This window comes from uncultured Sunxiuqinia sp., assembly GCF_947495665.1.
GTDB classification, from domain to species: domain Bacteria; phylum Bacteroidota; class Bacteroidia; order Bacteroidales; family Prolixibacteraceae; genus Sunxiuqinia; species Sunxiuqinia rutila.
In genome coordinates this window covers 1-57,671 of sequence record NZ_CANLZV010000007.1, presented here as the reverse complement: position 1 = coordinate 57,671, position 57,671 = coordinate 1, and the positions used below count along the sequence as shown (strand labels likewise).

The window sequence follows — 57,671 nt, the reverse complement described above, 5'->3', positions numbered from 1 at the left end:
CCTTCCGGGCCCATTACGGTAACATGAAGTGCTTCATAACCATTGGCCTTTGGAATGGTGATCCAGTCGCGAATACGATCGGGCTTGGGTTTGTAAATGTCGGTAATCAGCGAAAGAATGTCGAAGCATTGCCTTTTTTCTGAAACATTGGGCTTAGGCTTGAATACAATCCGGATGGCCATCAAGTCATACACTTCGTCAAACGAAACGCCTTTGGTTTGCATTTTATTCCAGATGGAATAGATGGATTTTAAGCGTCCGGAAACCGTAAAGTCGATGCCCTCTTTTTCGAGCTGCTCCTGAACTGGCTTGATAAATTCATCCACCAGGTATTCTCTGCGTTCGCGCTGGCTGTGGAGCCTGAATACAATCTGATTGTAAGTTTCGGGCTGTTTGTACTTCAAGCTGAGGTCTTCCAGTTCTGTTTTGATGGAATAGAGACCTAGCCGGTGCGCCAAGGGAGCAAATATATACAGGGTTTCAGCGGCAATTTTCAGTTGCTTGGGAAGCGGCATGCTGTCGAGCGTACGCATGTTATGGAGTCTGTCAGCCAGCTTGATCAGAATCACCCGAACATCATCGGAAAGGGTCATCAGCATTTTCCGGAAATTGGTGGCTTGTTTCGAATCATGCTGAGCGGTAATTTCATCGGATAGTTTGGTCAGCCCGTCTACAACCTTACTTACTTTCTCGCCAAACAGGTTTTGAATGTCCTCAAGGGTGTAATCGGTATCTTCAACAACGTCGTGCAGAATGGCTGAGATAATTGAGGTGGCCCCCAAGCCCATTTCACCAGATACGATTTGGGCAACGGCCAGCGGATGAATGATGTAAGGCTCGCCGGATTTGCGTTTGACGCCAGCATGTGCACTGTTGGCAAATTCAAAAGCTCTTCGAATGCGCTCACGTCCCTCATCGGTAATTCGCTGGGCAAATGTATTGGTCAAATTATCGTAATAGTCAGCAATTAATCGCTGCTCTGCTTTCGTCTGTAATTTATTAATCTCCGTCATGCAACAAGTATTAATGCCTTTTCCGATTTGCAAAAGGTAAATATAGTCTATTTCGTATAAAAATTAACCTGGTCTGGTGTCCGAAATAAACAGATTTCACCCATCGTTAATGAAAGCATTAAGTGGCTGTATTTGTTCAGACCGACCAGTCTTACTCGTGAGAAAAACAGGATTTTTTAAGGCTTGTTCAGTGAGTTGTAAACCGATTGAAATGCCTGAACCATGTTAGCCCAGGAAAATTTCTTTTTCTCTTCGATGATGTTTTCTTCGAATACCGCCTGACGTTTGTTGTCGTAAAAATCGACAATGGCATCAGCAATGGCTTTTTCATTGGGGGGCACTACATAGCCAACCTTTTTGTGCGGTATAATTTCAGAAAGCCCGCCCACATCGGTTACCAACATGGCCTTTTCGAAATGATAGCCAATTTGTGTTACGCCACTTTGCGTGGCACTTTTATAGGGTTGTACCACCAAGTCGGCTGCACTGAAATACTGATTGACTTTATCATTCGGGATAAAGTCCGTGTGTAGTAGAACCCGGTTATTGAGATCCCAATCGGCTAACATTTGCAGGTAGGGTTCGGGCTTGGTGTAAAATTCACCGGCAACAATCAACTTCACCGGAAGCTTTTGTATTCGTTCATCAGCAAAGGCTTTTAGCAAAATATCGAGTCCTTTGTACTCGCGTATGAACCCAAAGAAAAGCAAGTAGCTGGTTTCCTGGTCCAGTTGAAGCAGGCTTTTGGCTTTAGTTTGCTCCAGGCGTTCGCCAAAGTTGTCGAACAAGGGGTGCGGACAAAGTGCCCGGTGAAGCCCGGGAGTGAAAAGGTTGATGTCGTTGAGTACCGATTGTGACATGGCGACCATACCATCAATGCTTTTCATGAAATAATGGGTGAGCAAACGATCACCGGGGCGTTTTTCGTGGGGCACTATGTTGTCGGCAAGGCAAATGACCTTGGTATGTGCGTTTTTGCGTACAATGCGGCAGATGGTACCTAAAACGGGACCCATAAATGGCAGCCAGTACCGCACCATCAGCAGGTCGGGTTTTTCTTTCTGAATACGTTTTCCAACCCGAAACCAGTTGAGAGGGTTGATGGAATTTACGGTTCGCTTGATTTTTAACTGCTCTGGTGCTTGTCCGTCAACATACTGCGACTTGCCGGGAAACAGAAGTTTCGGATATTGAATGGTAAAGGTTTCTATTTCTACTTGGTAGCCCTGGTTCTGAAACTCAATAGCCAAACGTTCGTTGTATGCAGCCAGTCCGCCGCGAAACGGATAGGCCGGACCTATTATTTTGATGGTTTTAGTCATTTCAAGCTATACTTTGGGAGGTAGAACCTCTGTCCGTAATTTCTAGGAATTTTGTTGTTTCAGCAAATGTGCAACATGTTTATCAATCGGGAAAGAGAAATCGTCAGGATTTAACGCTTTCAGCTTTATCCATCGAAATGATTGTTGTCCGTTCTCCTCAATTTCAAAATCAAAGGGCTTTTGAGAAATTTTAAATCTGAGGGGCTTTTTTAATCGGGCCTTGTAGTAAATGCTGATGAGTTGATGATTCTCGTAAAAAAGGGCTTTTTGATAAAAATCAGTGGTGTAGAAATGGGTGATTGATTCAATCTCCTGTTGACATTCTTCCTGCATTTCCCGTTTTAAGCAGTCAATGGTTCCTTCGCCAAACTGCAGGCCGCCTCCTGGGAATTTGGTCATTTTTGTATTGAGCTGAAATTCGTCGGTAATCAACACCTCCTGTTGGTCGTTGATGAAAAGACCATAAATCCGAATGGTAAATTGATTAGGTTGCATTGGTTTCATGTCTTCAGAGTTTCATGAATAAAGCAGATGATCTCCTCCTGTTGATGGGGCTCAAACCAATGAATGTCCGGATCTTTGCGCAGCCAGGTGAGCTGCTTGCGGGCATAGCGCCGTGAGTTTCGCTTGATGAGTTCAACAGCCTTCTCCAAACTGGTTTCGCCATCGAAATAAGCAAAAAGCTCCTTATAACCTACGGTATTGAGTGAGTTTAAGTGTTTGAACGGATAAATGCTTCGGGCTTCCTCTTCCAGGCCGGCTGCCATCATAAGGTCTACCCGTTTATTAATCTGGTTGTAGAGTTTTTCACGTTCCATGTTTAATCCAATTTTCAGGATTTTGAATGGACGCTCTTTGATTGTTTCTTTGCGGAATGAAGAATAGGGCTTGCCAGTCATCAGGCAGACTTCCAATGCCCGAATCAGCCGTTTGGGGTTTTTAAGGTCAACTTGCTGGTAGTAGCTGGCATCAAGTTGCTTTAATTTCATGCGTAAGTGTTCAATGCCTTTTTCTTCAAAATCGCGGGTTAGTTTTTCCCGAATTTCATGATCAACGTCCGGTTGTTCGTCAATTCCTTTGCATACTGCATCAACATAGAGCATGGAGCCACCTGTCATAACCAGCATATCTTGTTTGGTAAAACAGCTTGCAATTAAGTCCAGTGCGTCGGATTCAAAGCGACTGGCATTGTAATCATCATGAATGGAATGGGAATGGATGAGGTGGTGGGGAGCCTGGTTGAGCTCATCCGGTGTTGGAACAGCTGTTCCGATGGACAGTTCCCTGAAAATTTGACGGGAATCAGCCGAAATGATTTCGGTTTTGAAATGTTTGGCCAGTTGGATACTTAAAGAACTTTTTCCAATGCCCGTGGGCCCTTGAACGACTATTAATGTTTTCTCCATTCGTTGTTAAATCATTGAACGGACAAAGGTAGTGCTTTTGGGAAAATAAGGAAGGGGACCCTTTAGTCCCCTTCGATTAGATCCTCCATTTCGCCAAAAATTTCGGTATAATCATCTAAATCACCATAATCCTGATATTTATTCTCCTGATTGAGAATTTCGAGACCCTGGTCCTGTAATTCTTCTTCCAGAACTTGTGCAGGGGCATCACCCTGTTGATAGGTGACTTGGTTTTCGCGAAGATTCTTTTCCATGTAAATTTCAGTTAATTCAATATAAAAAGATCTGTCATTAAAGAAGTCAAATACATAGAGCAAACGTTGTCCTATGCTTGAGAGGATATTATGTAGTTGGGTTTTCCCCATGATTAAAATGGAGGACCCAGGTCTACCAAAATCTAAGAATGTGATTTCTGTTTGTTTCCCGTGGTGCTTGCTGGCCACAAAAAAGGAGGCCAGTTGATCGGAACTGTAATTGCAGCACTTTTGAATGCACCAGTGTAAATCTGCAAAACTGCTTTTTCCATCTATTTCGATTATCCTTAAAAAATCAGCATTCTCAATAGAAGTTATTTTTAACTGGAATACCATTCAGTATTTTTATGTTGTTGATTAATAATTTTAGTTGTTTTATTGGCACACAGGTTTTTTAAACGGTGATCGTTTCAGAAAGGTTAGGCAATAAATGTTAAAAAAGATTAATTGCCGGATTGATGCTTGTTATGTGTTGTTTTATAGCTTGTTGTGGGCTGTGTGTTTTTTGTGAAAAAGTGATTCCAAACTGAAGAATTGAACTTTTTATTTAGTGATTCGATGAATATTTGATTGAATAATTCTGTTTTTTCATGGACTGATTCGTTGTTTTCCTCCGAATAAATTTTGAACTTGGCTACCATTAAGTTTACACATTAATTCGGAACACAGTAACACAAGTCAAGCAAGATTGAGATTATGCAATACCGAGGACTACTCTACGAAAATTTGAAGATTTCACTTCAATCGATTCGCTCAAATTTGTTGCGGACAATTCTGACGGTATTAATTATTGCTGTTGGAATCACCGCTTTGGTTGGGATTCTGACAGCGATTGACTCCATTAAGTCCTCCATTACCAAAGAATTTACCTTTATGGGGGCGAATACCTTTTCCATTACCTCGCGCGGCATGACTGTGCAGGTGGGCAATGAGCGAATTCGTACCAAGAACCACGCTTACATCAGTTACTACCAGGCTCAGGAATTTCAAGAACAATTTGATTTTCCGGCTACTGTCGCGGTTTCAGTTACAGCCACTGGTACGGCTACGGTAAAGTATGGCTCAGAAAAATCGAACCCGAATGTGACGGTTCGAGGGGTTGATGAGAATTACATTGTGGCTTCCGGTTTCGAAATTGAAAGGGGCCGCAACCTTATGGGGGCTGACTTGGTTGCAGGGGCTAATGTGGTGGTGCTTGGAGATGGATTGGTTCGGCGCTTGTTTGGAAAAGATGTGAATCCGTTACAAAAGGAAATAAGTATTGGAGGCGGACGTTACAGGGTGGTAGGGACACTAAAATCGAAAGGCGGCGGATTTGGCGATAACGGCGATGAGATTTGTCTGCTCCCATACTCCAATGTTCGAACTTATTTTTCGCGTCCGCAAATGAACTTTACTATTCAGGTTAAAGCTGCAAATACCCAGCTGGTGGATGCGGCAGTTGGTGAGGCTGAGGGGACATTTCGTGTCATTCGGGGACTGAGTCCAATGGATGAAACGGACTTCAATATTGAGAAAAGTGATAACCTGGTGAATATGCTTTTGAATAACATTAAAAACATCACCTTGGTGGCTACTATAATTGGCATGATTACTTTGTTTGGCGCTGCTGTGGGATTGATGAATATTATGCTTGTATCAGTAACGGAAAGAACACGGGAGATTGGCGTTCGCAAAGCAATAGGTGCAAACGGAACTCTGATCCGCCAGCAGTTTTTAATGGAAGCTGTGGTGATCGGGCAAATTGGAGGTGCTTTGGGAATTGTGCTTGGCATTTTGGTGGGGAATATCGTTTCGGTTCTGATCGGCAGTTCTTTTATTATTCCATGGCTGTGGATTTTTACAGGGGTGATTGTGTGTTTTGGTGTTGGAATTATTTCAGGTTATTATCCTGCGCAAAAAGCAGCTCGTATGGACCCGATTGAAAGTTTGCGTCACGAATAGTTCGTAATCGGTACTAGTTGTTCCTGCTTCATTCGAGAGATTTCTGTTTGTGGCGTTTGCTGAAGAGGAGAATGAATTTGCTCCCACAATTTTAATACAAAATAAAAAAGGCTTTCCGTCATCTTGACGGAAAGCCTTTCTTTTAAACTATTGTAGTCTGTAATTATTTTACAGAATCCATGTATTGGATCAATTCGCAAACTTTTGCAGAGTAACCCATTTCGTTGTCGTACCAAGAAACAACTTTTACGAAGTTTGGAGACAATGAGATACCAGCACCAGCGTCGAAGATAGAAGTACGAGTGTCACCAACGAAATCGTTAGAAACAACCATGTCCTCAGTGTAACCAAGAACACCAGCCAATTCGCCTTCAGAAGCAGCTTTCATAGCGGCGCAAATTTCTTCGTAAGAAGCACCTTTTTCCAAAGTAACAGTCAAGTCAACAACTGATACGTCAGGAGTAGGAACACGGAAAGCCATACCTGTCAATTTTCCGTTCAATTCAGGAATAACTTTACCTACAGCTTTAGCAGCACCAGTAGATGAAGGGATAATGTTTTGGCCAGCGCCACGTCCACCTCTCCAGTCTTTCATAGAAGGACCGTCAACTGTTTTTTGAGTTGCAGTAGTTGCGTGAACAGTTGTCATCAAACCTTCTTTGATACCGAATTTGTCATTCAATACTTTAGCTACAGGAGCCAAGCAGTTGGTAGTACAAGAAGCGTTAGAAACAAAGTTCATATCGTTTGTGTAAGAAGCGTTGTTTACACCCATAACGAACATTGGAGTATCGTCTTTAGAAGGAGCAGACATCACAACTTTTTTAGCACCAGCGTCGATGTGACCTTGAGCTGATTCTTTTGTCAAGAAAAGACCAGTTGACTCAACAACGTACTCAGCACCAACAGCGCCCCAGTTAATGTCAGCAGGGTTTCTTTCAGCAGTTACACGGATTTCGTCACCGTTAACGATTAATTTACCGTCTTTTACTTCAACAGTTCCGTCGAATTGTCCGTGAGTTGAATCGTATTTAAGCATGTAAGCCATGTAGTCTACATCGATCAAGTCGTTGATAGCAACTACTTGAATTGTACCTTTTGCAACAGCTTGGCGGAAAACAAAACGACCGATACGGCCAAATCCGTTGATACCGATTTTAATTTTTGACATAGTTGATAATTTAAAAATTAATGAAAGATTATTCTTTTGATCTATTAGCTTTTAAGTATTTTTTCAAAGCCCCACAAAATAACTAACTAAATTTAAGACGATCAAATTTTTCGATTTTGAATTGATTTTTTTCCTCAGGGCTTAAAATACAGTTAATGTTGGGCGCGAGTTGTAATTGAGCCTACGGAGAATTGAACGATTGGTTATTGAAAGGCAGCAAAGGATTTGTTAAGAAATTGCCCGGAGTTTGTGTGTGGTTATGTTAATTTCATCGCAGAGAAAGATGATGATCTCTTGGTTTAAAACGCTTGGGAGGAGCATACTGCATCGTTCCACGAAAGCGTCAAATTGACTGCTTGTGAGTTCTGCATGGTTGGCGTCTTCAAGTCCTGAATATCCTGTTCTGGTGCCCTTTGGCTGTATGCTGGGCATTTGCAGGTTTTGCAGGAACTAAGCATGAATAGCGCTAGAGACGCTGCTAGGAGTAGGGTTTTCCAAATAACTTTTGTTTGCATCTTGAAATGATTAAAGGAGTCAAAGTTATTGTATTAACGGAATGATGCAAGTAAAAAGTGTTCGGATTGCCTTGAGGCTTGATCATTTTCAGATGATTAATCTCTTCTTTTTAGGCTGTCTGAATCTGGGTGTTTAATTAAATTTATTTATTAATCTCAAGAGGTGATAAGTAGTTCATTTTTAGGGGGACGTATCGCTTGTTGGTGGATTTTTTAGATAAACTAAGTTTATTATTGTTCAAAAAAAACCTTGTGCTTTGGCGATAAATTTCATAGGTTTGTAAGTAATGTGTTACTTGAGGTAAATATGGCCGTAATGGTAGTAAATAAAGCCAAGATGGAAAACTTAAACTTAAACGTAAGAATATGAAAAAAAGACTGACACAACTTTTTTGTATTTCAAACTTAATTCTTTGTTCGGGCTGAATTGCAACGTTGCAATTGGAATGCCCGGAAAACTCTGTGGGGCCTGTTTAATAACGAATTGGGCGCCTGTTTGTAAGATTCAAAAGTTATGTTTGAATATCCCAATTTCCTGAGCCAAATTCAATGAAACATTCAATTGTTTATTTACGCTGGACTTTTCTCCATTTATGGAGCAAGACGACCTATGGCTGTTAATGTACGGCCTTACCTATTAAGTGGTGAAATGAACGAATATGATGATTATCAAAAAATAATAAATAAAACCAGATTCTATGAGCAAAAACTTTACTCGGTTTCTTAGTTTAACATTGCTTGTCGGCTTGTGCTGTATTTCTTCCTGGAGCTACGCTCAGTGCGCTTGGGAGCTATCTGCAAGTGATGTGGTAATGGTCACAGACCTGTCAACGGTCTGCGATGGGGATGAGCTTACCTACGAGGTGCAGGGATACGCCACCGATTTATACGAATTTGCGTTTAATGCGGGTAGCTTTTCTTCAGTTAACCAGTTTGGGGTAACTGAAGGAGAAAGCTTTACTGTTCAGGTCAAGGAACTTGCCAGCAATTGTCTTTCCAATGAGGTCACAATTGCTTCGGAAGATGTGCTGCCACTTTCTTTTGTAGTGACCAAGAAAGATATAACCTGCTATGGAGCGAAAGATGGAATGATTCACTTGGATATTTCAGGAGGAACGTTCGATGGTGACCATCCTTATCAGATGGTTATTTCAAACCAAGGGTGGCGCGAAATTGAGGGGGCTAGCAAAGATGTGGTCGTTTATACGCCGGGCGTTTACGAAGTTAAAGTAAGAGATGGAAATGGCTGCGAAACAGCTCCTCAGCAAGTAACAATTAACGAGCCAGCGCCGGTTACTATCAGTTTGACTCCCAACTTTGCAGGGGATGCCTGTTACATGGATGAAGCGGGTTCGATTGACGTCAAAGTCAGTGGTGGAAACGATGTGGATTATACAATCCAATTAAAGGATTCGGAAGGTACAGTGCTCGAAACAGCAACAGCAATTGCCGGCCTGTACAGTTTTACAGCTGGCTATGCGGCCGGAACTTATTCGGTTGTCGCTTATGATAGCAAATCTTGTGAAGGAACAGGCGAGACCACAATCGAAGGAAAGAGCCCGATTACCTTTGCTGCTGAAGTTACAGAAGACTTGCTGTGTAAAGGGGCCGCCACCGGAGTGATTGATGTGAGCGGAATTGAAGGCGGAACTGAAGGGGCTGGTTATGTGGCTGAGCTATATGATTCAGGCAATACCTTGGTCGCCTCCCAAACCGCGATAGGCGGATCAGCTGAACTTTCCGGGTTAATGGCTGGCGCTTATAGCGTGTTTGTCAGAGATGGTAATGGTTGCTTGTCTGAAGGTATCGAGCTTTCGGTGTGGGAACCAGCTGAAGCATTGTTGCTGGAGGCTGAGGTGGTAAGTCACATTCGCTGTACTGAACCGGGCGAATTTACTATTAGAGCTACTGGCGGAGTGCCAGGATATATGTATTACTATGCAACGGTAGACCCGGCAACAGGAGCTGTTCCGACAGCAACTCTGCCAGGTGAAAATACGGTATGGATGCCTGCAGCGGCTGATGGTACGTTGACAGTTTCTGTTGAAACTCCTGCAACGTATGTGGTTTGGGTGAAAGATGCAGATGGTCAGGGGTGCCTGGTTGGAGGAGAACTCGCCCCTGAGTGGCGGGTGCAAGTAGATCATGCTAACCCTCCGGTAACTTTCAATACAGATATTACGAAACTCATTGCTTGCAATGGCGAGTCGACCGGCGAAATTACCATCTCCAATATTGATGGTGGTGAAAGTGCCAATTACGAAATCACCGTTAATGGCGACGTGTTGGATGGAATGGTCATTTCTGACTTGGTAGCTGGAACATATGAGATTACGGTAACCGAAACGGTTGGCGGATGTGAGGCCACTGAGCAGGTGGTCATTTCTCAACCTGATGAGTTGGTAATTACTGAATTTATTCGGGTTGAAGGTGTTTTCTCATGTCCCGATGCAACCGAAGGATGGTTAGAAGCCAAAGCCGAAGGCGGAAGCGGATCCTATTCTTATCAGCTCTACCAAGATGGGACTCCATATGGTTCAGAAGTAAGCATCCCTTCATTTGTTGTGCCAATTGGTGCTGAATATGCCGTGAAGGTAATGGATGATAACTGTGAAGCGATGTCGGAGAGCATTGTGTTGGATCAGGTGCCGGATGTTCAGTTTACGGTTGAAGACCAAACATGCTTTGGCGCGGCTTCCGTTACTGTTCTTGTATCGGCCTCAGGAGCTCCGAGTCATCAGTTTGAGGTGTCTTATGCTCCCGTAGTTGATGGCGTAGAAGGGACCCGTTCGGCTTGGGAAACATTTGATTCAATCATCGAAATAGAAGGATTGTCTTACGAAGAAGCCAATGCCGGTAATTATAATTTTTATGTCCGCTATTTCCCTTACGAATGTGGTGAAACGACCCAGTTGGTGTCGTTGGCTGCAGTTGAAAGTGGACTGACAGCAACCGTGGAACAAGATGATTTGAATGCTACCGTAACACCAAGTGGAGGAGAGGCTCCCTATTCTTATTTGTTGAATGGTGTTTCGACTGCTGGTCCTGATTTTGTCCTTCCTGAAGGAACGAATACCATTACCGTTGTCGATGCGCGCGGATGTACTTACGATGTTGTTGTAACTGTTGACCCGATAAGCCTGACAGCTAATCCAAGCTCGGGAGACGCCATGCCTCAGGAATCTGATGTTGTGCTGACCTTCAATCGCGAAGTGACCCTGAACGAGGGAGATGTTGTAGGAGGAACTGTTACGCCTGGAACCGGAACTGAGTTTACCGTAAGTATGTCGGGCAACGATGGTGAAGTGCTGACATTGACGGTAGGAACCGGAATTAAAGATGCAGCGAATAATAGTTTTGCAGGTGACGTGTTTACTTATACGCTTGGCAATACGCCTCCGGTGTTGGAGTCATTTTCGCCAACTGGTCAGCAGGATGACAATCATCCCGAGTTTGTGATGACTTTTAGCGAGGCCGTTCAGTTGTCGGGTGTTGCCGGTGATTTAATAATTACCAAAGCCGGAGAGTCAGAAGCGTGGATGGTTATTCCTTTGTCTTCTGCAGTGATTGATGGTAACACGGTTACGATAAGCTATGATTACGATGCTGATAAAGGAGGTCTGGACCGTCAAACCACCTATTTCGTGAATGTTGATGCTGGGGCGATTGAAGATTTGGCTGGAAACGATTTTGCCGGGTTGACCGACCAAACAAGCTGGACTTTTACCACGGGTGATTGGCTTACTTCAATTGAGGATCCAAGCGAAGTTGCTGAGATGTTTAGCGTCTATCCAAATCCGTTTGATACATACATAACCATTAAAAATGCCAGCAAGTTGTCACGGATCATGATTTCGAATATTGCCGGTCAGCGGGTTAAAGACCTTGTTAATCCGACAGAAATTATCAATACCGGTGATCTGCGAAGTGGAATCTACTTCCTCACCTTGGTCGATAAAGATGATGCTGTTGTAAAAACAGAACGAATCATAAAGCAATAAGAGAATTGCAATAGAATTTGAGGGGAAGCCGGTTGGTTTCCCCTTTTTTTATTTTTGAGCGCCACTCGAAGTTCGTCTTGAATCCGGAGTTGGAACCGGAGTTCTGACCGATTGAAAGAAATCCTTAACTTTGGTGGCGTCAAAACAAAAAATCAAGGCATACCTATGGAACTTTTATTTCAACACCGTTCAATTCGTCAATACAAATCCACACCTGTTGCAGATGATCTGCTTAACCAGATTATTGAGGCAGGAACACGGGCATCCAATACGGGCAACATGCAGCTTTACAGTGTCGTGGTAACCCGTGATGAAGAGAAGAAAGCGCAGCTGGCTCCACTTCATTTCAATCAACCTATGGTAAAACAGGCACCGGTTTTACTGACAATTTGTGCTGACATCAACTTGTTTAATCACTGGTGTAAACAGCGCAAAGCCGATGCGGGCTACAACAACCTGCTATGGCTGATGAATTCAACGATTGATGCGTCGTTGTTTGCGCAAAATTTGTGTGTCGAGGCCGAGTCGCACGGGCTGGGTATTTGCTACCTGGGAACGGCTTTGTACAATGCTCAGGAGTTTATTGATGCGCTGGAGCTTCCCAAGGGGGTGATTCCTGTTACGGCAATTGTTTTGGGCTATCCGGACCAGGAGCCGCCATTGACCGATCGTTTGCCGCTAAATGCCGTTGTGCACCATGAAAAATATGTTGACTTTAAGGATGAGCAAGTGAATGAACTTTTCTCTGAAAAAGAAAACCTGCCAAGTTCCCGGCAGTTTGTGAGTGAAAATAAGAAAGAAAATCTGGCACAGGTGTTTACCGATATTCGCTATAAAAAGCAAGATGCAGAGGCTTTCTCGGCAAAACTGATGGATACCTTGCGTAAGCAGGGGTTTGAGCTGTAGCTGTCCGTTACCTGAAACCGAGAAAAGATAAAAGCCCATTGCCCGAGAAATAGTTTCTTCTGTGGGCAATGGGCTTTTATGCATTAGGTGTAATTTTTTGAGGGCAGAGTCCGCCTATTTGATGACGTGTTTATTGATGAGTTCCTGAAAGCTCTGCCGGAAATTGTTCCCTACCGGAAGTTTGTTGCCGTTGATCTCGACCAGGTTACCTTCAATGCTTTGAATTTGATCCAGGCGAATGAGGTAGGATTTATGGGTTCTGAAAAACTGATCAGCGGGTAGTAGCTCTTCCATCTTTTTCATGGATAGGTTGGTAACCAGATGTTTGTCTTTCAGATGAATTTTGATGTAATCGCCCAAGCCTTCAATAAAACAAATCGACTTAAATTCAACCCGAATGTTTTTTTTGTTGGCTTTTATGAAGATGTAGTCCGCCGCCTGCTTTTCTTCCTGGTGCAGCTGGCGCAGTTTCAGTTGTTCCTCGGCCTTTTGCACCGCCTTAAAAAATCGCTCAAACGAAAAAGGTTTTTTGAGGTAATCCAGAATGTTTAGTTCGTAGCCTTCCATGGCATAGTCCGAATAAGCGGTTGTTAGGATGACCTCCGGAGGATTATTCAGGTTTTTGAGCAGTTCCAGCCCGCTTAGACGGGGCATGTTTACATCCAGAAACATCAGGTCAATCGGGCTATCTTTTAGTTTGCTGCTCGCCTCCAGGGCATTGTTACAGGTGCAGACAATCTGAAGCCCGGGAATGTCTTTTGCAAATTGCAGAATCACATTTTGTGCCAACGGTTCATCATCAACAATAATTGCTTTAATCATTTGGTCGTTTTTAGTAACAGTTGCAATTCAACCTTAAAGATATTTTCTTTTTTGCTGATATTTAAATGGTATTCCTCTTTTTTGTAGAGGTACTCCAGCCGTTTTTGGACGTTTTTAAGGCCAATGCCGTGTGCTTCGTTCTTGGTAGGTTGAAGAGCCTCCTCGTAGTTGTTGCTTACCTTAAAATGAAGCCAGTTGTCTTTTACTTGAATTTGAATGTGGATGAAAGCCTTCTCACTGATGGATTTACTTCCGTGTTTAAACGCGTTGTCAACAAATGGCTCAAAAATGAGTGGAATAATAAGTTTGTCCCGAATAGCACCATCCAGCTCAAAACGAATGTCTGTTTGATCGGATAGGCGAATGCGTTGCAGTTCAATGAAGTTTTGAATAAACTCTACTTCTTTATGCAAGCTGATGAGGTTTTCCCGCGATTCATAGAGAACATGTCGCATCAAGTCCGACAGTTTCAGAATCATCTCAGGTGTTTTCTTCGAGTTGGTCAGCGAAAGGGAATAAATGTTGTTTAACGAATTAAACAAAAAGTGCGGGTTGATTTGGGCTTTCAGGGTGTTCAGTTCAGCCTTCAGCTTTTCCCGTTCCACTTTGTTGTACCGTAGCTCGATGTCCTGCATTTTTATCCAGTCGTTCACAAACTTGGCCAGCGAGCTGATGCCAATGTAAAAGCCTGTGGTGAAAAAATAGGTGGAAAACAGCTTGGGTTGGTAAAAATGCTGCAGGCTGTAAAACAGTCCGAGTATAACAAGCGAGGACAGCGCCATGGAAATCAACAACCAGAAGGTGTAGAAAATGTAGTATTTCTTTTTCAGAAACCTTGGAATCAACACCCAAAGGTTGATGTAAACGGCAAGCGCAAATCCGGTATTTAAAATCAGTGCCCGCAAAATATCTTTTGCCGCATTGAATTGGTAATCAGAAGCCACATAAAAAGAAGCCAACGCAAAAGCGGTACTGCTTAGCCAGAATAAAATCTGCAAAAGTACTTTATAGCGTTGGTAGTTTCTGATTAGTGGCATTAGATGCGGTCTTTGCGTTTGGTAAATTTATTGAAGTAATATTTTACCGGGTTCGTGTATTTTAAATGCTTCCACGGACGGCTGCTGTGCGGTTTGTGAATGACTGGCAGCATGGTGGCCAGGTAATTTTTATAGCCCAATGTTTTTGACTTGCGCGAGATGAATACATCATACCAATCCTTTTCGCGTGAGAGCTCCTGAAAGGAAAAATTCCGGAGCAACTCGGGAGTGAGCAGGGTGCAGCAAAAACTTAAGCTGTGTGAGGTATCAATAAGGGGCTGCTTTTCATTTTTGAAATTCAGGTAAGGAAAGTTGATGGCTCCCTCCTCATTGGTGGTTACAGCTCCCAGCATACCGCAGTTTGGAGCAATTTGACTCAAATCCCGCATTTTGTCCAAAGTGTCTGGCTGAATGATAACATCCGATTCAATAACGATCAAAGGGATGTTGAGCTCCAGCGCCTTTTGTTGTGCCATTTGAAGCACCAAATTATAGTTGGGCGATGGTGTTTCTGTTAGATCCTTCAGGTTGACAAGTTTGTAGCCATAGGCCGCTTGCTTCTCCTCCAAAATGGCTGTTGTTTCAGGTGTACTGAAATCATTGTAAACCACATGCTGATGATCTCCATTGGCCCGGTGAATGGCCTCAATGGTTTGCAAGGTTGTTTCGAGGGAGTCTTTTACAGGGGTAATGACCAGTGTCTTAGGCATATTGAGTGGCGTTAAAAGTTAATTCAAATTTTGAAGCCAGGTTCTCCAGGTCTTCAATAACTGCTTGTTGGACAGGGATTCCGTTGGCCAGGCGTTCCTGCGTCAAGAGGCGTTCCGGATCGCCCGGAATCAGCGTCTCATCTCCTGAGTTGACAGGCTCCGCTGTTCGGAAAGTACGAATCCAGGTGTCCATATGCTCTTTAAAGTCTTTGGCCGGGCGAAAAGCATCAATGCGGAAGGCGCCAAAAAAGTGTCCAATACCATCACCCACGGGGTTGGCCGGAGGATCGAGGAAAGCGACAAACGGAGGAACCCATGGGCCATAATTGGCTCCCGAGAGAACGGCTGAGAAAATGTCAACCATGGCACCCAGACAATAGCCTTTGTGGCTGCCATGTTCGCGGTCTCCACCTAGCGGAAGCATGGCTCCGCCCTTTTTCAGCGCAAAGGCATCGGTTGTTGGGCATCCGTCTTTATCCTGTGCCCACCCAAGAGGGGCATCTTCGCCCTTCCGTTGCAAAACTTCCAGTTTTCCATTGGCAACGGTAGTTGTGGCCATGTCCATCACAAAAGGAGGTTCATCCTGGGCGGGAATAGCCACCGCAATGGGGTTGGTTCCTAAAAAGCGACTTTTGGAAAAGGTCGGTGAAACCAAGGGACTGGCGTTGGTCATCGAAATACCAATCATGTCTTCATCCAAAGCCAGCATGGCATGGTAACCGGCAATTCCGTAATGGTTCGAATTTTTCACAGCTACCCATCCGCTACCTACCTGGCGTGCTTTATCCATGGCAATGCGCATGGCTTTAGGTCCGGCAACAAGGCCCAGGGCCAGGTCGGCATCGAGCACCGCTGTTGATGGGGTTTCATGTACAATTTTCATTTGAGGGCTGGCGTTCAGTCGGTTTTTCTCCCACAAACGCACATAACCACTCAGGCGGGCTACACCGTGTGAATCTACTCCGCGTAAATCTGCCTGGTTCAGGCAGTCAGCAGCCAATGCTGCTTCCTCGGGCGGGCAGCCTATTTTTTCAAAGACTTGTTGGGTGAAGTCTTTTAAATAACTTGAGCTTAACTTCATTTCTCAGCTTTATTTTTTGACAAAATCTCGTGCTGAGGCCTGGGCTGTCGGCATGATCAGTAAATCATCGATATTGACATGCGCCGGTCTCGAGAGCACAAAGTAAATACTTTCTGCAATGTCGCGGGCACTTAAAGGGGTAAAACCTTCATAAACTTTGGCGGCCTTCGCTTCGTCGCCTTTGAAACGAACCAGGGAAAATTCGGTTTCAATGGCACCGGGGCTGATGGTCCCCACTTTGATGTTGTAAGGAGCCAGCTCGATGCGCATGGCTTTGCTGATTGCATTAACCGCATGCTTGGTTCCGCAGTACACCGAACCATTGGGGTAGGCCTGAATGCCGGCAATTGAAGACACGTTGAGGATGTGTCCCTGCTGGCGGGCAATCATCCAGTTCGAAACTTCGCGGGTCATGTACAGCAGGCCTTTAATGTTGGTGTCAATCATTGCTTCCCAGTCTTCCCAGTCTGCTTGATTGATCGGATCAATTCCGGCAGCCAGTCCGGCATTGTTGAGCAGAATGTCAACTTGTTTCCAGCTTTCGGGGAGTGACGCCAAGGCCTGGTCAACTTCTGTTTTCGAGCGAACATCAAAACAGAGGGGATACACCTGGCAGGTTTCGTGCTCTAATTCTTCTTTTAATTTTTCAAGCCGATCGTGTCTTCTTCCGGTTATGATAAGGTTGAAATGATTCTCGGAGAGTATTTTGGCGGTTTCCAACCCAATGCCGGAGGTGGCTCCGGTAATTAAAGCAATTTTTTGTTTCATGGCATTTTGTTGTTTATTCTGAGGGAATTAAAATTCTTCTTTTTTTATGGAAAAATCAACTACTTGACTATTTTTGTTTTCATTATCGACCTAAAGATTTATACAATTATGGCTGAAATTGCTGAAAACCAAGCGGTGTTCTCTATTGATCAGATTGAAGAGCCCAAAGATATCAATGATATCGTTTTTAACCTAATGGTCAATCCCAATCTGGCCCCGGTTAATTACTTTAATGATTTTAGTGAAGAAGGATTTGATCTGGAAAGTGTGGCCAACGGAGAGACCGACGATGCCGGGATTTTCACGGCAGACAATGGGCAAATGATGGCCATGACGACACATGCCTTTCATCATCATCTGGATACAGACCCTAAAACGGCAATTGAAATCCTGATTAGCAGAGCAGCTCGCCGAATGGCTTGTTACGGGGCTAAACCTGAAGCAGTGAGTGCTTTCCTGTATCATATCAATATTGCTCATCCCAACGGACAGTTTATAGCCTCGGGAGCAAAGAAAGGGCTGGAAAATGCTTGCAAAAAGTTTGGAGTGAAAGTGTCGGACCGCAAAATTCGATTCGATTATTTTAGCGGACACGGCACAGTGACACCAACCATTATTGTGAGCTTGATGGGGAGTGTGGAAGATAAAAACAAAGTGATTACGCACAAGCTGAAAAACAAAGGCAACAATATCTTTGTTATCGGAAAATCGTTCGATGATATTAGTTCTTCGGAGTACCTGGAATTTTATCATGAAGTGTATGATTCGCCTCTTCCGCAATTTGACATTGACATGGAAGTGCGCTTGCAGGAAGCTATGAAGACACTTGTCGACCGGCAGTTGATTTCTTCGGCCAGCCCGGTAGGACGTGGAGGTCTTTTCTTTTCATTGCTGCGTGCCGGAATGCCGGCAGGTTTAGGTTTTGACATTACGACTGATGCTGAAATCCGCCGCGATGCCTTCCTGTTTGGCGAGTCTATGGGCCGATTAATTGTAGGGGTTTCGCAAGAAAACGAAGATGACTTTGTGGATTATCTGCAAAGCACAAAATTGCCATTTTTTACCTTGGGACATGTCACTAAAGGAGAAATCCGGGTTGATGATGAATCCCTTGGGTTTATTGATAAAATGATACCAAACGCTGAATGACAGTAGCTCCATATCAAGATTCTGATAAGAATAAAAAACAGCAGGTCGAGCAAATGTTCGACAATATTGCTCCTAAATATGATTTTTTGAACCACTTTTTAAGCTTGGGCATCGACAAGCTCTGGCGGAAAAAAGCGATTCGTATTTTGAAAAAAGACCAGCCCAAACGCATCCTGGATGTAGCCACCGGAACCGGTGATTTTGCCATTGCCGCTTCCAGGCTGGAAGTGGACGAGATTGTTGGTTTCGACTTGTCGGAGCAGATGATCCGCGTGGGGGAAGAAAAAGTGAAGAAGCGCGGGCTTAGTTCGGTGATTCATTTTCAAAAAGGCGATTCGGAGAACATGCCTTTTGAAAATGAATCATTTGATGCGCTTACTGTGGCTTTCGGGGTGCGTAATTTCGAAAATCTTCAAAAGGGATTAGATGAGTTTCACCGGGTTTTGCGTGAAGGCGGTTTGGCATTGATTCTGGAGTTTTCGAAACCTAAATATTTCCCGTTTAAACAGCTGTATCGGTTCTATTTCTTTCATATTTTACCGCGGCTTGGGGGAATGATTTCAAAAGATGCCTCGGCTTATTCATACCTGCCGGAGTCGGTTATGGCTTTTCCTGATGATCAGGTAATGCTTGATATTTTGCGACAAACCGGTTTTACTGAGGTTAGCCAGAAAAGACTAACCTTAGGGATCGCAACGATTTATATTGCACGCAAATAATGACGTTCACGCGTGCTGCAAGACAATATTTCCTGAATATTGCGGTTTTTCAAGCATGAGATTGTTTGGAATTTGTTTTTGATCCTTATTTTTGATGTCAAAGTTCTCAAACAAGGTAAATTAGAACAACTCGCTTTTGAAGGAATTGTTTCAGTTGTAAAATTTGATCAGAACCAGTGAAAAAGCTCATTAGCATTATTATCCTTTTGTATTTGTCAGCAAGTGCTTTTGCTCAGCATCAGCGTGTCAAAAATTTGACCACGTTTGATGACAAAAAACTACACTTTGGATTTACCATTGCAATCAATACGCTGGACTTTAGCATGGAACATTATCGTCCGATTGGTAATAATCCGGATTTTGTTTTTGAAGACTGGCAAAATGTCGATGGGCATGAGATTACCGCTCAGGATACGGTTTTTGCTGATATTGCTCAGCCCATTCCAGGGCTTACGGTTGGGATTGTAAGTAACCTGAGGCTGGGTGAATATTTTGACCTGCGCTTCTTGCCAGGCTTGTCTTTTGGTGAGCGACGCCTGGTTTACAATGTGCCGGTTTACGATATTTCCAATGTCAGTTCAGAGGCGCTGGAGTTTTATTCCATCAAATCAACCTATATTGACTTGCCTTTGCTGGTGAAGTATAAATCCAGCCGACTGAATAATCAACGGCCGTATTTAATTGCCGGACCTGCCATGCGCATTGATATCTCCAAAACAGGAAAAGAAGATCTGGTTCGTGTAAAACGCGGGGGCTTTTATTTTGAAGCTGGTGTCGGATGGGACAGTTACCTGCCTTTCTTTCGCCTGTCAACCGAGCTGAAAGTGAGTCTTGGTTTAGGAAATATGCTTAATGATGGTCCCGATGAAACCCAACGTCAGTATTATACTTCAGCAATCAAAAAGCTGACTTCCAATGTTTTTACTTTAAGTTTTCATTTCGAATAAGTTGAAAAAAGAATTGAATATATCCCTGACTCCTAAACAGGCGTCAGAAGAGCAGTGGTATCGTCCCATAATTGCGAAAAAATTAGGAGTGGCCGATGCTGATATTACGGCCATTGTTGTGCGTCGAAAGTCGATTGATGCGCGCCAGCGACAAATCAGGATTAACCTGGGGGTAGCTGTTTATCTGGGGGAACAACCCGATACCGAACGAGTTACTTACGAGTATCAGCATGTAGGTTCGAAACCGCCGGTAGGCATTGTAGGAGCAGGTCCGGCCGGACTGTTTGCTGCTTTGCGGCTGATTGAACTCGGCTTTAAGCCAATTGTGTTCGAGCGGGGGAAAAATGTGAGCGACCGTAAGCGCGACATTGCCTTGATCCACCGGGAGCACCTGGTTGATCCGGATTCGAACTATGGCTTTGGCGAAGGTGGTGCCGGCACTTTCTCGGATGGAAAACTCTATACCCGCTCAAAAAAACGGGGGAATGTTCGGAAAATTCTGGAGGTATTTGTGCAGTTTGGAGCCGATCCTCAAATTCTGATTGATGCTCATCCTCACATCGGGACCGACAAACTGCCACAGGTTATTCGGGGCATGCGTGAGCAAATCCTGGCGTGTGGTGGCGAAATTCACTTCAGCAGTCGGGTAACGGATTTAATCATTCAGAATGATCAATGTAAAGGCTTGAAACTAGCCAATGGCAATTCGTATGAGTTTGGTGCCTTGATTTTGGCTACGGGCCACTCGGCACGCGATATTTACGAAATGCTTTATCGGAATGGAGTTAACCTGGAAGCCAAGACCTTTGCCATGGGTGTTCGGGTGGAACATCCGCAAGCGCTGATCGATTCCATTCAATACCATCAACCACAGCGTGGCCCGTACTTGCCGGCTGCAACCTATTCCTTTGTTGAGCAGGTGAAAGATCGTGGGGTGTACTCCTTCTGTATGTGTCCGGGTGGGTTTATTGTGCCGGCTGCAACAGCTCCTGGCGAATTGGTGGTGAATGGCATGTCGGCCTCCAAACGAAATTCACCTTTTGCCAATTCGGGTTTGGTGGTGGAAGTCCGGCCCGAGGACTTGCGTGAATTTCAGCATCACGGTGTTTTTGCCGGCTTGGAATTCCAAAAGCAGGTAGAAAAACTTTGCTTTATGCTGAGTGGACAAACCCAGCTGGCACCCGCCCAGCGTTTGGCCGATTTTGTGGCAGGCAAAAAATCGGCTGATCTGCCGGATTCTTCTTATCGTCCGGGATTGGTCGCATCGGCCTTGCACGATAAATTGCCCAAGCGCATTGCCAGCCGCTTGCGTGAAGGAATTCAGCAAATTGATAAAAAATCGAAGGGGTTTTTATCCAACGAAGCCCTGGCAGTGGGGGTGGAGTCGCGCACCTCTTCTCCGGTTCGCATCCCTCGAAATGACCTTGACATGCAGCACATTCACATTAAAGGATTGTATCCGTGTGGAGAGGGAGCCGGTTATGCCGGAGGAATTGCTTCCTCGGCCATGGATGGTGAGCGTTGCGCCGAAGCGCTGGCACAGAACTTCAAGCAATAAATTGATTATTTCTGACAACGAGTTGGGCTGGCGCATTATTTGCTGTTTGGGCAGTTCTACTCTTTTGTATAGAATGTGCCCGGAATTTATTTTTTAGGTGAACCTTTTTGTTTTCGCGTGTACTGTTCTAAAAAGCAGTCTATGTTATTCGACAAAAGGAAGTATTGGTGGTTAATTGCCGCAGTCGTTTTATTAACTTTAGCGTACGTTTTAATGAGCGGTCCGGCTAATTCAGAAGCCAGTCAGTTTGATGAAAGCATCTTTAGCTTTCGACGAATTACATTGGCTCCACTGCTCATTGTCGGGACCTATGCAGGTTTAATCTATCTAATTTTAAAGCGCACCAAAAACGCATGTTCGGAGCGAAAAGGAAAATAAAGAGCGATGAGCAGTTGATGCAAGCGATTTGTAATGGTAATCAGCAAGCTTTTAACCAGCTTTACGACCGCTACAAAGAGCGTTTGTATTATTACTTCTATCGGATGCTTGGAAATTCGGAAGCCTTGGCGAACGACTTTTTGCAAGATGTCTTTCTGAAAATCATCGAAAAACCAAGCCGCTTTAATCCGGACTTCCCATTTAAAACCTGGATATTTTCAGTTGCATATAATTTATGTAAGAATGAATACCGGCGTCGGGAGGTTCGTCAGGAAAAATTGGACAAGGAGCAGTTGGTTAAGCCGGTGATTCCTCATCTGGTTTCGCAGGATGAGTTGATCAGCCGCATTTTTGAAAGCCTGGATGCTTTGAGTCAGGAGCATCGCTCGGTTTTTCTGATGCATTACCGGGAAGGCTTTCCGATTAAGGAGATTGCTGACATGCTTGGGATTGCGCCGGGCACGGTGAAATCACGACTGTTTAATACGCGCAGGTATTTGGCTGAAAAATTTCAGCATTTGAAAGGTGAATTTGAATTTTAAGGCAGAAGGCTATGAGGGAAAAACAATTAGAAAAAATCATTCGACAAGATGTTATTGGTAGCCCGGATCCTCAGGTGATCAATCGGCTAAACTATGCTTTTATGATCAAATCAGTTCAAAGCAAGCCCCGGCAAAATTCATTCAGCGGATTTCTGGGATGGATCTTTTCATTAAAAGGTTTTGGCCTAAAAACCGGGGTGGCAACTGTACTCCTGGCTTTTGTGATGATTGGCCCAAAGCTGAATACTTCTTCAGAAGCTCAGCTATTAATTGATTCAACGCGCGTACAACAAAGTTTTGTTTTGGATTCAACACTGTTTAAGCAGGATTCCCAATCCCGAATTGACAGTGTCTTTTAGCTTGTTCCGGAGTCAGCTGGTTGCAATACGAAATTTATTATTTAAAAATTAAAGGGGCGAAAAGAGTATTTCTTTTCGCCCCTTTAATTCTTTTTCGATTTTGCTATTCAAGCCGGGCCATGTAGGTGCTTAGGCTTTCCATGAGCGTTGGTGTTAGTGCCAGCTGATTGGATTGCGCGATGGAAACCAACGTCTGAAAATAATATAGTTTTCGTTGTAGGTTTTGCATCATGTTTGCGTCCAGCTGTTCTGTCAGCAGGAGCTGATAATTGATCCATTCGCTCAGGTTGGCGGCCATTTTTTGAAGTTGTTTTTCTCCGGCCTCTTTTTCTTCAAGTTGAAAATACAGCTCACACATCAAAATTGAATAGTAGTCCAATTCCCGGTTTCGGAATGGAAGAATTTCTTCTGCCTCCTGAAGTACCTGAAGGGCTTCTGACTGGCGGTTCTCGTTGGCGAGCGCTTTGGCCAGCTGATAAAAAGATGGCCGTATTTGCGCTGAAGCAAACAGGTAACGATGGTACCAGTCAAAATAGATGCTTTCATCTTTCAAATTCTCCCAGTTGCAGCGCTTCATCAGGTTAGTATAAAGCCGGTCGGTTTCCACCTGCCCGTTTTCCAGTTGCGACCCACCGGCGTAGTACTCCGGAACCAGACGGTAAACCAATCCATCGTTCCGAATATAGTTTTGAAGACCATATTTATGAACATCGGCAAGAGATGTAAAGCAAATCGGGCGGTTGGCATTGTTGGAATTAAGAATATCCCAGAAAGCTAATTCATTGCGCATGAGGTATTCTTTTTGGGGTTGAACCGGAATCTTCTGGTTGGCCATTGTCAGGTACATGTTTTCAACCGGAATAAAGTTTACCTTCTCACCTGAGTACAGCGCAACTTTGGTTTGTGAACTGTCATTTGTTATGAAATTCAGTACTTTTTGCAAGTCTTGTTCCCCCTCGATTTTAGGGATGATGGGCAAATAATCAACCTCACCCTGGGTGTATTTTTCTACCGGAACGGATAGCTTGATGCCTTCGTTGTCATAGATTTTACGAGTTATTTGCTTGATGTAGGATCCGGCATTGAGGTATGGCATCACCACGACACGCACGTCCTGGCGGATACCTTCCACTTCCTGACAATACCAAAGGGGATAAGTGTCGTTGTCTGCATGGGTGAACAGGATGGCGTTTGGTTCGCAGCACATCAGGTAATTGCGGGCCACATCCCGGGCTGAATAGCGCCCCGATCGGTTGTGATCGTCGTAGTTTTGGTGAAGCAGCAATCCCGGACCGGCCGCCAGAGCCAGAAGACAGGTGATTACCAAGGCCGGAGTTGCCCGATAGTTGGACTGTAACCAATTGAATAGGGCCAGTGTGCCCATCCCGATCCAAAAGCTAAAAACAAAGAATGACCCGACAAAGACGTAATCCCGCTCACGCGGAGTGATTGGAATTTCATTCAGGTAGATAACCAATCCCACACTCATAATTCCAAATAGAACGATCAATTCTACAAAGCTTTGTTTCTCTCTTCGATAATGAAAGATCACACCGACCAGACCCAATATCAGGGGTAAAAAGAAATAGCGGTTGTTGGCTTTATTCGTTTTAAGCTCATGGGGCAGGTGTTCCGAATCACCCAGTCGCTGGCGATCCAGAAGGGGAATGCCTGATTGCCAGTTGCCATATTCCAGTTCGCCACGGCTTTGAATATCGTTTTGACGACCAACAAAATTCCACAGAAAATAACGAACATACATGTGTCCGAATTGATAGCGCCAAAAGTAATTGAAGTTTTCAGCCAATGTCGGAACAGAGGTCTGTGCTTGTTCGCCCTTCATGCTTGAATAGGTCACCTTGCGCTCCTTCAGGTTTACCCAATTGGCGTAGGCTTGCCGGTGCTGCTTGTCGGTGCTGTGCAGACGAGGAAAGAAACTGGTTGTTCCTTTGGCGTAGTTCACTTTCGGGGGAAGCCTCACCGGATAGTACTTTTCACCATCAAATTCGTAGCTGACACGTTCTGTATACGAAATGGGCACGGAGCCATAGGTTTCACCATGTAAAATCGGACGGCTGCCATAGCTTTCGCGGTTGAGGTAGTTAATCAGTTCGAAGGTCGTTTCTGGATTTCCCTGATCCAATGGAGGATTGGCTGCCGAGCGGACAAAGGGGACGAAATAAGAAGTATAGCCCAGCATCAGGAACAGCAAACACAATAAGGCCATGTTGAGCCCGGGCTTTCGGCGAAGTTCAGAGTAAGCCAAAGCCCCTGAGATAACCGAGGCCAACAGCAGCAGGTAAAAGTAGAACCCGGAGTTGACCGGTAATCCAAGCTTATTAACCGCCAGCAACTCAAATGGCCCGGCGAGGGAAAAGATGCCGGGAATGAAAATTTTCATCAGGAAGATAATAAATAAACCGGAAGTCGCCAATACGGCCAGCGTACCTTTGAAGGAAGGTTTGTATTTCTTGAAGTAGATAATTAATGCAATGCTAGGTAATACCAACAGATTGAGAAGATGCACCCCAATGGACAATCCGGTGAAAAAGAAAATCAACACAAGCCAGCGGTTGGCCGTAAGTTCGCTGGCCTCGCGCTCCCAGCGAGTGGCAGCCCAAAGTACCAATGCCATGAATAAGGAGGATAGAGCATATACTTCGGCTTCCAGGGCAGAAAACCAAAAGGAATCGGTAAAGGCAAAACTTAGGGCGCCCACTGCGGAGGCCAGTAGGATGGCGTTGGGCTGTTTTGCGGTTATTTTTTCCATCACCCAGCTTGATATAAAGAAGAGCAGCATGACTGTTCCGGCGCTGGAAAGGGCCGATACCCCATTAATAAGAAGAGGCACACGTTCTACATGCCCAAAGCTGAACAAGGAAAAGATCCGCCCAAGCAGCAAAAATAGTGGAGCCCCTGGCGCATGACAAATTTGAAGTTTGTAGGCCGAAGCCAAAAACTCGCCGCAGTCCCACAAACTCAAAGTTGGCTCGATGGTTAGTCCGTAAACAATCAGTGAAATTGCAAATACCGACCAGCCCAGTGCATTTTTCTTACGTTGATAATTCATCTGATAGCTGTTGTTGTTTACTAATACACTTGAAAAAGGAAAGGTTCAGTTGTTAGAGGTTGACGTGGGGGCATTTTCTCTATAGGGAATGGTCTTTAAGCTCTGCCCGTGGAGGTTCTTTGTTGGTTCACGATCGGTTTAAATCCGGTTGTTTTGACGATTTACTGGTGACTTGTTGGCTGAGAAGAGGGCCATTCTCCGTATTTTTCATTTATTTTGAAGCTTTAAATCATACATCAAAATGACAAACATGCTTAACCGACGTCAATTTTTACAAAAGGGAGCAGCAGCTTCTCTTGCAACTACTGTATTGTTTAAGGGAGCTCAGGCGATGAGTGCACCTGCCGCAAAGAAGCCCGTGGCTATTTCAACCTGGAGCCATGGAATACCAGCCAATGAGGCCGCCTGGAAAGTGTTGAAAGCAGGAGGAACGGCATTGGATGCGGTGGAGCAAGGCGTTCGGGTTCCGGAAGCTGACCCGAAGGAAATGAGTGTAGGTTACGGCGGACGTCCTGACCGGGATGGCCATGTAACCCTGGATGCCTGCATTATGGACGACAAAGGGAATGCCGGATCGGTTTGCTTTTTAGAGCATATCAAACATCCTATTTCGGTAGCCCGCTTGGTGATGGAAAAAACACCGCACGTAATGCTTGCCGGTGAAGGTGCTTTGCAGTTTGCCTTGGAAAATGGGTTTGAAAAGGAAGACTTGCTAACCGATGAGGCACGCCGTCAGTGGGAAGATTGGAAAACAAAGGCCGACTATCATCCCGAAGTGAATATTGAAAACCACGACACCATTTCGATGCTGGCCTTGGACGTGCACGGTAATTTGAGCGGAGCTTGTACGACATCAGGAATGGCTTACAAGTTGCACGGACGCGTTGGTGATTCACCCATTATTGGTGCCGGAATGTTTTGCGACAACGAAGTTGGAGGTGCCGCGGCTACCGGTCATGGCGAATGGGTGATGCGTACCTTGGGGAGCTTTTTGGTGGTGGAACTGATGCGTCAGGGACGTTCGCCACAAGCCGCCTGTGAAGAAGCCGTAATGCGAATTGTGAAGCTGCAACCAAACTTTGATGAAGTGCAGATTGGGTATATTGCCATCAATAAAGCGGGTGAAACAGGAGCTTATTGCTTGCATCCCGGCTTTAACTACGCGCTTTACGAGGATGATAAGAATGTGTTGATTGATGCCGAATCCTATTTGAAAAAATAGGTTAAGGCGTTCGCTGGGCTTCCAGATAACTCAACACAAAACGTATTTCAGAAAAGCTGCATTGGTCGCCCAGTGCGGCTTTTATTGCTCCCATAGACTTGTTTTTGCTCTTTTCGTAGGCCTTTGTAATGGCATCCTGCTTCTTCTTATCGACCAATCCCTTGAGTTGTAAATCCCCTTGAGCGACAAAATGTGCCAGGTGACTTTCAATCGTTGTTGCTGCCAGCTGTCTTTCGCGGGCAATCTCGGTGATGGATTGTCCGGTTTTGAACAAAGCATAGCTGATGTGTTTAGAATCGAGCATGGCTTTGGCTGGCTCTTTGTCGGCATTGGCAGGCAGTTCCATGTCTTTTTCACGTCGGTAGGCAATTGTGAGTTGCAGAATATCTTTTCCAAACTGCTGCATTTTTTTTCCACCCATGCCCTTAATGGCTTTCAGCTCGTTGATGGTTGCAGGCAGCTGATCCACGATGGCTAATAAGGTTTTCTGTGGAAGAATTTTTGAAATGGGCAGGCTGTTGTCTTCGGCTTTTTGCACTCGCCAACTCAGCATCTGCTTGAAAAAATCGGGATGCTTTGAAATCAGTGTTTTGCTGGCTCCGCTGGCTGCCGCCCGACCACTTAAATCCATCGATGCTTTAGCCTTCACATCAATGTAGGTTTTCATTTCAAAACCCGACCGGCAGCATTCCAGCACCTGTCGTTTGCTGTTTAATTCGCGGTGCAGCTTTTCGAAGGCTTCCTGAAAACTTTTCCGGACGGCCTTGTTGTCGGTTTCAAATCCAAGTGCATCGATGGGCTGAATCAGCACCGTTTTCTGTTTTTCCAAGTAATAAGCACATGCTTTTTTGATGCGCTCTTGCAGTTGTTCGTTATCTTCAGCATCGGATGTCAGGGTGATTAGTTGCCGGATTTGCCGTTCAAAGGTTGCTGATACTGCCATGATTTCGGTGTTCAATTGCGGGAGAATAGCTTGCAGTTGTTGAGGCAGATTGCCGAGCAGCAAAGCGCCGTGTTCATCGCATAGCTTCATTAAATATTGCAATTGCCAGCGGATAAGGTTGAAATCAAACAGTTCGGTCAATAATTGAAGCTGATATTTTTTCCGGGATTTAAGCAATTCTCTTTCTCCGGGCTCATTGGCTTCTACCTGGCTGGTAAATGAAATGACGGTTTCATCATTTTTTACGCTGTGTGTTTCAATCGGCGTACTTAGAACCAAGCCCTCCAGTGATTTGCAGCGACTTAGCGCCACGTAAACTTGTCCGTGAGCGAATGATTGCTGTGCATTGATAATGGCTTTTTCGAAGGTTAGCCCCTGGCTTTTATGGATGGTAATGGCCCAGGCCAGTTTCAGAGGAAATTGCTCAAATTCGCCAATGAGGGTTTCTTCAATCTCCTGGGTTTGCTTATTGATGCCGTATTTGGCATTTTGCCATTTGTCGCGCTCCACCACGATGGGTTTGACGTCGCCTTTGCATGTCACTTCAATGTAGTCCTCGTCAATTTCGGTAACCGTTCCAATTTTACCGTTGTAGTATCGTTTTTCTGGCGAACTGTCATTTTTTACAAACATGACCTGGGCGCCGGGCTTCAGCACCAATTTATAGTCCGTTGGATACAGGTATTCCGGAAAGTCGTCATACACATTGGCTTCAAAAGAACTGGCTTTTGTTTTCAACGCTTCCAACTTCGATTGGTTGAGTTGTTGAGCCTGGTAATTGTGTGTGGTAAGCGTAATGTATTCATCCTCTGTTTGGGCTTGGAAGTTGGGGATGTACCGTTTGTTGAGCTCGTTTAAAGTTGGGGCATCAGCTTGGTTGTCGCGTATTTTATTGAGAAGTCCAATAAATCGTTCATCACTTTGCCGGTAAATGTGCTTCAACTCAATGCTGATAAACGAGGCTTGTTTTAAAGCGCGGCTACTGAAGAAATAGCAGGTGTCGTAATAACTTCTCAGCAAGTTCCACTCGTCCTCTTTAACTACGGGAGCCAACTGCTGCAAATCGCCAATCATGAGCACCTGAACGCCCCCAAAAGGTTTGCGTCGGTCCCGAAAACGTCGCAATACTTCATCGATCCCATCCAGCAAATCGGCACGGACCATACTGATTTCATCAATCACCAGCAAGTCGAGACTACGGATGATGTTGATCTTTTCTTTGCTGTAACGTTTGACCGCTGTTGGCGCATTCAAACCATTCGGATTACTGATGGAGAAGGACGGATTAGTTTGTGGTATTTGAGGCCCAAATGACATCTGAAAAAAGGAATGAATGGTCACTCCACCGGCATTGATCGCTGCAACGCCTGTTGGTGCCACAACGACCATCCGTTTGGGTGATTCATGCTTCAGGTTACGCAGAAAGGTGGTCTTTCCGGTACCAGCTTTCCCGGTCAGGAAAATATTTTGATTGGTATATCGAACGAAGTCCTGCGCCAGCTGTAATTGTGGGTTTTCGATGCTTGTTGTCATGTTATCAGCCGGTTTTATGGGGATTTTAAGAATAGCGGGAATGCTAAGTTTTGTTAAACTAAAATACGCAAAATCAATGGAGAATAAAAATGAGCAAACATTTTTTTTCAAGACCTGTTTTTTCTTTTCTCCAGAGAAAAATTCAGATCATGTATATAATTTTATAGACTTACAAGGTTCCGGTAAGTGAGGCCGACAAGCATTTGGAGCCTCATATCCGGTTTATTGACACTTATTTTGAATAAGGCGTTTTTCTGCTGTCGGGCAAAAAATATCCCGCAGTGGGGGAGAGCTCGATGCTCCAGTCGCAATGAACTGGAAGAAATCATTCGTCAGGATCCCTTTTATGAACTAGGGATTGCCGATTTTGAGATTACTGAGTTCGATGCAACCAGAGCAGGAAAGGGTTTGGACAGCCTACTGGACTAGACAATTGCCTTGCCGTGAAATTCAGTTGTTTGTATTGTTTGGCTTAAGTCAGCAAGATTGTCGCGCGTGACTTTTCCTGCGGCAACAATTGTCAATTTGCCATTGGCTCGCTCAATCAACTGGTTTAGAATTTCAGTTCCTTCTTTTGCGGTTGCCTTAGTTCCGGAAGTCAGCAGCCGGTCAACGCCAAGTTCAACCAAGGTGTCAATTCCTGCTAGCGGATTGGCTAATTCATCAAATGCTTTGTGGAACGTAACTTGCATTGGTCTTGCGCGCTCTACAAGCATGCGTGTATTGGCTACATCAATTTCTCCATCAGCAGTTAGCAAGCCAAAAACAACAGCGGGTACGCCCAGCTCTTTACAGCGATCGATGTCTTCTTGCATGATTTCTAATTCTTCCTCCGAATAGACAAAGTCACCACCGCGAGGACGGATCATAACAAAGGGGGGAATTGAGAGCTTTTCCATACAGGCTTTGATTGTGCCATACGAAGGAGTGGTTCCGCCTACGGCCAGGTTTTCACAAAGCTCAACGCGGTTGGCTCCGGCTTGTTGAGCTGCTAAGGCTTGCGTAAAGTTTTCAATACAGGCTTCTTTAATCATGATCTTTGGTATTAAGTATTTGAATTTGTTTTTGTTTGCTCTTTCATCAGCGAGTTGGCAGCCAGCCAGGCTGTGGAGTAGGCAATTTGCAGGTTATAGCCTCCGGTGTTGGCATCCAGATCCAGCACTTCGCCAGCGAAGTAGAGGTTTTTGACGTTTTTGGATTGCATGGTTTTTCCATCCACCTCGCTGGTGCTGATGCCTCCGGCAGTAATGATGGCTTCGTTGAAACCGCGATAGTCGACGACATCAAAAGACAGGCTCTTCATCATCAGCATAATTTTGCGACGCTCTTTGGCATTAATCTGGTGTCCTTGTTTTTTTCCGTCGATTTGGAGGTCCTCCATAAAAACGGGGATAAGCTTGGAGGGCAGCCAGCTTTTAAAAATATTTTCGATTTGCTTTTTACCATTGGCATCCAGATCACGTATTAGTCGTGCATCCAGCTTGTTTTCATCCAAAGCAGGCTTTAAATCAATGGTGATTTTGACCTTGTTTTTTTGATTCAGTTCATCGACAACCAACCGGCTTAAGGTAAGGATAATTGGTCCGGTGAGCCCGTAGTGTGCAAACAGCATTTCGCCAAAGGCATCCTTCTGCTTTTTGTTGTTCACCCAAACACTGGCGGTAACATTCTTCAGGCTTAATCCTTGCAGATCGGCAGCCATTTTTCCAGCGGTAACCAAGGGAACAAGGGCCGGACGTGCTGGAACAATGGTATGACCCAGCTGTTCGGCCAGCAAGTAGCCATCGCCGGTTGATCCGGTGGCCGGGTACGATTTACCTCCGGTGCACAGAATGACGGAGGAGCAAAGAATCTGTTCGGTTTGCCCTTGTCGTTGGATCTGAACTCTTGAGATTTGTCCTTCTTCTGCTATTAGCTTGGTTACTTGCGAAGAGTAAAGAAAGTCGACCTTGCGTTTTCTCACCCAACTCATCAAAGCATTCAACACTTCCAGGGCTTTGTTGTTGGTCGGGAAAATTCGTCCTCCGCGTTCAACCGTTGTCTCCACGCCTTCGGCATTCAGCAGCTCAACAATATCCTTCGAGAAAAAAGCACCAAAAGCAGGTTTTAGGTATTTGCCATTGGGAAAGATATTTTTGAAATAGTCAGACTGATAGGCATCGTTGGAAATATTGCAACGGCCTTTTCCGGTAATCAGTAGTTTGCGTCCGGCCGATCGCATTTTTTCGATTACCAGGACGCGTGCGCCCAATTCGGAAGCCCGTCCGGCGGCAATTAAGCCTGCAGGGCCGGCCCCAATTACAACGACGTCGTAAGCAGGCGTACTTTTTGTTTTTGTCATCAAATAGCTTTTAGGCTGGCAAAAGTACAGGTTTTCGCTTAATTTTTGATGAGCCCTGGCAATTATGTCGGTGGCAATTGGAGCAAAAAAAAGCAACCGGGTGGTTGCTCTTTTTATTCTGCATATAAATTATTGAAAACCTTTTTGCCGCACTTAGGCAAGAGTCGGTTTCTAATGTCAACAAGAAAACGGATGCTTTAGTTTTTTGTAAGCAGGTATTTATTGATGTTATCAACAAACATTTTTTCGGTTTCTTCATTGGATCGTCCAATTCCTGCCATCATAACAGGCTTTCCTTCAACAGGGATGTACAGAAAAGCCGGAATGCTTTGGATGCCAAAAACGCCAGCCAGTTCGCGCTCTTTTTGGGTGTCTACTTTGTAAACTTTGACTTTGCCGGCAAATTCGTTTGAAACTTCTTCCAGAATGGGAGAGGCGATTCGACACGGTCCGCACCAGTCGGCGTAGAAGTCAATGATGACCGGCTTTTCGCCCAGGAATTTCCATTCTTCGGGCGACTCTTCATAGTTCCAAACTTGTTTTAAAAACTCGTCTTTCGAAATCAAGCTTGTGCCACCTTCTTCCTTGTCTTGTGAAATGGTGGTTGAAGGCGTATTGGATATGGGGTCATTGGTTTTTCCGTTTCCACTGGCACATCCCACGGTTGTAACTGCTGCAAGTGCAATGACTGCGAATAATTTCTTCATCTTATTTATTTTTTGTCGTTTTTGACTACTATTTAAACCCTAAAACACTTTAATGTGCATTCGGTTTGTTATTTTAATCAATAGATGCAAATATATAGAAATGTAAATATCAATGATTGTGCCAAAAGTTAAGAATTGTTATTTTTTAAAAGAATGAAAAAAAATGTATGTCCCCACGCAACCTATTTGGTAGCTGATCAATCTATTGGTTGTGTAATTCAAAACAGAAAAAAGAGAAAAAAATGAAAAGGTTTTTGAAATTTGGTTTAGTCGCTATGCTGAGCATGGTGTTGTTCAGCTGTGATTGGAATGATGATGATGGATATTCATTGGATAAATTTTGGGTTGGCTTCGGAGTAATCCATGTTAACGATGATGCCGGCTTTACCATTAAAATGGATGATGGATCCGAACTTTTTCCGGTGGATGGTTATTATCATTGGGATGAAGAGGATGACAGCACCCGAGTGCTGGTCAATTTTACCGTGTTAGGTGATAAGCGTGTTGATGATGAGGTTGAGGAATACTACGTGCGTATCAACTCCATCAGAGATATTTTATTTAAAGGAATTCTCGATATTACTGAAGAAATAGAAGATAGTATCGGGAACGATCCGATTCATGTTGAAAGTGTTTGGACCACCAACAACATGCTGACTTTTGAATTGGACTATTATGGAAATGGAATGATTCACTATGTGAACCTGGTGAAAGAACCTGGTGAAATTACGGCGGACAACCAGCCTGTTGCGCTAGAGTTGAGACACAATGACCGTGATGACGCTCCCAATTTCCGCATGTCAGCGTTTGTTACTTTCGATTTGAGCTCTTTGCAAATTGAAGGACAAGACTCGGTGGCCTTTAAAGTAACCGGAAAAGATTACGAAGGAGAAGTGTTTGAGTACGAAGGTACTTATCGCTATTGATGGGTGATTACATCAATTGGTTAAGATGACAGCACCTGTTCCCTGGCGGAACAGGTGCTTTTTTATTGCAATAAGTACTTTACAGCGGTGAATCTTTTTATTATTCTGGGCAAAGCTGTATTTTTCGGACGCTGAAAAATTGAATAACCCATGAAAAAATTAGTTGTTTTACCTGTTCTGGCTCTCATGCTTTGTGCCGGAATGAAATCAGAAGTTATGGCTGAAGAAAAGAAAACTTACGTCCCGGAAACACCCAAGCTGAAATCAGATGTTATGACTCCGGAAGTGTTGTGGTCTTTTGGGCAGCTTGGAAATGCCGAGTTGTCGCCGGATGGCAAGACGGTGTTGTATGCGGTGACCTATTACCATATCGAAGAAAATAAGTCGTACCGCGAATTGTATACCATTCCGGCTAAAGGAGGAGAAAGTAAGCAGATAACTCATACGGCACTCAAAGAGTCCGGAGCACAGTGGCGCCCTGACGGGCAGAAAATTGGCTATTTGTATGCCAAAGACGGCGAGACTCAACTTTGGGAAATGAATCCTGATGGTTCGGATGCGGTTCAAATTACCGAGATTGAAGGAGGCATTACCGGCTTTAAATATTCGCCGGATCAAAAGCACATTCTTTACACCAAAGCCGTGAAACTGGATGATGATATTCATGATTTGTTTCCGGATTTGCCCAAAGCCAATGCACGTTTAGAAAATGATTTGATGTATCGCCACTGGGATAGCTGGCATGATTATACCTACAACCACATTTTCATCGCCGATTATGGCAAGGGGAATATCTCTGAAGGACTGGATATTTTGGAAGGTCAGAAATACGATAGTCCGGATAAGCCTTTTGATGGTTTGGATCAGATTGCGTGGAGTCCTGACAGCAAGCAGATTGTTTATTCCTGCAAAAAACTAACCGGAAAAGCCTATTCTTTGTCGACAAACACTGACTTGTATCGCTATGATTTGGAAACCGGAAGTACTGAAAATTTGACGGAAGAAAATAAGGGATACGACAAAAGTCCGCTTTTTTCGCCTGATGGGACTAAGCTGGCCTGGACAAGTATGGCGCGCGACGGTTACGAAGCCGATCAGACACGTTTGTTTGTCATGGACCTTAAGACCGGAGCGAAAACCAATTACTCGGAAGGCTGGGAGCAGCATGCTGGACATTTGAGTTGGTCCGCAGACAGTAAATCCCTTTTCTTTATCAGTAACATCCATGCAACCGATGAAATCTATCGGTTGAACTTGAAAGATGGAGAGATTAAACGGTTGACTGATGGCGTGCACAACTACCAGATGGCCATTGAACTACCTGGCGGAAAACTATTGGCTCAAAAAGTATCAATGTCACAACCTGCCGAACTGTATGTGGTTAATCCCAAAAACGGGAAAGATGAACCGCTTACGGAAGTAAACAAAGGTTTGCTTGATCAGCTGGAAATGGGTGCTTTGGAAGAGCGCTGGGTGAAAACAGTGGATGATAAAGACATGCATTTGTGGGTCATCTATCCGCCTCATTTTGATCCTAATAAAAAATATCCAACGCTTTTGTATTGCCAGGGAGGTCCTCAGGGAACTGTGAGTCAGTTTTGGTCAACCCGGTGGAACTTCCAGATGATGGCCGCGAACGGCTACATTGTTGTGGCTCCAAACCGGCGTGGCTTGCCGGGCTTTGGCATGGAGTGGCTTGAGCAAATCAGCAAGGATTATGGTGGGCTCAACATTCAGGATTACCTGGTTGCCATTGATGAACTGGCCAAAGAGCCTTTTGTGGATAATGAGCGATTGGGAGCTGTGGGAGCCAGCTACGGCGGTTTCTCCGTTAACTACCTGGCTGGTCACCACGAAGGACGTTTCAGTGCTTTTATTTCGCACTGTGGTATCTTCAACTTCGATCAGATGTATGTAACCACCGAAGAAATGTGGTTTGAAAACTGGGATATTGGTGGTCCATACTGGGATAAAAGCAATCAGGTGGCACAACGGTCTTACAGTTTCTCACCCCATTTATTTGTTGAGAAATGGGATACTCCGATTCTGGTTATTCATGGAGAGAAAGATTTCCGGATTCCCTATACGCAAGGAATGGGTGCTTTCAATGCTGCCGTTTTAAGAGATATTCCGGCTCAGTTCTTATATTTTCCTGAAGAGAACCACTGGGTGACTTCGGCCCAGAATGGAATTGTCTGGCAACGGGTTTTTAAGCAGTGGCTTGATAAATGGCTGAAAAAGTAATTGTCCGGAGTTTAAAATGAAATAACGAAAGGAAGTAAGTTTAGGCTTGCTTCCTTTTTTTATGGGGTAAAAACTTACAGGTTGCGTGTTGCTTTTTGCAAATTTACAGCCGTCTCAATAGGGATTTTCAAGGTGAATGTACTTCCTTTTCCAGGAATGGAGCAAACCGTTAATTCTCCTTGCAGAATCGTTGTTATTCTTTTGGATATGGCCAGTCCAATACCTACGCCACTGTAAATACGGGTGCTTGAATCATCGACTTGCCTGAAGAAATCAAAAATGAGTTTTTGCTGGTCTTGTGTAATGCCTATGCCTGTGTCTTTAATATGGAAAGAAAGCTCTTTGTTTTTGATTTCTGCCCGGTATTCAATACTACCTGAGTTGGTGAATTTGATGGCATTTTTCAGCAAGTTGATGATGACCTGGTTGATCTTGCTATTGTCCGAAATGAAATAGCTGTTGAGGAAGCTGGGGCAGGGATTGTAATGCAACTTCAGGCTTTGTTCCTTGCTGGCCGACTTTAGCATCTCATCCAGCAGCGATTTGTGCTGAATAAACAGGTCTTTTCCCAGCAAGTATTCTTTCCGAACTTTAACAGAGCTCTCGTCAGCTTGTGCAAGACTAAGAATATCCTCAATGATTTGAAGCAGGTTTTTCCCGCTTTTGTAGATTTTGTCTGCAAAATTACTGATTTCAGCAACCGGAATTTTTCTCATTCTTAGCAGGTCGCTAAATCCTAATATATGATGCAGTGGCGTGCGTAGTTCATGATTAATCGTGGCCAGAAAAGCTGATTTGATCTGATCGCTTTCTTCGGCTTTCTCTTTGGCCAACACAAGTGCTTCCTGAAAGTTTTTTGCATTTAAAGCACTGGCAACGGCATGAGCAACAGTATTCATTAAATGAATGTCTGCTTCCAGCCATTCCTTTTCCCGAACAACAGAATCGAAACCTATAAAACCAAGCAGTTTTTGCTGGTAATGAATAGGAACTACCAATAGGGAAATAATGGACTGGCTTTGCAGAATTTCTTTTTCCGAGATGGCCTCTGTAGGCAAGTCTTTAACACGTTGGATGTAAAGATGCTCAAACTTGCTTAAGCTGTTCATCCACCAAGGGAAAATAGAAGATGGCAGATTTTGGAGGTGCCCCATTTGTGGTTTGATCCCTTTGGTGTGCCACTCATGCGTATTGTCCATCAAGGTGCCATTCTCCCGAAACTGGAAAACATAGCAGCGGTCGACATTCATGAACTGACCTATTTTCTGGAGGGCTTGATCGATGGTTTTGTCTGTGTCCTGAAAAGGAATTCCAACAAAATTGGAGGTGATTTCAGAAACAAGCTTTTCGATCTCATAGCGGTAGCGAAGGTTGTTTTTGGAATGATAAAGTTCCGTAACATCGGTCAGAGTTCCGCTCAAGGCAGGCCTTTCATTAATAGAATCGGGTTCTGTTACTCCTCCGTTGAATTGCCCCCATATCCAATCACCATTTTTGTGTCTCAGCCTGGTTCGGAATGAGAAATGTTTGTTCTTCATTTTCAGCGCGCGACTGAGGGTGTCAGATACCCGTTTTCGGTCTTCGGGATGGCAAAGGTTTAGCCAGTGAGCAGTATCAAACGGGGCGAGTTCTTCAGGTGCGTAACCAATAAGCCGGGCCCAGGCATCATTAATCCGGATTCGGTCTTGGTCGATATCCCAATGCCAGACCCCGGTTTGGGCAGCATTGAAAGCATTCTGCAGAATACTTTCCTGAGGCGACTCTATTTGTTGTTTCTGTTCCAAATGGTTTGATATTAACAGACTAAATTACAAACCAATTTTTCATATCTCACATCTTCGTGTTGCTTTAACTTTTATTAAGATCTTGAAAAAGCATTTTATTTCAAGTTAAAACCTGACGATGGTTTGTTATAAAAAATAGGTAAAAGAACATGCGTTTGCTTCCTCTTACTTTTGATGATGCTTTCCCTTTTTTGGGGAATGCTTTTCATTTGCTGCAACGCTAATTAAATGTACAAAATTTAATTAAGCAGAATTGCTTGTCCGACTAAATCTTATTCACACGATATTAACAATGAGGTGATTAGTTTTTGAATGAACATTTGTTTGCTATTTGTTTTTGGGAGTGACTATTTCTGTTTAGTTATTTTCGATTTCTGAAGCGGCATCCTGATCCAAAAAGAAGGTAACCGACCCCTGTGCTACTTGGATGTGCGTAGTTGGAAGCTTGTTTGCTTCTTCTGTATTGTTTATGATTTCAGCCATGCGACTGGCTTTGGCCTTGCCCGAAATCAGAAAATAAATACGATCGGCGTTATTGATGGTTTTTCCCGTCAGGCTTACTCGCTTTTGTCCGCTGACCGGATGAGTGGCGACCTCGCATACCTGGTTCGATTTTAACAGGTTCATTTCATGCGGAAAAATGGAAGCTGTGTGGCCGTCGTCGCCCATCCCAAGAATAATCAGGTCAAACACCGGCCAGCCATCGCGCTCCTTCAGGTTTGATTTTATTTCATCAATATAATCACGAGTTGCTTCTTCCGGATTGAGTTCTCCTTTTACCCGGTGAACCTGGTTTTCGGCCAGATTTACTTTTGAGAGCAAGTGTTTTTGGGTCATGCCATAGTTGCTTTCCTCACTGGTTGGCGGAACACAGCGTTCGTCTCCCCACCAAAAATGAACCCGTTCCCAAGGCATTTTGGAAGCATAAGACCGGGCAAGCACTTCGAAAAGCAACTTGGGCGTACTTCCGCCTGAAAGGGCTATGTCAAAACGTTGTGATGTGTTTTTAACAGTTTCGTATAGTTCTTGGGCAAATGCCTCAGCTAACTCCCGGGCATTTGAAAATATCTTGATTTCTCTGGATGAAGTCATAGCAATGGAATTTTCTGTTTGTGTTTATTGTTTTCTAAAGTTCGCAATAGGTGCCATCATTCGACAAGTTTTTGCAGGGATAGCGCCACTGTCCGTCCTCTACCAATTGATCGGCCACATCGGGTCCCCAAGTTCCGGCAGGGTAGCCATAAATCGGAATATCGGGGTTGTTTTGCCAGGCATTCATAATGGGCTGAACAAAATCCCAGGCTTTTTCCACGGCATCGCCCCGCGAGTAGAGGGTGGCATCACCCTGCATACAATCCAGTAACAACCGCTCGTAAGCTGCTGGTAAACGGTGGGAATCTGCCAGGTCTTCGTAATGAAAATCCATGTTAACGGTTTGCACCCGGAAACCTGCACCCGGCACTTTCATGCCAAATTTCAATAAAATTCCTTCATCGGGTTGAATACGGATAACCAATTGATTGGCGGTTTGCTCCGTTTCGTATTGATTGCCGAACAAATGGTGGGGTGTTTTTTTGAAATGAATGACCACTTCGGTAACCCGGGTTGGTAATTTTTTACCGGTACGGATGTAGAAGGGAACACCTGCCCAGCGCCAGTTGTCAATGAAAAACTTCATGGCCATAAAGGTTTCGGTCCGGCTTTCAGGATCAACGCCTTCTTCTTGTCGATAGCCTTTCACCAGCTCTCCTTTAATATGCGATTCAATGTATTGGCCACGGATGACGTATTGATCAACCTCCTCTTCTTTGATTGGACGCAGTGATTGAAATACTTTAAGCACTTCGTTTCGAATGGCATCAGCTTCCACCACTACCGGCGGTTCCATGGCTACCATGCCCACTAGCTGGAGCAGGTGATTTTGAACCATGTCGCGCATGGCGCCTGAGTGATCGTAATAGCCACCGCGGTTTTCAACCCCAAGGCTTTCTGCTGAGGTAATTTCAATATGATGAATGAAATTCTGATTCCAGATTGGTTCGAAAATTCCATTGGAAAAGCGTGTTACCAGCAGGTTTTGAACCGATTCTTTTCCCAGGTAATGGTCAATCCGGTAAATTTGGTCTTCGGCAAAGTAGTGCAACAGGTTTTTGTTTAGCTCTTTGGCCGATTCCAGGTCGGTGCCAAAGGGTTTTTCCACAATGAGCCTCCGGAATCCATCGTCCGTTTTATTCAAATCGACACTTGCCAGGTTTTTGGGGATAATTTCATACAACTGAGGTGGTGTTGACAGGTAAAAAATGAAGTTCTCGGGAATCGAGTTCTCCTTGGCGATTGTGAATAAACGGTCTTTAAGTACCGGGTATTCATAGGATTCGGCTGTTGAAATGGATTGGTAATACAGACGGCCTAAAAACTTAGCAACCAATTTTTGATCTTCTCCTGTCAGAAATTCAGTCATACGCTGACGGAATTCTTCATCGGTAAGGTTGGTTCGACTAACACCAAGTACAGCGAATTGATCTGGAAGAAGGTTCTGTTTTTCCAGTTCAAGAAGTGCGGGAATTAACTTACGTTTGGTTAAGTCGCCCGAAGCTCCAAAAATGACTAATATATGTGATTCGGCTTGTTTCATGATCGTGTTTTTTCAGGGATAAACAAGTTTGAGCATGTGAAGTTCTACAAATTGTTTGTTTTTTTAAACTTCGGTCATGCCGCAATTAAAAAGACAATTAATTGTTCGTTGTATTCAAAGTAATTCAGGTGGAAGTGTTCATTCCTTTCAGGTGTCACTAATTGAGCTGTCAACCGATTGTTTTTTTCCGGAGAAAGCACAATCTGATCTGAAAAATGGATGCCAGGGATACCGGCTATCTTGTATACGGCTTCTTTGGCGCTCCAAAATAGACAGTGGCGTTTGTTATCTTGATGTGCCCACATGATTTCTGTGGGAGAAAGGTATTTTCGTTCAATGGTCTTGAAGTTTCGGCTCAGACTTTCGATATCCAACCCAACAGGCTTATTGGTGTGAAGGATGATTCCGGCTAACTGGCTGGAATGGCTAATGCTGATGTATTGGTAGCTCGGATGGTTGACCTGTGGTTGTCCTTTGCTGTTGTAGCTTATTTGAGTTGAGGGACATCCGATGTAACGGAGCATCATTTTTACCGATAACCATTCTTGTTGCCTTTTTTTGTTTTTCAACGCATGAAAGGCTTCATCCTTATCAAGCAAGGGGAACTGCGCTTTCAGCCATTCCAGGTCTTCTGTCAGTTCCCAAAGGAGCAAGACTCCTTGGTCGATATCAATTTCTTTGACTAAGGGCATGAGTTAATTCCAGTGGGTTGTTTCAATTAAACGAATCACATCGGGCTCCAGAAAGTCGATCACCGGTCGAATGGAGTCGATGTTTGGGATTTCGCGGATGTAAAGTGCTCCCCGCAAAAAGTGTTCCGTGCTGTCGGTTAAAAAAAACTGAATGGGCGAAGCAGCATTGCCTTCAATATAGTAAATCGTGCCATAGACATGTTGTTCCCGGTTGATGAATAAGCGTTCCTCAATAGCATCTGCCTTGATGGAGTGGTCGTAGGCAAGTCGCCGCGATTCTTCCAGGTGTTTCTGCAAGTCGTTGTTGAGTGGGGCATAGCTCAGGTGCAAGTCTGCCTTGTTGGCTGGCGTGCTAATGGTTAGCCAGCCCGAATCGGAAGTGTTGGTGTAGTCCGAAGCGGATCGGGGAATGGAGTAATCGGCAACCTCAAAGGAGTAGGGAAGATTCTGCCCTAACCGGTGATAGGTTTTTTCCGGAAACTCAATTCGAAAATAACCTCGGGGTTTGGGGGTATATTCTTTTTGGCAAGCGCTCAATAGCACAACGAGCAAGACAATCAGAGAAAACTGCTTTTGCATAGGATCATTCTTTTAGGAAGTCTCAGTTAATTTCGACTTTGATTTTTTTGATGCGCCGGTTATCCACTGCTTCAATGGTGAAAACGAAATTTTCGCAGTTTAATTTTTCGTGTTTGTCCGGAATTTCCCCTTTCAGTTCCAGGATCAGTCCGGCCAAGGTATCGGCATCTCCTTTGTAGTCGTCAAAAACATGATCATTGCTTCCGGTAACTTTATAGAAGTCGTTGAGGAGGATTTTGCCATCAAACAAGTATTTGTTTTCAGCAATCTTCGTGAAATAGTTATCGTCGTCATCAAACTCATCGGCTATTTCGCCCACAATTTCCTCCAGCACATCTTCGAGGGTGACAATGCCCGAGCTTCCGCCGTACTCATCAACCACGATGGCCATGTGTACCTTGTTTTTCTGGAATTCTTCGAGCAAGTCGTCAATCTTTTTGGTTTCGGGAACATAGAAAGGCGGACGAATGATGGTTTGCCATTTGAAGTTTTCCTTTTTATGAATGTGCGGAAGTAAGTCTTTGATGTAAAGAATGCCTTTAATATTGTCAAACGATCCGTCATAAACCGGAACACGGGAATAGCCCGATTCGTTAATTTTATTAATGACTTTGGTGTAGGAGTCTTTGATTTCAAGTGCCTCTACATCAACGCGTGATCGCATGATCTCAACTACATTTTTATTGCCAAATTTGACAATTCCTTCCAAAATTTCCTTGTCTTCGGCATGTTCATGTTCGAGTGTTAGTTCGAGTGCTTGCGAAAGTTCATTGACAGAAATGTTTTGAGTTTGTTTCTGGAAATGTTTATTCACAAACGAAGTTGAATGAATCAGGATGGCATTGATGGGACTGAAAAAACGTTCCAGCACCGTTAAAGGAATGGCCATGAAGCGGGCAAAACTCAGCGGGTGACTACTCGCATAGACTTTAGGTACAATTTCTCCAAAAAGCAGAAGAACAAAGGTAATGACCACCACCTGGAAGATAAATCCAATGGTAGGGGCTGCTTCAAAATTGAACAGTTTGCCGGTAGCATAGGCCGAAAGAATAACAATGCCTACATTAACAAAGTTATTGGCCACCAGGATGGTCGCCAATAACTTTTCCGGGTTCTCCAGGTTCTTTAATATCGCATGATTCTGCTTGCTTTTAGTGGACTTGAGCTTTTCACGATCTTGCGGATTCAGCGAGAAATACGCTACTTCCGATCCTGAAATCAAGGCCGAAGAGAACAAGAGTATCAGTATAAAGGCAAGGCTTAGAATTACAGCGGTTGTCAGAGGATAAAATTCAATATCTCTGGTGATTGCTGTGAGTATCGGTAAAGGGTCTGTTTCCAATTAAATTAATTTTAATTACTAGAAAGGTAGATCATCTTCTTCGTTGGGATTGAAGTCGGGTTCACTCACCTGATTTTCCTGTTGGTTTTGGGCATTTTGCTGTTGGCTGGCGTTGTTGTTCTGCTGGTTTCTTGAACCACCAAGCATTTCCATATTGTCGCCGTATATTTCAGTGGTGTACCGTTTGTTGCCCTCTTTGTCTTCCCAGGAGCGGGTACGAATACGACCTTCAATGTAAAGGCGGTCTCCTTTTTTCACATACTGCTCGACGACCTTGGCCAAGCCTCTCCAAATAACAATGTTGTGCCATTCTGTTGTGGTCACTTTTTCGCCGTTTTTGGCGGTATAGCTTTCAGAGGTGGCCAGTGGGAAGTTGGCGACTGCAACATCCTTGTCCAGGTATCTGACCTCAGGATCGCGACCGACATTTCCGACTAAGATTACTTTGTTTACAGACATAATTAAAGATTTTTAGAATTAACAATAATAAATTTACAAAAATTCCCTCTCTGAAAGGCAATATTTTAGTAAGAATTTTATGAATTACCCATTTGGGGCCTTAAATCATAACCTGTTCAATATGAATAAATCAAAGCCAGTTGTTTCGGTTTAATTCCTTTTCAATTGGCTTTGGAACAGCAAAGTTAAAAATATCTTTTTTATTCACCTTAATTGCAGAGGAGGGGAGTTTTATTTTTCCACCTATTTTCAAATAGATAAAGCGATAAAAGATGTGTTGATGGCTGAGAACTTGCTTTTGCCAGGGCGTTTCCTCCTCTATTTCGATTTTGGCATTCTGTGGCAGAATGAGTTGACTTTCGACAAGTGTCTGGTGAAGCTCCTTTTTGTCAGAGGTTTCCGTGAGTGGGAACTCGTAGAGGTTCTTCCAAATGTCGTTGGAGGTGCGCTTGGAAAGGTAGGTGTGGCTGCCATCGTTTATAATAAGGTAATTGAAGAAGCGCTTTCTTATTTTGACTTTTCCTTTTTTTACAGGGAGTGACTCCGTTGTTTCATTTCTGAGTGCAACGCAGGACGTATTAAAAGGACAGCTTTCGCAGCCTGGCTTTTTAGGTGTGCAAAGCGTGGCTCCAAACTCCATTAGGGCTTGGTTGAAATTGCCGGCCTGCTGCGGGTCCAAAAGTTCGTTGGCCAAGGCTGTAAATTGCTTTTTCCCTTGTCCGGTATCTATAGGAGTTTCTATACCATTAATACGTGACAAAACCCGGAAGACATTTCCATCAACGGCAGCATGGGGTAAATTGTAGGCAATAGATGCAATGGCCGCTGCCGTATATTCGCCGATACCCTTTAGGCGAAGCAGGCTTTGGTAGTCCGCCGGAAAACGACCTTGGTGCTGCGAGACAATTTCCCGGGCTGTGTGGTGCATGTTACGGGCCCGGGAGTAGTAGCCTAAGCCTTGCCATAGCTTTAATATTTCATCTTCCGATGCTTTTGCAAAATCGTTAACACTTGGGTAAGCATCCAGAAAACGTATATAATAGGCCATTCCCTGGTCAATGCGGGTCTGTTGCAGGATGATTTCCGATAGCCAAATAGCATATGGATCAGCGGTTTCCCTCCAGGGGAGATCCCGTTTGTTGAACTCATACCAGTGGAGTAGTTTTTTGGAAAAAGAGGCATCTTTTGTCATAACTGCTTTAAAATCTATGTGAATTGCAAAAATAATTCATTTGAGGTGTTTAAAGTTTTTAAATAATTTTTATTTTTGCACTCCGAAACATGTGAATATATAATTTATTGAAAACTAAATATTTTAAGAGATGACTAAAGCAGATATTGTTAATGAAATTAGCAAGAACACGGGAATCGAGAAAGTAACGGTTCAAAAAACTGTAGAAGCTTTTATGGAAACTGTAAAAGATTCATTGACTGAAGGAAAAAATGTGTATCTTCGGGGATTTGGCAGCTTTATCGTGAAAAAGAGAGCAGAGAAAACAGCACGCAATATTTCAAAAAATACAACAATTATTATTCCAGAGCACTTCATTCCAGCTTTCAAGCCTGCGAAAACGTTTGTTGCTCAAGTTAAAGACCAAGTAAAATAAAACATTATGCCAAGCGGAAAAAAAAGAAAAAGACACAAGATGTCTACGCATAAGCGTAAAAAGAGACTACGTAAGAACAGACACAAGAAAAAGAAATAGTCTTACGCTTTTTTTAGCAATAGCTATAAAAGAAAAATCTTGGTTAAACCTAAGGCGCATGGCGCCTTAGGTTTAATCCGTTTATTAACTAATGTAAACAGTTACATTATAAATCAAATTTTAATAACGTTGTGAGTAGCGATCTAATTATTGATGTCTCTCCCTCTGAAGTCGTTATTGCCTTATTAGAAAATAAACGCTTAGTTGAACTTACCAGGGAAAAAAGCGGAGCAAAATTTGCCGTTGGCGATATTTATTTAGCCAAGGTGAAAAAAATTATGCCGAGCTTGAACGCTGCATTCATCGACGTTGGTTATGAAAAAGATGCATTTTTGCATTATCTCGACATGGGACCTCAATTTTCAACTTTGAATAAGTTCATGAAAATTGCCAGTTCCAAAAAGAACCGTATTTCTTCACTCTCAAAAATTCACTCCTTACCAGATATCAACAAGGAGGGAAAAGTAACAGAAGTATTGCAAGCAGGCCAGAACATTCTGGTTCAAATAGCCAAGGAGCCAATTTCAACCAAAGGACCCCGGCTGACCTCCGAGCTTTCAATTGCTGGACGAAATTTAGTGTTGATGCCTTTTAGCGACAAAGTGAGTGTTTCGCAAAAGATTAGCTCAACCGAAGAAAAAAACAGGCTGAAAAGACTAATTCAAAGTATTAAGCCAAAGAAATATGGTGTGATTGTCCGAACGGTGGCTGAAGGTAAACGAGTTGCTGAACTCGACCAGGAACTGAAACGACTGGTAGCCAAGTTTGAAACCACTTTCCAAAAGTTAAAAAAAGCCACCGCCCCGGCTTTGATTGTTGGAGAAATAGACCGGACCACAGCTTTACTTAGAGATATTTATACCCCAACGTTTAACAGTATCATCGTAAACGATGCTGCTGTGGCAGAAGATGTAGCCGATTACATTGCCACGATTGCCCCTGAAAAGAAGAAAATTGTAAAGACCTATACGGGTGGACAACCGATTTTCGATTATTACGGGGTCGACAAGCAAGTAAAAGCATCATTTGGTAAAACCGTTTCGTTTAAAAACGGAGCGTATCTGATCATTGAGCACACCGAAGCTTTCCACGTGATTGACGTTAACAGCGGCAATCGCTCAAAAGCAGGCGTAGATCAGGAAACCAATGCACTGGAAGTTAATTTGGCAGCAGCTGAGGAAGTTGCACGACAGTTGAGGTTGAGAGATATGGGAGGCATCATCGTGATCGATTTTATCGACATGCATGAAGCCGCAAACCGACAAAAGGTTTTTGAACGTATGAAAGAGGCGATGGGCGCTGATCGTACCAAACACAACATACTTCCATTAAGTAAGTTCTGTTTGATGCAGATCACCCGTCAGCGGGTAAGACCTGAAGAGCATGTGGAAACTGCTGAAGTTTGTCCCACATGTAAAGGCACTGGAAAAATTACGCCGACCATTCTCTTTACCGATGAATTAAGCAGCAAAGTGAATTACATATTTAAGGACTTGAATAAGAAAAGTCTGACGCTGAAAGTTCATCCGTATGTAGCCGCTTTTTTAACGAAGGGAATTAATTCCATCAAACGAAAGTGGTCATTTAAGTATTTCAAACGAATAACTATTGAAGGTGTGAATGCCTATAGTTTTCTGGAATACCATTTTTATGACGATAATTTAGAAGAGATTATTCTTTAAATAAAAAATCCCGGATTGTAGATTCGGGATTTTTTTTGTTTAAAAACGTTAACAATCATTGCGGTTTTATAACAAGTATTCAAATATATTGATATTGAAATGTTTAAATAACCGTTTGTGATGTCGCTGGCTTTAAATGATTGAATGTCATTTCCGGAACCAGCATTTCCTGCTTATATTTGTGTTCATATCAAAATAAAATATTAAAGAAATTGGTTAACAATGAAAATACTAAAACATTGCCTTACATCGCTCTTGCTCTTGTTTGCCATTCAGGGGTTTTCGCAAATCCTGGAGCCGGTAAAATGGTCGTTTGATTCGAAACAGGATGGTAAAGAGGTTCAGCTTATCTTTAAAGCGACTATCGAAGATACCTGGCATTTGTATGACACGGACTTGCCCGATGGCGGTCCGGTAGCTACTTCGATAAATTATGCGGACACCTCGCAGTTCGAGTTTGTGGGAGATTTAAAGAAGAATCCAGTGCCAACTGAAAAGTTTGACAAGACCTTTCAGATGGATTTGCGCTATTTTAGTGATCAGGTAGAGTTTGTTCAAGTTATTCGCCTGAAAACTTCAGATCCTGTGACAATTGAAGGGTATGTTGAGTTTATGTGTTGTGACGATGAAACCTGTTTGCCACCCACCGAGGCTGACTTTTCCTTTGCGCTAAATGGTGCCGGGGCAGATCAGGGCGTTCAGCCGGAAACGATGGATAAGGGCGAAAAAACGACCCGGGTATTGACCGATAAAGGGAAAGAAGGTTCGACAGAAACTCTGTGGCTGTTTTTCTTTTTCTCTTTCCTGGCTGGTCTGGCCGCAATTCTTACACCTTGTGTTTTTCCGATGATTCCGATGACGGTTTCTTTCTTTATGCATAGTGGTGAGTCAAAAATCAAATCGCGACTTTACGCTGCTTTTTATGGGTTTTCCATCATTGCAATTTATACAGTTGTCGGAACCTTGGTGGCTGTTCTTTTTGGTCCCGATGCGGCCAACTGGTTAAGCACTCACTGGCTTCCAAATATCCTATTCTTTGTCATTTTTGTGCTGTTTGCTTTTTCCTTTTTCGGCATGTTTGAAATTGTCATGCCAAGTTGGTTGGTAAACCGCTCGGACAAACAAGTAGACAAAGGAGGCTTTTTGGGCTCTTTCTTTATGGCTTTAACGCTGGTGCTGGTTTCCTTCTCCTGCACGGGCCCAATTGTTGGAGCAATTTTGGTTGAGTCGGCTGGTGGTGCAGTATTGAAACCCATTGTGGGGATGTTTGGATTTGCCTTGGCTTTTGCCTTGCCATTTACCTTGTTTGCACTTTTCCCGGGCTGGTTGAGCAATTTGCCTAAATCTGGCGGATGGCTTAATTCGGTTAAGGTAGTACTGGGCTTCCTGGAATTGGCACTGGGATTGAAATTCCTGAGTATTGCCGATCAGACTTATCACTGGGGAATCCTTGACCGGGAAGTGTATCTGGCCATTTGGATTGTGATTTTCACCTTGTTGGGGCTTTACCTGCTTGGGAAATTGAAGTTTTCGCATGACAGTGATTTGAAATTTATTTCTGTTCCGCGTTTGATGATGGCAATCGCTTCATTCTCCTTTGTGATATATTTAATTCCCGGAATGTTTGGTGCGCCATTGAAAGCGTTGGCCGGTTATATGCCTCCGCAAAGTACGCACGACTTTGATTTGCATGAGATTATTCGCGACGAGGTGCGCCTGGTGAGTTCTTCCGGAACCAGCATTGGTTTTAATGAAGCACACGAGCAGTGCGAGGATCCTAAGTTTGGTGAATTCCTGCACCTACCTCATGGATTGAATGGCTACTTTGATTACGAGCAAGGACTGGCTTGTGCCAAGGCGCTGAATAAACCGGTCTTTATTGACTTTACCGGGCATGGATGTGTTAATTGCCGGGAGATGGAAGCTGCAGTGTGGTCTGACCCACGGGTGTTGTCCCGGCTTCAGAATGAGTTTGTAATTATTGCGCTCTATGTTGATGACAAGTCGAAGCTGCCCGAAAGTGAATGGGTAACCTCAAGCTATGACGGAAAAGTAAAAAAGACCTTGGGCAAGAAATATGCTGATTTCCAGATTACACGATTTGGCGTGAATGCTCAGCCTTACTATGTGCTGACCGACACCGACGGGGAACTGTTGGTTGATCCGAAAGCCTATGATTTGAATCCGGACAATTTTGTGGATTTCCTGGATCGGGCTCTGGAGGAGTTTGAAAAGCGGAATTAAATAACTGTTTCTACCAAAAGAGAAAGCTCATCGAGCGGTTACTGAAAAGTAGCCTGCGATGAGCTTTTTTTTTATCCTACAGGAGTAATGAATACCGTTGCTCCTGTTTGTATTCGGTTCCGACTGGATATTCCCTGCGAGATTAACAGGTTCTGCGCTTGAACTCCGAACAACAAATGGAGGCAGCGCTGGCTACATTGAGCGATTCGGAACCTTCAGTGCCCAGGGCAAATGAAGGGATGTGTAGTTTTTGCTGAACCAATTTCTCGACCTCGGGAGAAATGCCGTTGCCTTCATTCCCCAGTATCAGGATACCATGAGAAGTTAGCTTGGAAGTGTAAATGTTTTCACCTTCAAGGAAGGTGCCATACACGGGCAATTGCGACTGCTTTGCTTCGTTGAGTAGTTTTTCCAGGTCGAGGTAGTGAACCTGCACACGAAAAATGGCGCCCATGCTCGATTGAATGACCTTGGGGTTAAAGCAATCTGCAGTATTGGTCGAGCAAATCAGGTTTCTGATACCAAACCAGTCGGCAATCCGGATGATTGTCCCTAGGTTGCCGGGGTCTTGAATGAAATCAAGCGCCAATGAAAACTCTTTGTTGAGCTGGTTCAGTTTGAGCTGGAAGGAGGGCATTTCAACAACAGCAATAGCTTGCTGCGGGGCTTGTTGCAAACTGGCTCTCCGGATTTCATCCGAGGTGCATTCTATAAGTTCATCAGCTACGTTTGAAGAGAGCTGATGCGATTCAAAAAACTCAGCAGTGCCTATTAAAAGCCTTACCCGAAAAGGGGAGGCGATGGCTTCCAGTACAAGTTTGTTTCCTTCTACTAAAAAAACACCTTCTTTTTCGCGTGTTTTTTTCCGGTTCAACGACTGGATAAATTTTATTTTATTTTTACTTAGCATGGTATTTGGCAAACAATTTGTAAAAATAAACACCCTAATCGATTTGTTTGCGTCCGATAGTGTTTATTTTTGTTGAAATTCCCAGAGAAGGTATAAAAATGAGAAAAGAAAAGCTGTTTAAAATAGGGGTTGGTCTGTGTATTGCCATTATGTGCTTTTCTTGTTCTTCAACCAAATTTGTTCCGCAAGGAGAATACCTGCTGAATGACATCGATATTGAAATTGATAATCGATCGATCAATAATGAAGAGTTAAAGGCTCAGATCAGGCAAAAGGAAAATCTTAAAATTCTTGGTTTTATCAAGTTCCACCTGGGACTTTATAATTTGTCTTCTGCGAAAAAAACAGAAGGGTGGTTTAAGCGCATTGGTGAAGCTCCTGTGATCTATGACGAATATATGACCCAGCGGTCTAAGGAACAGTTGGAGCTTTATCTTCGGAACAAAGGGTACTACGATGCTTCAATTGAAGATCAGGTTGCCTTTAGAGAGAAGCGTCAGAAGGTCGATGTTGTTTATTCGATAGAAACCGGGCAACCTTACCGTATCCGAAATTACACTTACCGGTTCGATGATCCGGCGGTTAGTGCCTTGGTGTTGGCCGATACGGTCAGGCAGCTCGTTGGTCGCGGTTCTGTTTTTGATGTGGATGTGTTGAATGCCGAACGTAAGCGAATTGCTAATCGGCTTAAGGATTATGGGTATTATAATTTTACCGAAGAGCATATTTCATATGAGGCCGACAGTGCGCTGCAAAGCCGTCAGGTTGATTTGGTTGTTGTGGTGACCGATGATGATTTGGAACAGGAAGTTGATTCGGTTCAGCCGCATCGGAAGTTTATGATTCGTTCGTTTCATGTAACCCCCGACTTTGTGCCCTCTCAGTTAAGTTCGCGTCAGCCGGTTTTGGAGCCAGACACCCTTCGCAACTTTCCTTACACTTTTTACTACAAAGGAAAAATGAAGTATAAGCCGGAGCTGTTTTATAATGTCAACCGGATGGAAGATAGTTTGTATTATTCGCAAAAGAATGTGGAGCAGACATATCGGTCATTGGTTCAGTTAAGACAGTTTCGGGTTGTCAACCTCAATTTTGATGAAGTGGAAAAAATGGGGAATGACTCAATTGGAATGCTGGATTGCAATTTCCAGTTGTCGCCACTTCCGAGGCAGGGCTTCTCTGTGGATCTCGATGGTACCAACTCTTCGGGAAACCTTGGGGTGGCCGGAAACTTCAATTACCAGCACCGGAATGTGTTTCGGGGCGCTGAAATATTTAACCTAAATTTAAAAGGTGCTATTGAGCGCCAACAGACTCTGATTAAAAACAGTAAGCTTGATTTTAATACCCGTGAACTTGGGATAGAAGGGTCTTTGTCAATTCCAAAGTTTTTGAGTCCGATAAAGCAAGGGCGTTTGTTTGGTTATCAGGTTCCTCAAACCAATCTGACCTTGGGGTACAACTATCAGCGACGTCCGGATTATACACGTACCATTACCAATTTCAGATATGGATACAATTGGAAGACATCTCAAACGAAAAATCATTTTCTGAGTATTGTCGATTTTAACTATGTGAACCTTTATGAGTTTAATGATGAATTTTTGAATTCAATCAAGGACCTGTACATCAAAAGTAGTTTTACCGATCACCTTATTTTTGCCATGAACTACACGCAGGTTGATAATACTCAAAACCTGAAACGCCGGGATCATTACCGCTACTTTAAATGGTCTTTTGAAGCTGCGGGAAATGCCTTGTCTTTGTATTCGGCGGCTTTTAACCGTCCGAAAGCGAGTTTTACCGATACCATTACCGGGCAGGTATCCAATTATCATGAAGTTTGGGGAACGCGCTATGCGCAATACCTGAAGGCTGATTTTGAATACCGGTATGGCTATATGATTGATAAGTATAATTCGGTTGTTGGGCGTGCGTTTGCGGGTATTGGCTTGCCTTATGGTAACTTTGATGTTCTTCCTTTTGAGAAAAAGTATTTTACCGGAGGGGCCAACGGAATCCGAGCTTGGCAGGTTCGATCCCTCGGACCCGGAACTTACAAGGCGCCTGTAGGTGCTTACCCCAATCAGTCGTCCGATATTAAACTGGAGGCCAACCTGGAGTATCGTTATCGGTTTGTTTGGCGTGTTGAAGGGGCTTTTTTCCTGGATGCTGGGAATATATGGGCAATCAACGAAAAGGACAACCGCCCGGGAGCGCAATTCAAACTGGATCAGTTTTACAAGCAGATCGCCGTTGGTACCGGTATGGGGCTGAGGTTCGATTTTACCTATTTTGTTTTCAGGTTAGACCTGGGGATGAAATTACGTGATCCATCGCTTGAGGAAGGAAAAAGGCTGATTATTGGCAACTACCCCCTTTCGGCAGAGCATTTTAATCTCAGCTTTGCTATTGGATATCCGTTTTAACCTGCATTTAATGTTGGTTGCGATTATTTTTTGTTTTTTATTCGTAAATTTGCACCCGATCAAATTATTGGATCTCAAAGAGGAATAATCCCGTTTAATTTACTTAATAAAATACGAGCTATGAGCGAAAAACTTTTTGATAACATCAAGCCAGGTGTTGTAACTGGAGAAGACTTAAACTATCTTTTCAAAGTGGCAAAAGAAAATCAGTTTGCATTGCCTGCTGTTAACGTTACTTCTTCAAGTACGATCAACGCTGTAATGGAAGCTGCAAAAGATGTTGATTCTCCTGTAATCATCCAATTCTCTAATGGTGGTGCACAGTTCTACGCCGGTAAAGGTTTGAAACTGGATGGACAACAAGCTCAGGTTGCTGGTGCTGTTGCTGGTGCAAAAACAATTCACTTGTTGGCCGAAGCTTATGGTGTAAGAGTTGTTTTACACACAGACCACGCTGCCAAAAAATTATTGCCTTGGATTGACGGCCTTTTAGATGCAGGTGAAAAGCACTTCGAAGAAACTGGAAAACCTTTGTTCTCTTCACACATGCTTGACCTTTCAGAAGAGCCATTGGAAGAGAATATCGCAATCTGTAAAGATTACCTGAAAAGAATGAGCAAAATTGGTATGACCCTTGAAATCGAATTGGGTATTACCGGTGGTGAAGAAGATGGTGTTGACAATTCAGATGTTGATAACTCACTGCTTTACACGCAACCAGAAGAAGTATGCTATGCTTACGAACAATTGAGCGAAGTTTCTCCTAACTTCACAATTGCTGCTTCATTTGGTAATGTACATGGTGTGTACAAACCAGGTAATGTTGTATTGAAGCCATCTATCCTGGATGCTTCTCAAAAATACATTTCTGAAAAATTAGGTTTAGGTGAAAAACCAGTAAACTTTGTATTCCACGGTGGATCAGGTTCAAGCCTGGAAGAAATCCGCGAAGCTATTTCTTACGGTGTAATCAAAATGAACATTGATACCGATACTCAGTGGGCTTACTGGGATGGTGTTCGTGCTTTCGAAGCCGCTAACCGTCCATACCTGCAAGGTCAGATTGGTAACCCAGAAGGAGCTGACAAGCCTAACAAAAAGTACTATGACCCTCGGGTTTGGGTACGTAAAGGTGAAGAAGCTGAGATTGCACGTTTGAAAATTGCATTTGAAGATTTGAACTGCATCGGAAGAAACTAATTCCGGCATAAGTTATAAGAAAAGGCCCTTCAGTTACTGAAGGGCCTTTTTGTTTTTAATACATATCGATCTATCTCTAAGGATGTTTTTTTTTGAAGGAAAGGGAAATATTTTGCATTTTTGCGCCCTTAAAGAGAAGAAATAGAAGCAAAACGCAGCGAATTGTGTTAAATTAAAACTTAGAGAGTATGTCTGAAATACTGAATACCCGTGATTCATTTGGGAGCAAATTTGGCGTGATCGCTGCAACCGCAGGTTCTGCTATTGGATTAGGAAACATTTGGCGTTTCCCGTATGTGGTTGGTGAAAATGGCGGTGGCGCTTTTTTAATCATCTACCTGGCTTTTGTTTTAGCCATTGGGTTGCCGGTTATGTTATCTGAGTTTATAATCGGGCGTAGCTCCCAGCGGAATGCTTTTGGAGCTTTTAAGGTTTTAGCTCCGGGAAAGCCCTGGTATTTGGTTGGTGTGATGGGTGTGGTTGCCGCATTTATGATTTTATCTTTTTACACGGCCGTTGCAGGATGGACGTTGGAGTATATCTATCAATCGTTTGCTAATGGTTTTGCGGGTAAGTCTTCGGCCGAACTGTCCTCAATGTTTACTGATTTTAGAAGCGAAAGTTGGCGCCCACTACTTTGGTTTTTTGTCTTTATGGCTATGACAGCCTTGGTGATTATTGCGGGAGTGAAGAATGGCATCGAAAAATACACCAAGATTTTGATGCCCGTTTTATTGGTGATTCTTGTCGTTTTATGTATCCGCTCGGTTACTTTGGAGGGTGCAACTGGAGGGTTGGAGTTTTTATTTAAACCCGACTTTTCGAAAATTACGGCCCGAACCGTTCTGGAGGCTCTGGGGCAGGCCTTTTTCTCTTTGAGTATTGGTATGGGCACGTTGATTACCTATTCTTCATATGTCTCAAAAAAGGAAACCCTAGGGAGCATTAGCTTCTCTGTTGCAGTGGCCGACACGATGATTGCAATCTTGGCAGGTGTGGCCATTTTTCCGGCTGTGTTTGCTTTTGGCATCGAGCCTGGCTCGGGAGAAGGACTGGTGTATATTACGCTTCCCAATATTTTTCAGCAAATGGCCGGCGGCTACGTCTTTTCATTGCTTTTCTTCTTGCTGTTGGGCGTTGCAGCCTTAACCTCTACAATTTCAGTATTGGAAGTTATTGTGGCTTATTTTGTTGAAGAGTTGAAGCTGAGTCGTAAGAAAGCAACTTGGCTGGCTACTGGTTCGGTATCAGTAGTTGGCATCATGTGCACTTTATCCTGGGGCGCCATGAAAAATGTGGAGCTGTTTGGCATGAATGTGTTTTCGCTGCTTGATTTTATTTCTGCAAATATCTTATTGCCTTTGGGCGGCCTGCTTATTGTTGTTTTTGTTGGCTGGTTCTTAGGACGGAATAAGGCCAAGGCAGAGTTATCAAACGAAGGGCGCTTAAAAGTCGTTTATTTTCCGGCTTTCATGATGATTGTGAAGTTTATTGCCCCCATTGCTATTGCTTTGGTTTTTCTTCAGCAAATCGGCCTGATTCGCTTATAGGATAGCCATTTTCTTTTCATTGGCAGGAGGTCTTGGGAGGCTTCGTGTTTTTATTTCGAAGTTTTTGTTGTAATTTTTAAAGTGTTTTTGTTAATCAGTCAATTGTTTGTTGGCTGGCACTTAAAGACTTGAATTGTGAGATTTCAGCAAATTATTCGGGAATATTTTTCTTTTACAAAAAATGAGCGCATTGGGCTGGTTGTTTTAGTGGTGCTTATTGGTTTGATTTTAGTCGCCAATCACTTGATTTTTTATTTTGAGAAACCCGGTAAAATTGATCCTGATAAGTTTCAAAAACTTATTGCATTGCTTGAAGAGCAGGAACGGAGGGGTGAAAAATCTGCTGAGGGATATCTTTTCTCATTCGATCCCAATGCAATTGACAGTATAAAGTTGGATAGTCTTCAGTTGCCTTTTTATGTGAAAAGGAATCTCTTGAATTATCGTTCCAAGGGCGGACGTTTTTATAAAGCTGCTGATTTTCGAAAGATTTATGGAATGACCGACTCAATTTTTGATACCATTCAGCCTTACATTCATATTGCCGAGTCTCGCGAGGTTCGTTTGGCCCCTGAAGTTGAAAAGGAGAGGCCTCAGGAGCGTCCGGTGCAATTGCCGGTAACAGCAAAGCCTGAAACAAGGGTTGAGCCTATAGAAATTAATGCAGCTACTGCTGATGAGTTGAAAGAGCTTCGCGGAATCGGGGAGGTTCTTTCGGTGCGTATTGTGAAGTACCGGCAGCTCTTGGGAGGCTTCTGGGGTTTGGATCAGCTCCACGATGTTTATGGACTTAAACCGGAAACCATTGAAAACATTCTTCCGTATCTTAAATTAGATTCAACGCGAGTCGTACAAATTAATGTAAATTTTGCTTCTGCTGAAGATTTAGCCAGGCATCCTTACATTTCATATGAGCTTGCCAAAGCGTTGGTTCGTTTCCGTTCTGAGAATGGATTTGTGAATGAGCTTCAAATTTTATGCGAAAAAGAAGTAATCAGCGAGGTGGATTTTCCGCGAATCTCACCTTATTTGAGAACTAAAAACTAAGTGTATTTGTTTGTTTTAGTAAGTTTTAAAGGAATTGAGGGTTTTATCTTTTTATTTTTCAATTATAAATTTGATTAATGTCATAGAATACATATATTTGCGGCTCGAAATTTAAACAGTTAAAAATATAATAATATGATCGTTATTCCTGTTAAAGAAGGCGAAAATATCGAAAGAGCCCTTAAGAGATTTAAAAGAAAGTTTGAGAAAACTGGCGTGATTAAAGAGTTACGTGGAAGACAGGCCTTCACGAAGCCTTCAGTAGAAAGAAGAGCTGAGATTAAAAAGGCTATCTATATTGAACAAATGCAGCGCGAAGAAGACTAATTTATTTTAGCCGATTCCTGATGCAATGTAAAGACTTTGTTTAATGTCCTACCGGGAATCATTTCTGAAATATTTGAAATTCGAGAAAAGGTGTTCGAAGAACACCCTTGTAGCATACAGAAAAGACCTCGATCAGTTTGAAGAGTTTGTTTTCAAAACGGTCGGGGATTTTGATGTTCAGACGATTGATACGAAACTAATTCGTAGCTGGGTGGTTGAGTTGATGGAGCAGGGAATTGCGGCGAAAACCGTAACACGTAAAATTACGTCACTTAAGTCCTTTTTCAGATACTTGCTTCGCCAGGAAGTAATTGGTATTAGTCCGGCTGACGGTGTTATTTTGCCGAAGGTGCCCAAGAAGCTCCCCGTTTTTGTCGATGAGAACAGCCTTCATCATTTATTGGATGATGGTTATTTTCAATCCGACTTTGAAGGGGTGAGGGATAAATTAATCCTGAGCTTGTTTTATGGCACCGGTATTCGACTTTCAGAGTTAGTTAATCTGAGGCAAAGTCAGATTTTTTTTAGCGAGCATCTGGTTAAAGTGCTTGGAAAGAACAATAAAGAGCGAATCGTTCCATACCCCCGAAGTTTAAATTCATTATTTGAAGAATATATTTTGATTCGGGATGCAAACTTTGGTTCCAGTGAGCAACCATTTTTTTTAACCTCGAAAGGAAAAAAGGTCTACGAAAAATTGGTTTATCGTGTGGTGAAAAAGTATCTTGCACTGGTAACAACATTGGAGAAAAAGAGTCCCCATGTATTGCGTCATAGTTTTGCGACGCATTTGTTAAATCATGGGGCCGATTTAAATGCCGTTAAAGAGTTGTTGGGCCATAGTAATCTTGCTGCAACGCAGGTTTACACCCATACAACCACGGATAAACTTCAAAGTATATATAAACAAGCTCATCCAAGAGCCTAAATTTTTAGAGGAGGAAAAATTATGAACATTAATTTGAATGCCGTTCATTTTACACCAGACCAAAAGTTGGTAGATTTCGCTAGTAAAAAGATAAATAAATTGGATACCTTTTTCGAAGGTGTCATATCCGCAGAATTAACGCTGAAAGTAGTGAAACCGGAAACCGTCGATAATAAGATGGCTGAACTGAAATTGTCTATTCCCTCCAAAGGATATTTGTTTGCCAAAAAGGAAGCCGACACATTTGAAGAAGCAATCGATTTGTCAACCGATGCAATACGTCGCCAGCTTACTAAATTCAAGGAAAAACTGAAAGAAAAATAATTTCAAAAAAAAAATCAATTCCTGTGAATTAATTAAAAATATTTATACATTTGCAAACCCTTTTTGGACAAGTCTCTGATTAGTCAAGGCTTAAGCGAAAGGAGCATCGAAAAGCCTGTTTTTAGAGTAGTTTTTGAAGCTCTCGGTCGAGAAAGGGTTTGTTAAATACTGCCGAATTAGCTCAGTTGGCCAGAGCACGTGATTTGTAATCTCGGGGTCCTCAGTTCGAATCTGAGATTCGGCTC

General features: G+C 43.5%; 49 protein-coding genes and 1 tRNA gene (1 of these 50 running past the window's edge). 25 read left to right on the top strand and 25 right to left on the bottom strand.

What is annotated here, in order from left to right; translation table 11 throughout:
• From Q1A18_RS10410 to Q1A18_RS10390, 5 genes are all read right to left on the bottom strand, one after another.
• A protein-coding gene (locus tag Q1A18_RS10410) for a bifunctional (p)ppGpp synthetase/guanosine-3',5'-bis(diphosphate) 3'-pyrophosphohydrolase (protein WP_299579281.1) crosses the window boundary here: on the bottom strand, positions 1 to 1,013 show its start. The gene continues 1,240 nt to the left of window position 1, outside the view; the window shows 1,013 of its 2,253 coding nt (coding positions 1-1,013); the start codon lies at positions 1,011 to 1,013; its stop codon lies beyond the left edge, outside the window.
• 176 nt (positions 1,014 to 1,189) lie between these two features.
• Positions 1,190 to 2,335, bottom strand: coding sequence for a glycosyltransferase (locus Q1A18_RS10405; protein ID WP_299579278.1), 1,146 nt, complete (start codon positions 2,333 to 2,335; stop codon positions 1,190 to 1,192).
• Between the two features lie 42 nt (positions 2,336 to 2,377).
• Positions 2,378 to 2,839: an NUDIX domain-containing protein gene (locus Q1A18_RS10400; RefSeq protein WP_299579275.1), complete on the bottom strand. Its 462-nt coding sequence runs from the start codon at positions 2,837 to 2,839 to the stop codon at positions 2,378 to 2,380.
• Entirely contained in the window at positions 2,836 to 3,741 is a 906-nt protein-coding gene (miaA, locus tag Q1A18_RS10395; RefSeq protein ID WP_299579273.1) for a tRNA (adenosine(37)-N6)-dimethylallyltransferase MiaA, read from the bottom strand. Before miaA ends, Q1A18_RS10400 begins: the two co-directional genes overlap by 4 nt.
• 62 nt (positions 3,742 to 3,803) lie before the next feature.
• The gene (locus Q1A18_RS10390; RefSeq protein ID WP_299579270.1) at positions 3,804 to 4,331 is read right to left on the bottom strand and encodes a hypothetical protein; all 528 of its coding nucleotides are present in this window, start codon (positions 4,329 to 4,331) and stop codon (positions 3,804 to 3,806) included.
• Between the two features lie 360 nt (positions 4,332 to 4,691).
• Between Q1A18_RS10390 and Q1A18_RS10385 the strand changes: the two genes are divergently transcribed.
• On the top strand, positions 4,692 to 5,939 hold the full coding sequence (locus Q1A18_RS10385) for an ABC transporter permease (RefSeq protein WP_299579267.1): 1,248 nt from the start codon (positions 4,692 to 4,694) through the stop codon (positions 5,937 to 5,939).
• 163 nt (positions 5,940 to 6,102) lie between these two features.
• Here Q1A18_RS10385 and gap read toward each other — a convergent pair whose 3' ends face one another.
• The gene (gene gap, locus Q1A18_RS10380; protein ID WP_299579264.1) at positions 6,103 to 7,110 is read right to left on the bottom strand and encodes a type I glyceraldehyde-3-phosphate dehydrogenase; all 1,008 of its coding nucleotides are present in this window, start codon (positions 7,108 to 7,110) and stop codon (positions 6,103 to 6,105) included.
• 1,213 nt (positions 7,111 to 8,323) lie between these two features.
• Between gap and Q1A18_RS10375 the strand changes: the two genes are divergently transcribed.
• Positions 8,324 to 11,626, top strand: a complete 3,303-nt coding sequence (locus Q1A18_RS10375) for an Ig-like domain-containing protein (protein WP_299579261.1) — start codon at positions 8,324 to 8,326, stop codon at positions 11,624 to 11,626.
• A 165-nt stretch (positions 11,627 to 11,791) separates the two neighbouring features.
• A complete protein-coding gene (locus Q1A18_RS10370) occupies positions 11,792 to 12,532 on the top strand; it encodes a nitroreductase family protein (protein WP_299579258.1) in 741 nt (246 codons plus the stop codon).
• Between the two features lie 114 nt (positions 12,533 to 12,646).
• Here Q1A18_RS10370 and Q1A18_RS10365 read toward each other — a convergent pair whose 3' ends face one another.
• Genes Q1A18_RS10365 through Q1A18_RS10345 form a run of 5 tightly spaced genes read right to left on the bottom strand, consistent with a single transcriptional unit; the run spans position 12,647 to position 16,950 of the window.
• A complete protein-coding gene (locus tag Q1A18_RS10365; protein ID WP_299579255.1) occupies positions 12,647 to 13,354 on the bottom strand; it encodes a LytTR family DNA-binding domain-containing protein in 708 nt (235 codons plus the stop codon).
• Positions 13,351 to 14,391: a histidine kinase gene (locus Q1A18_RS10360; RefSeq protein WP_299579252.1), complete on the bottom strand. Its 1,041-nt coding sequence runs from the start codon at positions 14,389 to 14,391 to the stop codon at positions 13,351 to 13,353. The genes Q1A18_RS10365 and Q1A18_RS10360 overlap by 4 nt, the downstream gene beginning before the upstream one ends.
• A complete protein-coding gene (locus Q1A18_RS10355) occupies positions 14,391 to 15,101 on the bottom strand; it encodes a glycosyltransferase (RefSeq protein ID WP_299579249.1) in 711 nt (236 codons plus the stop codon). The genes Q1A18_RS10360 and Q1A18_RS10355 overlap by 1 nt, the downstream gene beginning before the upstream one ends.
• Complete coding sequence (locus Q1A18_RS10350) at positions 15,094 to 16,182, bottom strand: Ldh family oxidoreductase (RefSeq protein WP_299579246.1); 1,089 nt, start codon at positions 16,180 to 16,182, stop codon at positions 15,094 to 15,096. Before Q1A18_RS10350 ends, Q1A18_RS10355 begins: the two co-directional genes overlap by 8 nt.
• Before the next feature lie 9 nt (positions 16,183 to 16,191).
• Complete coding sequence (locus tag Q1A18_RS10345) at positions 16,192 to 16,950, bottom strand: SDR family NAD(P)-dependent oxidoreductase (protein WP_299579243.1); 759 nt, start codon at positions 16,948 to 16,950, stop codon at positions 16,192 to 16,194.
• 63 nt (positions 16,951 to 17,013) lie between these two features.
• Here Q1A18_RS10345 and Q1A18_RS10340 point away from each other — a divergent pair, with 63 nt between their 5' ends.
• The 7 genes from Q1A18_RS10340 to Q1A18_RS10315 all read left to right on the top strand — a co-directional run bounded on the left by Q1A18_RS10340 (position 17,014) and on the right by Q1A18_RS10315 (position 22,602).
• Entirely contained in the window at positions 17,014 to 18,099 is a 1,086-nt protein-coding gene (locus tag Q1A18_RS10340; protein WP_299579239.1) for an AIR synthase-related protein, read from the top strand.
• Positions 18,096 to 18,818, top strand: a complete 723-nt coding sequence (gene ubiE, locus Q1A18_RS10335) for a bifunctional demethylmenaquinone methyltransferase/2-methoxy-6-polyprenyl-1,4-benzoquinol methylase UbiE (protein ID WP_299579236.1) — start codon at positions 18,096 to 18,098, stop codon at positions 18,816 to 18,818. The genes Q1A18_RS10340 and ubiE overlap by 4 nt, the downstream gene beginning before the upstream one ends.
• A gap of 176 nt (positions 18,819 to 18,994) precedes the next feature.
• Positions 18,995 to 19,765, top strand: a complete 771-nt coding sequence (locus Q1A18_RS10330) for a porin family protein (RefSeq protein ID WP_299579233.1) — start codon at positions 18,995 to 18,997, stop codon at positions 19,763 to 19,765.
• A 1-nt stretch (position 19,766) separates the two neighbouring features.
• Entirely contained in the window at positions 19,767 to 21,323 is a 1,557-nt protein-coding gene (locus Q1A18_RS10325) for an FAD-dependent protein (RefSeq protein ID WP_299579230.1), read from the top strand.
• A 141-nt stretch (positions 21,324 to 21,464) separates the two neighbouring features.
• A complete protein-coding gene (locus Q1A18_RS19125) occupies positions 21,465 to 21,701 on the top strand; it encodes a DUF3098 domain-containing protein (RefSeq protein ID WP_363322888.1) in 237 nt (78 codons plus the stop codon).
• Entirely contained in the window at positions 21,677 to 22,243 is a 567-nt protein-coding gene (locus tag Q1A18_RS10320; protein ID WP_299579227.1) for an RNA polymerase sigma factor, read from the top strand. Before Q1A18_RS19125 ends, Q1A18_RS10320 begins: the two co-directional genes overlap by 25 nt.
• An 11-nt stretch (positions 22,244 to 22,254) precedes the next feature.
• Positions 22,255 to 22,602: a hypothetical protein gene (locus Q1A18_RS10315; RefSeq protein ID WP_299579224.1), complete on the top strand. Its 348-nt coding sequence runs from the start codon at positions 22,255 to 22,257 to the stop codon at positions 22,600 to 22,602.
• Between the two features lie 103 nt (positions 22,603 to 22,705).
• Here the strand turns inward: Q1A18_RS10315 and Q1A18_RS10310 are convergent, their stop codons facing one another.
• The gene (locus tag Q1A18_RS10310; RefSeq protein ID WP_299579221.1) at positions 22,706 to 25,672 is read right to left on the bottom strand and encodes a DUF2723 domain-containing protein; all 2,967 of its coding nucleotides are present in this window, start codon (positions 25,670 to 25,672) and stop codon (positions 22,706 to 22,708) included.
• Between the two features lie 241 nt (positions 25,673 to 25,913).
• Between Q1A18_RS10310 and Q1A18_RS10305 the strand changes: the two genes are divergently transcribed.
• Complete coding sequence (locus Q1A18_RS10305) at positions 25,914 to 26,894, top strand: N(4)-(beta-N-acetylglucosaminyl)-L-asparaginase (protein ID WP_299579218.1); 981 nt, start codon at positions 25,914 to 25,916, stop codon at positions 26,892 to 26,894.
• Between the two features lies 1 nt (position 26,895).
• Here Q1A18_RS10305 and Q1A18_RS10300 read toward each other — a convergent pair whose 3' ends face one another.
• The 4 genes from Q1A18_RS10300 to Q1A18_RS10285 form a co-directional block, all read right to left on the bottom strand.
• Positions 26,896 to 29,370: a helix-turn-helix domain-containing protein gene (locus tag Q1A18_RS10300; RefSeq protein ID WP_299579215.1), complete on the bottom strand. Its 2,475-nt coding sequence runs from the start codon at positions 29,368 to 29,370 to the stop codon at positions 26,896 to 26,898.
• A 425-nt stretch (positions 29,371 to 29,795) separates the two neighbouring features.
• On the bottom strand, positions 29,796 to 30,404 hold the full coding sequence (locus Q1A18_RS10295; RefSeq protein ID WP_299579212.1) for a copper homeostasis protein CutC: 609 nt from the start codon (positions 30,402 to 30,404) through the stop codon (positions 29,796 to 29,798).
• An 11-nt stretch (positions 30,405 to 30,415) separates the two neighbouring features.
• Positions 30,416 to 31,711 carry an NAD(P)/FAD-dependent oxidoreductase gene (locus Q1A18_RS10290; RefSeq protein WP_299579209.1) on the bottom strand — a complete coding sequence of 432 codons (1,296 nt, stop codon included), beginning with the start codon at positions 31,709 to 31,711 and terminating at the stop codon, positions 30,416 to 30,418.
• Positions 31,712 to 31,908: 197 nt separating this feature from the next.
• A complete protein-coding gene (locus tag Q1A18_RS10285; protein WP_299579206.1) occupies positions 31,909 to 32,418 on the bottom strand; it encodes a thioredoxin domain-containing protein in 510 nt (169 codons plus the stop codon).
• A gap of 242 nt (positions 32,419 to 32,660) precedes the next feature.
• Here Q1A18_RS10285 and Q1A18_RS10280 point away from each other — a divergent pair, with 242 nt between their 5' ends.
• A complete protein-coding gene (locus tag Q1A18_RS10280) occupies positions 32,661 to 33,344 on the top strand; it encodes a NigD-like protein (protein ID WP_299579203.1) in 684 nt (227 codons plus the stop codon).
• Positions 33,345 to 33,494: 150 nt separating this feature from the next.
• Entirely contained in the window at positions 33,495 to 35,588 is a 2,094-nt protein-coding gene (locus tag Q1A18_RS10275; RefSeq protein WP_299579200.1) for a S9 family peptidase, read from the top strand.
• 74 nt (positions 35,589 to 35,662) lie between these two features.
• Here the strand turns inward: Q1A18_RS10275 and Q1A18_RS10270 are convergent, their stop codons facing one another.
• The 8 genes from Q1A18_RS10270 to mutY form a co-directional block, all read right to left on the bottom strand.
• On the bottom strand, positions 35,663 to 37,372 hold the full coding sequence (locus tag Q1A18_RS10270; protein WP_299579197.1) for an ATP-binding protein: 1,710 nt from the start codon (positions 37,370 to 37,372) through the stop codon (positions 35,663 to 35,665).
• A gap of 357 nt (positions 37,373 to 37,729) precedes the next feature.
• Complete coding sequence (pgl, locus tag Q1A18_RS10265; protein ID WP_299579194.1) at positions 37,730 to 38,464, bottom strand: 6-phosphogluconolactonase; 735 nt, start codon at positions 38,462 to 38,464, stop codon at positions 37,730 to 37,732.
• A 34-nt stretch (positions 38,465 to 38,498) separates the two neighbouring features.
• Entirely contained in the window at positions 38,499 to 40,007 is a 1,509-nt protein-coding gene (zwf, locus tag Q1A18_RS10260) for a glucose-6-phosphate dehydrogenase (RefSeq protein WP_299579191.1), read from the bottom strand.
• Between the two features lie 74 nt (positions 40,008 to 40,081).
• Positions 40,082 to 40,699 (bottom strand): 4'-phosphopantetheinyl transferase superfamily protein, encoded by a 618-nt coding sequence (locus Q1A18_RS10255; RefSeq protein ID WP_299579188.1) that lies wholly within the window; start codon positions 40,697 to 40,699, stop codon positions 40,082 to 40,084.
• A gap of 3 nt (positions 40,700 to 40,702) precedes the next feature.
• Positions 40,703 to 41,278 (bottom strand): gliding motility lipoprotein GldD, encoded by a 576-nt coding sequence (gene gldD, locus Q1A18_RS10250; RefSeq protein WP_299579185.1) that lies wholly within the window; start codon positions 41,276 to 41,278, stop codon positions 40,703 to 40,705.
• A 22-nt stretch (positions 41,279 to 41,300) separates the two neighbouring features.
• On the bottom strand, positions 41,301 to 42,620 hold the full coding sequence (gldE, locus tag Q1A18_RS10245; RefSeq protein ID WP_299579182.1) for a gliding motility-associated protein GldE: 1,320 nt from the start codon (positions 42,618 to 42,620) through the stop codon (positions 41,301 to 41,303).
• Positions 42,621 to 42,638: 18 nt separating this feature from the next.
• The gene (locus Q1A18_RS10240; RefSeq protein ID WP_299579179.1) at positions 42,639 to 43,079 is read right to left on the bottom strand and encodes a single-stranded DNA-binding protein; all 441 of its coding nucleotides are present in this window, start codon (positions 43,077 to 43,079) and stop codon (positions 42,639 to 42,641) included.
• A gap of 130 nt (positions 43,080 to 43,209) precedes the next feature.
• On the bottom strand, positions 43,210 to 44,271 hold the full coding sequence (mutY, locus tag Q1A18_RS10235; RefSeq protein WP_299579176.1) for an A/G-specific adenine glycosylase: 1,062 nt from the start codon (positions 44,269 to 44,271) through the stop codon (positions 43,210 to 43,212).
• A 130-nt stretch (positions 44,272 to 44,401) separates the two neighbouring features.
• Here mutY and Q1A18_RS10230 point away from each other — a divergent pair, with 130 nt between their 5' ends.
• From Q1A18_RS10230 to Q1A18_RS10220, 4 genes are all read left to right on the top strand, one after another.
• Positions 44,402 to 44,686, top strand: coding sequence for an HU family DNA-binding protein (locus Q1A18_RS10230; RefSeq protein WP_299579173.1), 285 nt, complete (start codon positions 44,402 to 44,404; stop codon positions 44,684 to 44,686).
• Between the two features lie 6 nt (positions 44,687 to 44,692).
• Positions 44,693 to 44,785: an AURKAIP1/COX24 domain-containing protein gene (locus tag Q1A18_RS19120; RefSeq protein ID WP_237706104.1), complete on the top strand. Its 93-nt coding sequence runs from the start codon at positions 44,693 to 44,695 to the stop codon at positions 44,783 to 44,785.
• 131 nt (positions 44,786 to 44,916) lie between these two features.
• Positions 44,917 to 46,467: an Rne/Rng family ribonuclease gene (locus Q1A18_RS10225; RefSeq protein ID WP_299579170.1), complete on the top strand. Its 1,551-nt coding sequence runs from the start codon at positions 44,917 to 44,919 to the stop codon at positions 46,465 to 46,467.
• Between the two features lie 222 nt (positions 46,468 to 46,689).
• On the top strand, positions 46,690 to 48,711 hold the full coding sequence (locus tag Q1A18_RS10220) for a cytochrome c biogenesis protein CcdA (protein ID WP_299579167.1): 2,022 nt from the start codon (positions 46,690 to 46,692) through the stop codon (positions 48,709 to 48,711).
• A 142-nt stretch (positions 48,712 to 48,853) separates the two neighbouring features.
• Here Q1A18_RS10220 and Q1A18_RS10215 read toward each other — a convergent pair whose 3' ends face one another.
• Positions 48,854 to 49,621 carry an RNA methyltransferase gene (locus Q1A18_RS10215; RefSeq protein WP_299579164.1) on the bottom strand — a complete coding sequence of 256 codons (768 nt, stop codon included), beginning with the start codon at positions 49,619 to 49,621 and terminating at the stop codon, positions 48,854 to 48,856.
• A 98-nt stretch (positions 49,622 to 49,719) separates the two neighbouring features.
• Between Q1A18_RS10215 and Q1A18_RS10210 the strand changes: the two genes are divergently transcribed.
• From Q1A18_RS10210 to Q1A18_RS10175, 8 genes are all read left to right on the top strand, one after another.
• On the top strand, positions 49,720 to 52,050 hold the full coding sequence (locus tag Q1A18_RS10210) for a BamA/TamA family outer membrane protein (protein WP_299579162.1): 2,331 nt from the start codon (positions 49,720 to 49,722) through the stop codon (positions 52,048 to 52,050).
• A 120-nt stretch (positions 52,051 to 52,170) separates the two neighbouring features.
• Entirely contained in the window at positions 52,171 to 53,250 is a 1,080-nt protein-coding gene (gene fbaA, locus Q1A18_RS10205) for a class II fructose-bisphosphate aldolase (RefSeq protein ID WP_299579160.1), read from the top strand.
• 188 nt (positions 53,251 to 53,438) lie between these two features.
• Positions 53,439 to 54,800: a sodium-dependent transporter gene (locus Q1A18_RS10200; RefSeq protein ID WP_299579158.1), complete on the top strand. Its 1,362-nt coding sequence runs from the start codon at positions 53,439 to 53,441 to the stop codon at positions 54,798 to 54,800.
• 135 nt (positions 54,801 to 54,935) lie between these two features.
• Positions 54,936 to 55,847, top strand: coding sequence for a helix-hairpin-helix domain-containing protein (locus Q1A18_RS10195; protein ID WP_299579156.1), 912 nt, complete (start codon positions 54,936 to 54,938; stop codon positions 55,845 to 55,847).
• A 135-nt stretch (positions 55,848 to 55,982) separates the two neighbouring features.
• On the top strand, positions 55,983 to 56,174 hold the full coding sequence (rpsU, locus tag Q1A18_RS10190) for a 30S ribosomal protein S21 (protein WP_299579154.1): 192 nt from the start codon (positions 55,983 to 55,985) through the stop codon (positions 56,172 to 56,174).
• 43 nt (positions 56,175 to 56,217) lie between these two features.
• Complete coding sequence (locus Q1A18_RS10185) at positions 56,218 to 57,102, top strand: tyrosine-type recombinase/integrase (protein WP_299579152.1); 885 nt, start codon at positions 56,218 to 56,220, stop codon at positions 57,100 to 57,102.
• A gap of 21 nt (positions 57,103 to 57,123) precedes the next feature.
• Complete coding sequence (gene raiA, locus Q1A18_RS10180; RefSeq protein WP_299579150.1) at positions 57,124 to 57,426, top strand: ribosome-associated translation inhibitor RaiA; 303 nt, start codon at positions 57,124 to 57,126, stop codon at positions 57,424 to 57,426.
• A gap of 170 nt (positions 57,427 to 57,596) precedes the next feature.
• A tRNA-Thr gene (locus Q1A18_RS10175) sits at positions 57,597 to 57,670 on the top strand.
• The last annotated feature ends 1 nt before the right edge of the window (position 57,671 follow it).

Coding starts and splice junctions, on each gene's coding strand:
- Q1A18_RS10405 (WP_299579278.1), bottom strand. CDS start 2,335: ATGACTAAAACCATCAAAATAATAGGTCCGGCCTATCCGTTTCGCGGC.
- Q1A18_RS10400 (WP_299579275.1), bottom strand. CDS start 2,839: ATGAAACCAATGCAACCTAATCAATTTACCATTCGGATTTATGGTCTT.
- miaA (WP_299579273.1), bottom strand. CDS start 3,741: ATGGAGAAAACATTAATAGTCGTTCAAGGGCCCACGGGCATTGGAAAA.
- Q1A18_RS10390 (WP_299579270.1), bottom strand. CDS start 4,331: ATGGTATTCCAGTTAAAAATAACTTCTATTGAGAATGCTGATTTTTTA.
- Q1A18_RS10385 (WP_299579267.1), top strand. CDS start 4,692: ATGCAATACCGAGGACTACTCTACGAAAATTTGAAGATTTCACTTCAA.
- gap (WP_299579264.1), bottom strand. CDS start 7,110: ATGTCAAAAATTAAAATCGGTATCAACGGATTTGGCCGTATCGGTCGT.
- Q1A18_RS10375 (WP_299579261.1), top strand. CDS start 8,324: ATGAGCAAAAACTTTACTCGGTTTCTTAGTTTAACATTGCTTGTCGGC.
- Q1A18_RS10370 (WP_299579258.1), top strand. CDS start 11,792: ATGGAACTTTTATTTCAACACCGTTCAATTCGTCAATACAAATCCACA.
- Q1A18_RS10365 (WP_299579255.1), bottom strand. CDS start 13,354: ATGATTAAAGCAATTATTGTTGATGATGAACCGTTGGCACAAAATGTG.
- Q1A18_RS10360 (WP_299579252.1), bottom strand. CDS start 14,391: ATGCCACTAATCAGAAACTACCAACGCTATAAAGTACTTTTGCAGATT.
- Q1A18_RS10355 (WP_299579249.1), bottom strand. CDS start 15,101: ATGCCTAAGACACTGGTCATTACCCCTGTAAAAGACTCCCTCGAAACA.
- Q1A18_RS10350 (WP_299579246.1), bottom strand. CDS start 16,182: ATGAAGTTAAGCTCAAGTTATTTAAAAGACTTCACCCAACAAGTCTTT.
- Q1A18_RS10345 (WP_299579243.1), bottom strand. CDS start 16,950: ATGAAACAAAAAATTGCTTTAATTACCGGAGCCACCTCCGGCATTGGG.
- ubiE (WP_299579236.1), top strand. CDS start 18,096: ATGACAGTAGCTCCATATCAAGATTCTGATAAGAATAAAAAACAGCAG.
- Q1A18_RS19125 (WP_363322888.1), top strand. CDS start 21,465: ATGTTATTCGACAAAAGGAAGTATTGGTGGTTAATTGCCGCAGTCGTT.
- Q1A18_RS10320 (WP_299579227.1), top strand. CDS start 21,677: ATGTTCGGAGCGAAAAGGAAAATAAAGAGCGATGAGCAGTTGATGCAA.
- Q1A18_RS10315 (WP_299579224.1), top strand. CDS start 22,255: ATGAGGGAAAAACAATTAGAAAAAATCATTCGACAAGATGTTATTGGT.
- Q1A18_RS10310 (WP_299579221.1), bottom strand. CDS start 25,672: ATGAATTATCAACGTAAGAAAAATGCACTGGGCTGGTCGGTATTTGCA.
- Q1A18_RS10305 (WP_299579218.1), top strand. CDS start 25,914: ATGACAAACATGCTTAACCGACGTCAATTTTTACAAAAGGGAGCAGCA.
- Q1A18_RS10300 (WP_299579215.1), bottom strand. CDS start 29,370: ATGACAACAAGCATCGAAAACCCACAATTACAGCTGGCGCAGGACTTC.
- Q1A18_RS10295 (WP_299579212.1), bottom strand. CDS start 30,404: ATGATTAAAGAAGCCTGTATTGAAAACTTTACGCAAGCCTTAGCAGCT.
- Q1A18_RS10290 (WP_299579209.1), bottom strand. CDS start 31,711: ATGACAAAAACAAAAAGTACGCCTGCTTACGACGTCGTTGTAATTGGG.
- Q1A18_RS10285 (WP_299579206.1), bottom strand. CDS start 32,418: ATGAAGAAATTATTCGCAGTCATTGCACTTGCAGCAGTTACAACCGTG.
- Q1A18_RS10280 (WP_299579203.1), top strand. CDS start 32,661: ATGAAAAGGTTTTTGAAATTTGGTTTAGTCGCTATGCTGAGCATGGTG.
- Q1A18_RS10275 (WP_299579200.1), top strand. CDS start 33,495: ATGAAAAAATTAGTTGTTTTACCTGTTCTGGCTCTCATGCTTTGTGCC.
- pgl (WP_299579194.1), bottom strand. CDS start 38,464: ATGACTTCATCCAGAGAAATCAAGATATTTTCAAATGCCCGGGAGTTA.
- zwf (WP_299579191.1), bottom strand. CDS start 40,007: ATGAAACAAGCCGAATCACATATATTAGTCATTTTTGGAGCTTCGGGC.
- Q1A18_RS10255 (WP_299579188.1), bottom strand. CDS start 40,699: ATGCCCTTAGTCAAAGAAATTGATATCGACCAAGGAGTCTTGCTCCTT.
- gldD (WP_299579185.1), bottom strand. CDS start 41,278: ATGCAAAAGCAGTTTTCTCTGATTGTCTTGCTCGTTGTGCTATTGAGC.
- Q1A18_RS10240 (WP_299579179.1), bottom strand. CDS start 43,079: ATGTCTGTAAACAAAGTAATCTTAGTCGGAAATGTCGGTCGCGATCCT.
- mutY (WP_299579176.1), bottom strand. CDS start 44,271: ATGACAAAAGATGCCTCTTTTTCCAAAAAACTACTCCACTGGTATGAG.
- Q1A18_RS10230 (WP_299579173.1), top strand. CDS start 44,402: ATGACTAAAGCAGATATTGTTAATGAAATTAGCAAGAACACGGGAATC.
- Q1A18_RS19120 (WP_237706104.1), top strand. CDS start 44,693: ATGCCAAGCGGAAAAAAAAGAAAAAGACACAAGATGTCTACGCATAAG.
- Q1A18_RS10220 (WP_299579167.1), top strand. CDS start 46,690: ATGAAAATACTAAAACATTGCCTTACATCGCTCTTGCTCTTGTTTGCC.
- Q1A18_RS10215 (WP_299579164.1), bottom strand. CDS start 49,621: ATGCTAAGTAAAAATAAAATAAAATTTATCCAGTCGTTGAACCGGAAA.
- Q1A18_RS10210 (WP_299579162.1), top strand. CDS start 49,720: ATGAGAAAAGAAAAGCTGTTTAAAATAGGGGTTGGTCTGTGTATTGCC.
- fbaA (WP_299579160.1), top strand. CDS start 52,171: ATGAGCGAAAAACTTTTTGATAACATCAAGCCAGGTGTTGTAACTGGA.
- Q1A18_RS10200 (WP_299579158.1), top strand. CDS start 53,439: ATGTCTGAAATACTGAATACCCGTGATTCATTTGGGAGCAAATTTGGC.
- rpsU (WP_299579154.1), top strand. CDS start 55,983: ATGATCGTTATTCCTGTTAAAGAAGGCGAAAATATCGAAAGAGCCCTT.
- Q1A18_RS10185 (WP_299579152.1), top strand. CDS start 56,218: ATGTCCTACCGGGAATCATTTCTGAAATATTTGAAATTCGAGAAAAGG.
- raiA (WP_299579150.1), top strand. CDS start 57,124: ATGAACATTAATTTGAATGCCGTTCATTTTACACCAGACCAAAAGTTG.